Raw genomic sequence first — 56,937 nt, forward strand, 5'->3', positions numbered from 1 at the left:
GGAATATCCGACAATGACCTCGATGGGTTTTTCGGGATAGTCGGCCATGGCAGCCCCAGCGACCATAACCAGCGCACCTGCAATTGCAGAAGCCTTCAGGTAAGTAAGCATTTGTCTCCTCCCTTTGTTGAGACTGTTCAGTAATCCGGAAATTCGCAACCGCGTTCCTTGAGGGCTGCGTCCACCCAGCTGCGATCGTTCTTGCCTTCAGCGATTGCCTTCATCTGCCGTTCTTCGGCATCCTGCTTCGCCAGGGTCTGGCGAAGAATTTTCTCGGCCCCATCCAGGGGAACCGCGAGCACGCCATCGGAATCGCCCAGCACGATGTCACCTGGCTCGATCACCATTCCGTCCAGACTGATCGGAACATTGATTTCACCCGGGCCGTCCTTGTAGGGGCCGCGATGGGTGACCCCCGCGGCGAAGGTCGGCAGGTTGGTCTTGAGAAAGGCATCGACATCGCGGATTGCGCCATTCAAGACAAAGCCCGCAACCCCTCTCTTGACGGCATAGGCAAGCATCAGCTCACCCATGAGGGCATTGGAAAGATCCCCACCGGCATCGACAACGATCACATCACCGGGTTTGGCCAGATCGATCGCCTTGTGCAGCATCAGGTTGTCACCCGGACGGCTCTTGACGGTCAGCGCCACACCGGCCAGGCCGCCGGAGGAATGCATCGGTCGCAGACGCGGACCGGCGGCTGCGAGGCGTCCCATGCAGTCGGAGACATTGGCAACCGGAAGCTTGGCAAATTCAGCAACGAGTTCCAGCGGCGCAGCTTGTTTTCGGCTGCAAATACGAAAGCCAACCGACATGTTCATTCTCCTGCTTTGGCGTACATGGCACCGGCGTCGGCCAGAAGTGCACGATTTGCTATGCGTTCACGGGCGACAGGCTGGCCATCCAGAACCTGGAAGATGCCGCGCACGGCTTCCACTCCCACACGTGCACCGGCTTCGCGCGTGACGCCGCCGATATGCGGAGTGACAACGATGCGGTTTTCACTGAAGAACGGATGGTTCGCCTGGGGTGGTTCCACGGCAAAGGTGTCAAGTCCTGCACCTGCAAGATGACCTGATTGAACTGCAGCGAGCAGCGCGTCTTCGTCAATCAGCCCACCACGTGCCGTGTTGATCACGTAGCTGCCTTCCGGCATGCGCGCGATGGCTTCGGCGTTCAGGATCTGGCGAGTCTGATCGGTCAGCGGACAATGAAGGCTCAGGACATCGGATTGTTCCAGCAGCTCTTCGAGCGAGCTGCAGCGTTTTACGTCCAGTCTTTCGAATACGTCGTTGTCGGCATAGGGATCGAAGCCGATCAGGTTCAGGCCAATGCCCTTGGCAATTCGGCCTGTCGCCTGCGCAATAGACCCCATCCCCAAAAGGCCCAGTCGGCTTCCTGCCAGCTCGCGGCCAAGAAAACCCGCCTTTTCCCAGCGGCCGGCACGAAGCCCTGCGTCAAGCGGCAGGATGCGCTTCACTGTGGCAAGCATGAGTGCAATCGCATGTTCGGCGACTGAAACTGCATTTGCGCCTGTTGCAACAAGTACCGGAATGCCGCGGGATGCGGCTGCCTGGAGATCTATGTTATCGACGCCAACACCATGCTTTGAAATGACGCGGAGATTTGGAGCCTTTTCCAGGACGTCGGCATCCAGTCGGCCCATTCGCGAGACGATCCCTTCCGCCCCGGTCTCGACCAGAAGCGTGGAGATCACATCACTGTCTGCATAGGCCGGGGTATGAACGGTTTCGTATCCATGGTCTTGCACAAGCGCGACAGCACTTGGGTCGAGGTCGGGGCCGGTCACAAGGATTTTCTTGCTCATGCGTACGTCTCTCTGCTCTCCGCAAGCGGAAAGTGATTGTTCTTTGATAGGGGATGAGTGACCGCGTCCGCCTCCCAGCTTGCACGGTTGAATTCCTCCGCCATCTTGGGTAACGGATAGAATGACTTAACAAAAGCGAATTAATCTGGTTCTTATGTTAAGAAAAACTGGATGAAGGTATGGACACCCGTCAACTCAAGACCCTGGTCGCTATTGCAACCCGTGGCACCTTCACCAAGGCGGCGGAGATCGTAAACCTGACGCCATCGGCAGTCAGCCAACAGATCCAGGCGCTGGAAGTCGAACTGAACATTACCCTGTTCGAACGGTCGTTCCGTCCTCCGAAGTTGACCTCGCAGGGGCTTCAAGTCCTTGAAATGGCTCAGGAGATGTTACGTCTCGAAGACGATACCAAGGCTAATCTGCGGGGAGACAAGCTCGCCGGCACCCTCATGCTGGGCTCTGTTCGTTCCAGTGCATTGAATCTGCTGCCGAGAGCCATTGTCCAGATGCGAAACCAGTATCCCGATCTGAAAACCAATCTCAGAGTTTCTCTGTCTTCAACCCTGATTGCCGATGTGGCTTCCGGACGGCTCGATGCTGCCGTGGTCGCGGAGCATGTCGGCATTCCGCCCGCCTTGCGCTGGAGCCCCTTTCTTCGTGAGCCGCTCTGGCTGATCGCACCGGAAGACACAAAATCCACCGACCCTGCCGACCTGCTGGCCACCTGTCCGTTCATTCGATTTCGCAGCGCCGTGCCGCTTGCCAACCTTATCGACACGGAGATCTCTCGCATGGGGATCGCAACCAACGACATTGCCGAGATCGACACGATCGGATCCATCGTCACATGTGTACGGCAAGGCATGGGGGTTTCCGTTGTACCCCATGTCGCCTTGCAGGAACCGGATCACCAGCGGCTGACAAAACTCCCTTTCGGCAATCCGCAGGTGACAAGGCAAATCGGCATCGTTGAGCGGATCGTATCGCCGCGGGCTGAAATCATCGCGCGTATCCACACGGTACTTGCCGAACTTTGCGCCCCGCATGGCGTAAGCAGAATAGAGGACGTGTCTTGACCCTCCTCCGGAGGATCACCAGCCGGTAGGCTGCACCGCCTCATAGATGTGTCTTGTCAAAATGGCTGTCACCAGCGAGGTCGTTCGGTCTCGGGGCCACGAAAGAAGGCGTTGCCTGGACGAACGGAATATCCTCGCGTTGTTTTCTCCATCACAAGAACAAGGTGGCAATGCCGGGCAGAAGAATAACGAGCAGCAAAACCAGAAGCATGACCGCGATGAAAGGCATCGTGCCCGCGAAGATCTGTTCGACGGAAACGTCCGGATCGTTGAGCGTATTGTGCACCGTGAACACCGAGATGCCGAAGGGTGGCGTCAGGAGGCCGATTTCAACAGCGATCACGATGACGATGCCGAACTGGCTGAGGTCTATTCCCATGTGCTGCGCGATGGGCGCTGCGATCGGCACCATGATCAGGAGGATCGACGTACTGTCGAGGATCATGCCCATGACGAGAATGAGCGCCGAGCACAGAACCATGAAGCCCATCGGGCCGAGCCCGGTCTCGTTGACGAGGCTTGCGATGGCGTTGGGAAGGCCGGCAATCGACAACATGCGCGAATAGTAACTGGCAGCGACGAGCAGCAGCAGGATCGATACCGAGATCACGCCGGTCTGCTTCATCACCCGCCACAGGTTATGGCGGTTGAGGGAACGGCGTGAAAGAGCAACCAGCAGCGCACCGAAGGCGCCGACACCGCCAGCCTCCGTTGGTGTGAAATATCCCGAATAAAGTCCGCCGAGCACCAGAACCACGAGCAGGATGATCGGCACCAGCTTGGCGATCATCCTACCAAGCGGCATCGGTTCGATGGCGCTGTCGCGCCGGCGCTCCTTCGCAGCAGCCGGATCGGTGAGAACGAAACCAGGGAACAGGACGGTCACGGCAACGAGCATTGCCACGAAGCCACCGGCAAGCATCAGCCCCGGCACGATGCCGGCGATGAACATGCCACCGATGGAGACTTCTGCCAGAACCCCGTAAATAATGAGGAGCAAGCTCGGCGGGATCAGCATACCGAGTACCGATGAGCCCGCGACCGTGCCCGCAGCAAAGGCCGGGCGATACCCGTGACGCTCCATTTCAGGGACTGCGACACGGGTGAATACCGCCGCTGAGGCGATGGAGACGCCGGTGACCGCAGCGAAGATCGTGTTGGCCGCGACAGTCGCGACCCCGAGACCGCAGATGACCCGGCGCAGCAGTTCCTCTGCAACTTCGAAGGTGTCCCGCCCGACGTTGGAAACGCTCACCAGCAGCCCCATCAGGACGAAGAGGGGAATGGTCGCGAACAGATAATCGGCAATGCCGCTGTAGACGGTCAGCTCCAGCATCCTGAAGGCAAGGTCGATGTTATTGCGGATGATCCAGATCCCGGCAAAGGCCACAAGGAACAGCGCATAGGCTATTTGCATGCCGAGCAGAACCAGAACGATCAACGCGCCGACAAGCAGGAAGCCAATGGTCAACGTCGTCATGAAAAGCTCCGGAACATGCGAATTTCTGTGTGAGCCCGGTAAAACGCGGCCAGAACAGCCACCGCCGAGCCCAGGACCGTTATGCCCCGGAAGGGCCAGGTCGGAATGGTGAAGACGCCCTGGACGCCGAAAAATTCGGACGTCGCCCAGGCACTGGCGAATTTCGGCCAGGAAGCCCAGAGAATGAGACCGAACACGATGACGCCGCAGAGGGAGAACAGGGCCTCGATCAGGCAGACACCTTTCGGCGACACGCTTTCAAGACGCCGGACGAGAAAATCGGCCCGGGTCAGGCGCTTTTGCAGGATGGCAGCGGCAACCTGCAGGAAGACGATGGCAACAACGGTGCGCGCAGCAATTTCCGCAACGCCGGTAATCGGCGCGTTGAAGAAGTTTCGACCAAGGACATCAGCGACGATCAGTATCATGAGCGCGCCGATGGAAAGGGTACCGACCGATGACATGATGGCGGCCGTGCCGCCGAGCATTGCGCCGAAAGGCGCTTCCGAGAAAGCCGGGACATAGGCGTCGTCGGCCTCGGTTCTGGTCTCATCCGTCATCGTTACGTCCAGTTCGCTCTCAATAAACCCGCCCGGACAAGATGCCGGGCGGGAGAGGTGTGAGGCAAGGCCGCTCTCAGAGCCCTTCGTCCCAGGACCTCAGCGGTTCCGCACCACGTGCGCGCAGGGCGTCGAAATAGGCCTTCAGCACGACACGGCCGGCATCGCCGGTCTGTTCCAGCCACGGCTCCACGATATTCGGCAGTCCATTCACCCAGGCGGTTTTTTCTGCTTCCGGCAGTTCGTGGATCGTCAGACCCGCTTCCTGCATTTCCTTGAGTGCTCGCGTGGCAAGATCCTCGACATATTGACCGTGTGCCGCGGAAGTTGCCTTCGCAGCTTCCCGGAAGGCGGCCTGGACTGGTTCCGGCAGACCGTCGAAGAAGTCCTTGTTGGCCGCGATGCCGCCGAAATACATCGAGCCGATGCCCACGCGGGTGAGTTCAGGCGCGACTTCATAGACGCGGGTCGGCAGAATGCCCGACGCGAAGGACAGCGTACCTTCGGTCACGCCGGTCTGGATGTTGGTGTAATAGGTCGTCAGTGCACCGTCGACCGGCGTTGCACCCGTTCCGCGCAACCAGTTGGCCGAGGTTCCCGGGGCGTTGAGCTTGCGGTTTTCAAGATCCTTCATGGAGTTGACCGGGAAGGTGGCATAGATGTCGTAGCTGTCGGTGATGAGCGATGACAGATGAACCATGCCGTTTTCCGCCCAGCTGTCACGCAGCTCCGGCAGGTTTGCCGAAAGATCATCAAAGATCTCGATGATCATCTTGTGGTCTTCCGTGGCAAACGGCGTGAAATAGGTCACGTTCTGGAGCGGCATGTTCGCGCCTTCCCAGACGGTGCCGACCATGCCCACATCGACGATGCCGTCCATGACGGCCTCACGCGTGTCGGTGAATTTGTAGAGCGTGCCGGCGTAGGACTCCACCCAGTCGACCTTGTATTCGCCGGCGGCTTCCAGGATCCGGTTCACTTCCGGCTGGAAGGTGTTCTTCATCGCGTAGACCCAGATATTCTGTTCCGGATGCGAAGAACCGATGTTGACCGTGATCGCCTGTTGCGCGGCGGCAAGGCCGGCAGAACTGGCCAGCATGGCCGTTGCGGTTGCCAATGTTACGAACTTCATGATTTTCCTCCCTGCATTCGGAGCCTTATCCTCCCAGGCTCCTCTGGTTCAGTCACTCAAGGTTCCAAGTGCTCTCACGATCCGTTCAGGCGTGAACGGCATTTCTGTCACTTGCGCGCCCATGGGCCGCAGGGCGTCGTTGATCGCATTCATGACGGCGGCCGGAGACCCGGCAGTGCCCGCCTCGCCCGCGCCCTTGGCCCCGAGCAGGCTCTCCCCCGTCGGCGTTTCAACGTGACCGATGATCATGTCGGGCATTTCAGCCGCCATCGGCACGAGGTAGTCTGCCATCGAGCCGTTCAGGAGCTGGCCTTCCGCGTCGTAGTGGATTTCCTCGAACAGCGCTCCACCGAGCCCCTGAACGATGCCACCCCGGATTTGCTCGTCAACGAGAAGCGGGTTGATCACCCGCCCGCAATCCTCGACGCACCAATGCTTCAGCAGCTTCACGATGCCGGTCTCCGTATCGACCTCGAGGTAGGAGGCCTGGACGCCGTTGGTGAAGGCAAAGGGGTATTCGGACGTGATGAAGTGCCGTGTCTGGACAAGCTCCCGCGGCAGGCCCTTCGGCAATGTGTCGCCGCGGAAGTAGACGATCCGGCCGAGCTCTTCGAGCGGCATGCGGGCTTCGCCTGAAGTGCTGTCGACCACAGCGCCGTCGCGGATGTCGAGCTGCGCCTGATCGGCCTGGAGCATGGAAGCGGCCACTTCAAGGATGGAATCGCGAAGCGCCCGCGCCGCCTGCAGCGCAGCCTCGCCGCCGATACCGGCCCCGCGCGACGCCCAGGTGCCGCCACCGTAGGGCGTCACTTGTGTATCACCGGTAATGACGCGCACACGCGCGGGGGACACGCCAAGACCCTCGGCAACCACCTGGCTCAGCATCGCCTCTGTGCCCTGCCCCTGTTCGGTTACGCCGGACAGCGCAACGATCGATCCGTCCGGATCCATCCGCACCGTGCAACCGTCTTGTGCCGAGATGCGCGCGCCGCCGATACCGTACATGAAGGGCGAGGGATTGGTCAGCTCGATGAAGCTTGCAATACCGATGCCCCTGTAGATGCCCTTCTTGCGGAGCTCTGCCTGTTCTGCTCGCAAGCCGTCGTAATCCATCAGCTCCAGAAGCTTGTCCATGGAGGCGTGATGCGACAGCCCCTCGAAACGCATGTTCGCGGGAGACGTCACCGGATAGGCATCATCCCTGAACATGTTGCGCCGGCGGATCTCGACCGGGTCCATGCCGATTTCGGCGGCCGCCATGTCCACCAGCCCTTCGGTGATCGCGACCGCGATCGGATGGCCGACTGCCCGGTACTGGCAGGTCGGCGTCTTGTTCTGGAAGACGACCGTGGTCCTGGCCCGGTAATTCTGGAAGTCATAGGGGCCACCGCAGAGGTTCACCACCTGGTTGCCTTCGATGGCGGAGGTGCGCGGATAGACCGAATATGGGCCGATCGCCGTCCAGTCATCGACATCCATGGCGAGGATCCGGCCGTCTTCTCCAACTGCAATCTTCGCCTCGATCTGATGATCGCGGGCGTGGATGTCGCTGGAGAAACTTTCCAGCCGGTCGGCGATGAATTTCACCGGCCGTTTCATGATCTTGGCGATTGCCGCCGTCGCCATTTCGTCCGGATAGACATGCACCTTGATGCCGTAGGAGCCGCCGACATCCTCACAGATCACACGGACCCGGCTTTCCGGCAGGTCGAGATGAGTGGCCAGAACTGTCTGGATCATGTGGGGCGCCTGCGTCGCATGCCAGGCGGTCATCTGTTCCTCGGCCGGGTTCCAGTCGACCAGGATCGAGCGCGGCTCCAGCGTCACGCCCGTGTGCCGTCCGGTGACGAAGCGCGCCGAGACGACCTTGTGCGCGGTCCGGAAGGTTTCGTCCACGTCCCCCTGTTCGTGCAGGCGCCGGAAGGCGAGGTTGTCACCCATATCCGGATGCAGCACCGGCGTTTCAGGATCGAGCGCGGTCATCATGTCGGTGACGACGTCCAGTTGTTCGTAGTCAACATCGACAAGAGCCGCGCCATCCTCGGCAGCAGCGCGAGAGGTCGCGACAACGGCTGCCACCGGTTCGCCGACCCAGCAGGCTCGGTCAACGGCGATCGCGTGTTCCGGCGGCGATTTCAGGCCTTTCAGATGGGCGAGCACAGCAACCCATGGCTTGCAGACCTCGGCGATGTCCTCGCCCGTGAAGACCCGGAGCACACCCTTCACCGCTTTTGCATCCTCGGCGTCGATACGGTTGATCTTCGCGTGCGCGAAGGGCGAGCGCACAAAGGCGACATGGACCATGCGCGGCAGCACGATGTCGTCCACATAGACGCCGCGACCCTGGACCAGGCGCCGGGCATTGGGCCGGGGGACCGTCTTGCCGATATAGGAATTGGGCCGGTCCGGATTACCGAATTGAATGGTCATGCGGCCCCCTTCCGTGCGCGGACACGCGCTACCGTTTCAACCGCATCCACGATGGCTTCGTAGCCGGTGCAGCGGCAGTAATTGCCCGACAGATGTTCGCGGATCTGATCACGCGACGGCGTGCCGCCGGCCTCCAGCAGCTCGTTAATGGCAACCAGCATACCGGGCGTGCAGAAGCCGCACTGGAGCGCATTGCGCTCGACAAAGACGTCCTGAAGATCCTTTATCGCGCCCAGGTCCGACAGGCCTTCCACTGTCCAAACCTCGGCACCGTCCGCCTGGGCGGCCAGCATCAGGCAGCCGCGCACGGCTTTGCCGTCGACCTTCAGCGTACAGGCACCGCAGACACCGTGTTCGCAGCTTGCATGGGCGCCGGTAAGGCCAAGCTCGCCGCGCAGGAAATCAACGAGATGCTGACCTGCCGGCACACGCGCCTCGACGGGCTCCCCGTTCACGGTCAGGCTGATGTCGATCTTGTCGCGGAACATCTCCGTCATGCGTTTCCTCCCTCGATCCTGGCGGCGGCGCGGCGTAATAGGACACCGGCAAGGTGGCGGCGGTAAGCGGCACTTGCCTGCGTGTCCGACGGTGGGTCGATTTCCGCCTGCAGAGCCTGAACGGCGCCATCAATGTTGCCCTGGTCGAGAGCGGCCATGGCCCCTTCGGCAAGGACCGGTTTGGGCCCGACGGAAAAAAGCGACAGCCGGTGTCCATCGCCCCGCTTGACGAGGCACACTCCGGCAAGTGCATAGTCGCCGGATCTCCTGGCAACCTCGACGATGACCTGCTTTTCGCCGGGCTCTGCCTTCGGGATCGAGAGGCCTATCAGGATTTCCCCCTCCTCGATGGCCGTTTCGAAAATGTCCTGAAAGAAATCTTCCACCGGTATGTCCCGCGAGCCGTTGAGGCCCTCGACATGAAGCGTGGCGCCAAGGGCCAGAACGCAGGCTGGAAACTCCGCAGCCGGATCGGCATGAGCCAGCGCACCTCCTATGGTGCCGCGGTTGCGGATCGCAGCATGGGCGATGAATTCCACCGCCTGAGAAAGAAGCGGAGCAGACTGCCGGATCAGCGGATTGCGACCAATCTCCGCATGCGAAGTCAGCGCGCCGATCCGCAGACTGTCCTGCGTTTCGGTTACCCCGGAAAGCTCGCTCAGGCGGGAAATGTCGATCAGGACGTCGCCTGCGGAGAGACGCAGGTTCAAGGCCGCAACCAGGCTCTGGCCACCTGCAAGCACGCGGCCGTTGCCGTCGCTTGCGGCCAGCATTTCCAGCGCGTTGCGCAAACTGGATGCCCGGGCATAACCGCCCGCCGATGCCTTCATGGCGTCTCCCTCCCGATTTCATCGCGACGCCCTCCAGCATCGCTTATTGAGCATCTGCTCAACTTTATTGATCAGATGATCTATAAAAATCGGAAGATTGCAAGTAGATTATTGCGTGCCGTATGAGGGAGGCAGGAAAAGGAACATGAATGGAATGACCGATGTCGCCGAAACGGGGGACACTTCCAGCCGTCGCAGGCTGCCCCCTTCCGAACGCCGCCAGCAGATCGTTGAAGGTGCCGTCGCCTTCTTCGCCGAGGTCGGCCTTGACGGCAACACACGCGATCTCGCCAAGCGTATCGGCGTCACGCAATCGCTGCTTTTCAACTATTTCGCCACCAAGGACGATCTCATAGAGGCGGTCTATGAAAAGGTGTACCTCGGGCGTCTTTCTCCCGACTGGCCGGAACGGCTGACCGACCGGGAAGTGCCGCTGCGTCGGCGCCTGCTCGATTTCTACACCGAATACAGCACACTCATCTTCCAGTACGAGTGGATGCGGATTTTCATGTTTTCCGGCCTTTATGGTGCAGAACTCAACCGCCGCTATCTCAAACATCTAGGCGACGTCATCCTGCTACCGCTCCTGGGCGAGATCGAACACGAGGCAAATTCCGGCGTCACACCGGTCATGGAAGATATCTGGAACCTGCACGGCGGCATCGTCTACATCGGCATCCGACAGCACATCTACCGAACCCCCTGCCCGGACGATCCGTCCGAGGCCATATCAAGAGCGATCGACCGTTTCCTGCTGTCGTTCGGTATCAGTCCCTGCCCTTGAGCTGGCGCTGAAGAGGTTGTCCGCTATTCAAGCGGCTCATTCACCACCCCCGGAGAGGAACACGCGGGACCAGGCTCCAATCCTGTTCGAAGCGCAGCTGGACAGTCGGAAACGCGATTTCGGTAACTTCGTGGAGAACAGAGATAACGTCGTTCCGGCTATCCCCCAGGTTTTTCAAGGACCGCCTAACATCCACAAGCTCCCAGGCAGCTACACATTCCGGGAACCTCAATCTTGCAGTGAGGTAAATCCAGCAGACAGCCCGTCAGATCAACATCCGCCGAGGCTCTTTCAAAAGACCTGCATAATAGCTCAGGAAGCGCGCGGCGTCTGCGCCGTTGATGCCCCTGTGGTCGTAGCTGAGATCGAGGGGCACCATCTGGACGGGTTGGAAAGTCTCCCCATCCCAGACGGGGGCGACTTCAGTGCGGGTGATACCGAGAATGGCAACTTCCGGCGGATTGACGATCGGGGTGAAGGCGGTGCCGCCGATCCCGCCGAGGTTGGTGATGGTCATGGACGCGCCGCCCATTTCATCAGGGCGCACCTTGCGCTCTTGTGCTCTGGAGGCGAGATCGGCGATTTCCGCCGCGATCTGCCAGAGGCCTTTCCGGTCAACGTCCCGGATAACGGGCACCATCAGGCCGTGGGCGGTGTCGACCGCGATTCCAAGGTGCACGTAGTCTTTCAGGAACAGCGTCTTGCCGTCCGAGCTGAGAGAAGCATTGAACTTCGGGAATTCCCGCAAGGCCTTCGACAAGGCCTTGGCATGGAAAGCCAGCGCCGTCAGCTTCACGCCGCGCTCGCCGGCTTCCGTCCGCAATTCCTTGCGCAGGGCTTCGATGGCCGTCATCTCCGCGCGGTCATGATGGGTGACAGCGGGAATGAGCCTCTGGGCCGCGGCCATGTTTTGCGCTGCGACTTGGGCAAACCTTGAGACGGGTTCTTCCGTGACCGGGCCATAGAGCGTGTGGTCGACGTCCCAGTAGGACCTGTCGCCCGATTGCGCGGGAGAGACCCCGGCGGAGGGCGACATCCCAGCATCGCCTTCGCCTTCCACATCCTCGCGGGCGATGGACGTGCGTCCGATGTCGCGCGCGAGTTTCTCGATGTCTATACCCTTCTGCCGGGCCAGCGCCCTGACCGAAGGCGGTGCGATCACGTCGGACATCTCCACCTCCTACCAGCTTGCCGAAATATACTGGGTTTCCATGAACTCCAGCATGCCTTCATGGCCACCTTCACGGCCGAGGCCGGACTGTTTGGTGCCGCCGAAGGGAGCCGCCGGATCGGAGACGAGACCGCGATTGAACCCGACCATGCCATAGTCCAGCTTTTCACAGACCTGCAGGCCGCGTTTCATGTCCTTCGTGAAGACATAGGCAACCAGACCGTATTCCGTGTCGTTGGCCCTGCGGATCACGTCGTCCTGATCGGTGAAGGTCTGGAGGGCGGCGACGGGCCCGAAGATTTCGTCGTGCACGCAGTCGGCCGTCTCGGGCACACCCGACAGAACCGTGGGCGGATAGAAAAAGCCCTTCCCGCCCGGCAGGTCGCCGCCGACTTTGATCTTCGCTCCCTTCTCAACCGCATCGCGAACGAAATCCGCGACCTTGTCGCGGGTTTCCGCATTGACCAGCGGGCCGACATCCACGTCCGGGTCAGATCCGTCGCCGACCTTCAGTTTTTTCATGGCCTCGACAAGTCGGCGGGTAAAGTCGTCGGCAACGGCTTCATGCACGTAGATCCGGTTGGCAGCGGTGCAGGCTTCACCGAGATTGCGCATCTTGGCCAGCATCGTGCCCTGCACCGCCTCATCAAGATCCGCATCGTCAAAAACGATCAGCGGTGCATTGCCGCCAAGTTCCATCGCCGGTTTGAGCACCTGATCGGCCGCAGAATGCAGCAGCTTGCGGCCAACCGCCGTGGAACCTGTGAAGGAGACGACGCGCACGCGCGGGTCGTGCAGCATGTGATCGACAAGTGCGCCGGTGCGCCTGGAAGGCAGCACATTGACAAGGCCATCCGGAACGCCGGCTTCTTCCAGGAGGGGCATGAGCGCCAGCATGGTCAGCGGCGTTTCGGAGGCCGGTTTGATGATCACCCCGCAGCCAGCGGCCAGAGCCGGAGCGATCTTGCGGGTGCCCATGGCCGCCGGATAGTTCCAGGGCGTGACAAGAACCGCAAGGCCGGCAGGCTTGTGCTGCACGATGATGCGCGCGCCAGAGGCAGGCGCATGGGTGATGAGGCCGTCGGCGCGTACGGCTTCTTCGGCAAACCAGCGGAAGAATTCGGCGGCATAGGTCGCCTCGCCCATGGCATCGCTGCGCGCCTTGCCGTTTTCCAGCGTGATCATGCGGGCAAAGTCTTCCAGCCGCGCCGTCATCAATTCCCACGCCTTGCGCAACACTTCCGAACGTTCGCGCGGCGTTTTGGCGGCCCATGTTGCCATCGCAGCTTCCGCGGCATCCAGCGCGGCGTCCGCATCCTTGATGTCGGCGGAGGCGACGGAGGCAAGCACCTCTTCGGTTGCCGGGTTCAGAACGTCGAACCTTTCGCCGCTCGCTCCCGCGCACCAGGTGCCGTTAATGTAAAGATCGTTATGGTCCATAATGGTCCCCATGGGTTCAAAGCAGGTGGCGGAGCGGTTGCTCCATCCGACCCGCGAAATTGGAAAGCAGGTCAATCGCCCGAGGTGCAGTCAGTCGGTCCCCGGCCCATTCCAGCACGAGAGCGAGATCCTCCCCCTGCCGCAGAATGCTGATGACGGGGCATTTGCCTGCATCAAGCTGAAGCGCCGAGATGCGGCTTGCTCTCAGGTCACGCACCAGCAGATCCACTTCTAGATCATCGTCCGCCGGTTTGACCTGACCAAGCCAGAGCGAAGCAGCGGAGTAGACTTGCGACTGCCGCATATTCTCAACGCGGACTTTGGCGGGAAAGTTCCCGAAACTGGCAGCCGCAAACCCGGCCAGCAGAGCTGCCTGATCGGCTTGCCCGCCGCTGTCCTTCGCCCAGGCCACGAAGTCTGCAAATCCGGTACCCGATACCTTTGCCCTGAGTTCGAAGCGCTGCGCCGTGGCACTTGCCGCCGGCGTTTCCGCGCGCAGGGTCTTGAGGGTCTCCAGATCCTTGACGTGAAACGGCTGGGGGTGGCCGGCATCGGCCAGACGCTGCAGGTCCAGCCCTTGTTCCTGCGCAAGCCGCCGTGCCTTCGGCGACGCAAGAACTCTCCCGGCCACCCCGGGCGCGGTCTTGGCCGCCACCCGTTTTTCAGGAGAAGGTGCAGGCGTGTTGGCAGGTTCCGTCTTTTCCTGCCGCTCCGGCGCTGTTTCACCGGCCGCAGAAGCTGTTGCTCCAGCAGCCTTACGCGACACTGCCTTGTCCGGCTTTTGCGCCGATATCACCGCTATCGTCTGGCCGACAGGCACTTCCTCACCCGCTTCCGCCAGAAGCGCGGCCACGAAACCGTCGCGGCCGGCGTTGACCTCAACCGTGCTCTTGTCCGTTTCCACTTCGAAGAGAATGTCGTCAGCCGCAACGGCTTCTCCGGGCTGTTTGCACCAGGCAACCAGAAGGCCCGTGTCCTGAGCCATGCCGAGTGTCGGCATGATTACCTGGTGCCCGTCCGGAAGGGCTTCACCCCCGGCGTCTGCCCCGGCTTCCCGACCGTTAGCCTTTAACTGTTCCCCGGTGGATGTGTTGTCCGGCGATGGGCTCCCGTTTGCCTGACCAGCCCCTTCCGGGGTTTCAGAGATCATCGCGATCACCTGTCCAACCGGAACATCGCTGCCTGCTTCCACGGAGACGTCGGTCAGATAGCCTTCCTTCTGCGCCTCCACTTCCATGGCGGCCTTGTCGGTTTCCACCTCGAAAAGCACATCGCCAGCGGCCACTGCCTCTCCCGGTTTCTTGTGCCAGGCCAGCAACTGGCCGCTGTCCTGGGCCATGCCGAGCGCGGGCATGATCACCTCATGCGGCATGGATCAGCTCCCCGCGGCAGATCTTGCGCGCGTTGTCGGCAACTCCTGCGGCATTCGGCACGGTGATGTCTTCAAGGGCAGGCGAAAACGGCACCGGCACGTCCATGGCGCCCATGCGGATGACCGGCGCGTCGAGGTCGTAGAAAGCTTTCTCGCTGATCCGCGCGGCAATTTCCGCCGTCACGCCGTAGCTCTGGTGGCCCTCGTCGATGACGATGGCGCGCGACGTCTTGCGGACAGAACGCAGGATGGTTTCCTCATCCAGGGGCACGATCGTGCGCGGGTCGATGATCTCCGCGCTGATGCCCTCGCGGGACAACGTTTCCGCCGCTTCCTCGGCCACCTGCACCATGGAGGAGGTCGCCACCAGCGTGACGTCCCGGCCCTCGCGCTTGATGTGCGCCTGGCCGAAGGGGATCAGGTATTCTTCTTCCGGCACCGGGGCCTTGTCGTTGTACATCAGCTTGTCTTCGAAGATGACCACCGGATTGTTGTCCCGGATTGCGGTCTTCATCAGGCCCTTTGCCTCGTAAGCCGAAGATGGCATGGCGACCTTCAGTCCCGGAATGTGGGCAACAAGCGCCTGCAGGGACTGGCTGTGCTGAGCAGCGGAGCGCCGGGTCGCGCCCATGTTGGTGCGCAGGACCAGCGGGACGTTCAGCTTGCCGCCGGACATGTAGTGGGTCTTGGCGGCCTGATTGCAGAGCTGATCCATGACCAGATAGAGAAAATCACCGAACATCAGGTCGACGATCGGCCTCAGTCCGGTCATCGCCGCACCAACGGCAATGCCCATGAAGCCGGGTTCGGAAATCGGCGTGTCGATGATCCTGTCCGTTCCGAACTCCTCCACCAGGCCGGACAGCACCTTGAACGGCGTTCCGGCCTCCGCGACGTCTTCGCCCAGGAGAATGATCGACGGATCCCGGCGCATTTCTTCCGCGATGGCTTCGTTGACTGCCCTGGACAGGGTGATTTCACGTGTCATGGCGTCCCTCCTCAGGCGGCCGTGCCGGCGTAGACATGCATGTCCACTTCCCGCACATCCGGATATTTCGCGTCGAGCGCATATTTGACGGCAGCTTCGGCATCGGCCGCGATTTCATTGTCGATGGCCACCAGTTCGTCCGCGGTCATGATCTTCTGGTCGATCAGCCACTTGCCGAAGTTGGTGATCGGGTCGCGCGCAGACTTCCATTCCGTCTCTTCATCCTTGGCGCGGTAATAGTCGCGGTTGATGTCGCCGACGTGGTGGCCGTGATAGCGATAGGTGTCGAGTTCGATGAAGAACGGGCCTTCGCCCTTTCGGCATCTGGCGGCGAGCTCGCCCGCCAGCTTGTTCACGGCCAGCACATCCTGGCCATCGACCTTGAAGCTCTCGATGCCGAAGGCTTCCGCCCGGGCGGTCAGCGAACCAGCCGCGATTTCCTCGGTCCTGGTGTATTCGCTGTAGCCGTTGTTCTCGCAGGCATAGATGACGGGAAGCTTCCAGAGCGCGGCCATGTTCATGACCTCGTACCAGAGCCCTTGTGCCGTCGCGCCATCTCCGAAGAAACACACGGTGACGTGCCCGGTACCCAGACGCTTGGCGGTGAGTGCCGATCCGGTGGCAATGCCCATTGAACCGCCGACAATGGCGTTTGCGCCCAGGTTGCCGTTGGCCTGGTCGGCGATATGCATCGATCCGCCCTTGCCCCGGCAATAGCCCTCTTCCTTGCCCAGAAGCTCGCAGAACATTTCCTTGAAATGCGCTCCCTTGGCGACACAGTGACCGTGCCCCCTGTGCGTCGACGTGATCTTGTCTTCGGGCGTCAGCGCTTCGCAGATGCCGACGGCCACGGCTTCCTGACCGGAATACATGTGGGTCAGGCCCGGCATCTTCGCCGACAGGTAAAGCTGGTTGGCGTTGTCCTCGAAGGCACGGATGCGCACCATCTGCGTGTACATGCGCAGATACTCTTCCGTGTTGTGTTTCTTTTTCTTCGCAGCGCTCATCTTGTTGTCCCTTGACTGGGCCCGGCCGCCGCGCGGCCGGGCACGATGGGCAGGTCAGTACCGGTTGGCGATCGGAAGTTCTTCGGCCGGGAACAGGCTGATCACCTCAACGCCCGTGTCCGTCACCACGACTTCCTCCTCGATCCGGGCGGCGGAATAGCCGTCGGCGGCCGGGCAGTAGGTTTCCAGCGCGAACACCATGCCCGTCTTGATTTCCATCGGATGGTCGAGCGAGACCGCACGCGAGATGATCGGCCGTTCGTGCAGGGCCAGCCCCAGGCCGTGGCCGAATTGCAGACCGAAGGCGGTTTCCTCATTGGGGAAGCCGAATTCCTCCGCCTTGGGCCAGACTTCCGCCACCTTGTCGGTGGAGACGCCGGGCTTGATCATGGCGATGGAGGCATCGATCCATTCACGCGCCTTGACGTAGGCATCACGCTGCGCGGGCGTGGCCCGACCAATGTTGAAGGTTCGGTAGTAGCAGGTCCGATAGCCCTGATAGGACTGCAGAATGTCAAAAAACGCCTGATCGCCCGGACGGAAGTAGCGATCGGTGAAATTGTGCGGATGCGGATTGCAGCGCTCGCCGGAAATGGCGTTGATCGCCTCGACATCATCCGATCCCATTTCGTAGAGCATCTTGTTGGACAGGGCGACGATGTCGTTCTCGCGCACGCCCGGCTTCAGTTCCTCGTAGATCATGTGATAGACGCCATCGACCATGGAAGCCGCCTGAGTCAGAAGCTGGATCTCGTCCCAGTTCTTGATCTCGCGCGCAGCCAGCATGATCTGCTGTCCGTCGACCACGTTAAGCCCCTCTGCCTGCAGCGCATGGAACATGGCGGTTTCGGCATAGTCGACACCGACCGGCATATCCGCCATGCCCGCGTCCCGGATCAGCCCGGCAATCTCGCGGGCATATTTGCGCATCAGACCGAATTCCGGCGGGATGGTGCCGCGCATGCCGACCACACCTGCCCGGCAATGATCCGGCACCAGCCAGTCGGAGAACTTCTTGTGGTGGACGGCGGCTGAACCGAAGTCCCACACGTAAGGGGCGTCATCACCCGTTAGCAGGCAGAAGCGGCACATCTTGTCCCGCTCCCATTCACCGATCTTGGTGGCCGAGACGTAGCGGATGTTGTTGACGTCAAACAGCAGAAGCGTACCGGCGGGAGAGGCCTTCAGCGCCTCCCGTGTTCTGGCAAGGCGATACCGCCGCAACCGATCATGGTCGATGCGGCGTTCGAAATCGACGGATGTGTGACCCCAGGCGGGCAAACGCCCCTCCCAGCGCCAATGCGGTTCGAGATCCTGCGGCGTCAGGAGGTTGGGTAACAGTGCGCGAGACATGGCTCTCTCCTTCGGATGCACCTGCGCACATCCGTCATGTAAAAAGAATATTGTTTTTCAGAGTGTTACTGGATGCACCAGCCGCCATCGATGTGGATCATTTGGCCCGTCATGTAGTCGCTGTCGGGGCTGGCGAGAAACGACGCGGTGCCCTTGATGTCATCCGGATAGGACACCCGCTTGATCACCAGTTCGTTGTTGGCGATGTCTTCGTAGGCCTGTCCTGCCCGTTCCTTGAAGCCGATTTCGACAAGGTCCTTGTCGAGCTGTTCCCACAGCGGTGTCACCACCACGCCGGGGGCATAACCGTTGACGGTGATGTTGTGTTCGCCGAGCGCAACGGCCCCGCAATGGGTCAACGCCAGGCAGCCGTATTTGGATGTGCAATAGACGGTCACATCCACCAGAGGCTTGCGCGAGGCGATGGAGCCGACATTGATCAGCTTGTAGGGAAAATCCTGTGGCCCTTGCGCAATCATCTGCCGGGCGGTTTCCTGCATGCCAAGCCACATCGCCTTGGTGTTGACGCCCATGATGAGATCCCAGTTGTCCTCATCGATATCCATGAAGAAACGGGGCTTGTTGAGGCCGGCGTTGAAGAGGCCCACATTGATGCTGCCGAAAGCTTCGACAGTTGCCGCCACCGCCGCGGCGTTGTCCTCGCGACGCGTCACGTCCATCTTGACCGCAACCGCCTTGCCGTTACCGGCCGCATTGATCCGCTCCGCGACGGCCTGGGCTTCGTCGAGGTCCAGATCACCAAGACAGATATTGGCGCCCTGAGCTGCAAAATGCTCGGCGTTGGTTGCGCCCATGCCGCGTGCGGCACCGGTAATCAGAACGTTTTTTCCCTTGAGCCGATTGGGGTCCATGAATTCCTCCCATTAAAGTTTTCCAGCCTCCCGCAGAAGTCGGTCGGCACGATCTTGAGCCATCTGCAACGCGGCTTTTGGCGCCTTCACGCCACGCAACATGTCGTGGCATTCCTCCCCGCAGATGCGGATGATGTCGTTGATTTCCGGGATTGGCGGTCGTGGCCAGAACTGCAGTTCGTCCCGCCAGGACATGGCGTCCACCGCTTCAAAGATCGGAGACAGGCGCCGGACTTCCGGGTCCGCGCCAACCGAGTAGCGCGGATTGGTGCGGCTGCCGTGTTCGACGTAGAGCTTTTGCGCTTCAGGCGAAGTGAAGACGATCAGCGCTTCGGCTGCCGCCTCCAGCCGTTCCGGTGCGATATTGGCCGGAATGCCGAGCAGATAGCCGCCGACCGGGGCGATATTCTGCGCATTCGGGCCGGAAGGATGCGGCAGGAAACCGACCTTGCCATGAGCCGCGCAGGCCGGATTCTGTTCGAAGTATGGAGCGAGCAAAGTATAGCCGTAGGCCATCGCCACACGTCCGCTTGCGAACGGACGGACGCGCTCGTACCAGGACATCGACAGGATGTCCGGCGGCGAATATTGCAACAGCGCCATCAGGTATTCGGCTGCGTCCAATGCCCGTTCGGAATAGATGACCGGCCGATAGCCCCCGTCCGCAAGTCGCGAGGCGTCATAACCACCGGCCTGTTTGGGCAAATCCAGAATAGGCTGGCCGAAGTCCGCGCAAGTCATCATGAATGTATGGCCCAGCGCGGTCCCGCGTGCCGCGTTCCAGGCAATTCCGTATCTGCCCTGAACCGGGTCGTTGAGCCGGGCGGCGGCCTTGAGCAGCGCGTCCGTCGTGAGGGGCGGTTCAAGCCCTGCTTCCGCCAGCAGATCCTTCCGGTAAAACAGCAGTTCCGGCGTGGTCTGCGAGGGCACACCGTATGGCTTGCCTCCCCAGTGAGCTGCCTGCCAGCCGGCGGTGTGAAAATCGCTCGGCTGAAGCCGCTCGACATCCAGCACTTCGTCCAGCGGCAGGAGATACCCGTTCTCGGCAAACTCGCCCAGCCACGGCAGGTCCAGGGCAATCAGGTCATAGCGGCTTGTCGCCCTGTGGGCGTTCTTGACCGCTTCTTCGTGAAGCCGGTCGATTGAAAAGGCCCGCTGCTGAATGGAGCACCCGACCACCTGCTCGAACTGGCGCTTCAGACCATGCATCACCATGAAGGTGGGATCGCCATGGACCAGAACGCGAAGATCGCCGGACAGTTTCAAGGGTTCAAGCAGGACCTGGGGCGGCTGGATTGTCTGGGCTTCCAGGTAAGACCCGCCGAAATAATAGTCCTGTGTGCCGGAGCGCAGATCGGCCGCCCCGAACGATTGCGCCGCCATCCTGCGGACACGGCTGCTGAACTGGGTCCATGCCTCCAGCATGTCAGCGCTCGGATGGAGGGAATAGCTTCTGCCGGAAGACGTCCTCGGCCTTTGCTCGATCAGGCCGTTGTCGATCATCTCGCGCATGCGGCGGCTGGCTGTCGCGTAGGGAACGCCCGACGCGCCAATGAGCGAGGTCGGGGTCACCGCCTTCGCTTCCAGATGCCTTTTCACCAGATAGGTCGACATTTTGACATAGGGGTTCGGAGCAGATATCTCCAACAGACCATCCATCTCTTCTTCAAAGTTCTCCAGAAAGCTGAGAACCTGGAGGATTTCCGTCTTGGCCTGTTGCGTCAGATAAGTCTTTTCGCGAACCAACTCTCCCTCTTGCTGGTTCATCGCTCGGCTCCAGTTTTCCGGACGGGATGAACCACTGCTGCGTTTCCTCGTTTTGGATATTTTTTGGATCGACATTGAATGTCCTCCTAAGCGTGAGCGACGTGGCCGATTAGAAAAACGGCCAAAAAATCCATTTTGGATATAAGAACATCCATTTTGGATATTTTCGAGGGGGCGTCGTTCTGCCGAGGCGTGCAGGCTTTTTGGTGACGCTCACGGTGGGCGCATATCCGTGTCAGGAGGAGGCACGGTTCAGAATTCAGACCATTCGAAATGGTCTCTCAGGGAGGAAATGAAACAATGAACACTTTCCGTTCGCTGCTTGTCGCCACGACGGCTGCTGCAGGCCTGACCTTGTCTGGCGCAGCCGGTGCAGAAACGATGAAGATCGGCATCACGCAGAACAACGTCGGCGTCGACAGCTACCAGACCACCTATGAAAAGGCCTTTATCGCGGCAGCCGACGCCAATGCGGATGTCGAAACCGTCGTTCTGGACGCCGGCGGCGATGTCGCCCGGCAGATCGCCCAGATGGAAGACCTGATCCAGCAGGAAGTGGACGCGATCATTATCTGGCCGACGAACGGTGAAGCCGTCATCCCGGCCGTCCGCAAGGCCTTCAAGGCCGACATTCCGGTGATTGTGACCAATTCGAACATCGCCGAACAGGGCTTCGAGTTCGTGAAGTCCTTCTCCGGTCCGGACAACATCACCCAGGGCTCCCGTTCCGCCGAGATCATGTGCGACAAGTTCAAGGCCATGGGCATCGAGAACGAAGCCCAGATCGTTCAGATTTCCGGCCAGCCGGGCTACACGACTGCAATCGAGCGCGCCAAGGGCTTCGAAGACCGCCTGCCGGAAGTCTGCCCGAATGTGACCCTGGTGGAGACCCAGCCGGGCGACTGGAACCGCGAAAAATCCCAGAAGGTCATGGAAGCGTTCCTGGTCAAGTATGACGACATCGACGGCGTCTACGCCGGCGACGACAACATGGGTGTCGGCGCGCTGAATGCCGCCAAGGCCGCCGGACGTGAGGGCATCATCTTCGTCGGTGCGACCAATTTCTCCGTTGGTTACGAGGCAATGGAGCGCGGTGAATACTGGGGCTCGATCTACCAGTCGCCCGTTGACGATGCCGAAGCTGCCCTGCAGACGGCAATCGACATCCTGTCCGGCAAGGATGTTCCGTTCCTGAACTACTTCGACACGCCGAAGATCACCCAGGACAACATGGCCGAATTCGACAAGCCTGTCTTCTGAGCCTGAAGGTCAAGCCCGACTGGGGCGCGAGCCAAGCCTTGCGCCCCATTTTTTCCCAATACATTGACCGGGAGGAAACCATGGGCCGAGTGTCCGGGCGTTCCTGTATCGTCACCGGCGCTGCCCGAGGGATCGGACGTGCCATTGGCGAAGCCCTTATCAACGAGGGAGCGGATGTCTGCTTTGCGGACATCAACGGCGAACAGGCAAGTGCCGTTGCCGAAGCCAACCGCGACCGTGCTGCCGAAACCGGCGCCGGGGTGACATGGGCCCAGGTCGATGTGACCGATCGTGATCAGGTTCGTGCCATGATCGCGAAAACCGTCGCGGCTTTCGGCAAGCTGGACGTCAAGTTCAACAATGCCGGCGTCAACAAGCCCATGAACTTTCTCGATGTCACTGAGGACAACTGGAACTTCATCATGGGAGTGAACGGCCTTGGGTGCCTGATCGGCATGCAGGAGGCCGCCCGTCAGATGATTGACCAGGGCAGCGGCGGCAAGATCATCAACACCGCGTCGATCGCCAGTCGACAGGGGTTCGACAATGTCGCGCCCTATTGCGCCTCGAAATGGGCCGTGGTCTCGCTGACGCAATCCGGCGCAAGAGACCTTGCCAGACACAACATCACCGTCACAGGCTTCGCGCCGGGTGTCGTGGCTACCGAAATGTGGGAACAGGTGGACCGGGATCTTCTGGATATAGGTGCTGCCGAGCGGCCCGGACAGGCGATGGAGGAATTCTCCTCCGAGATCCTGCGCGGCCGGGTGGCGACACCGTCCGACATCACGGGAACGACCACGTTCCTTGCATCACCAGAAAGCGATTACATGACCGGCCAGGTGGTGATGATCGATGGTGGCATGACGCTCGTTTGAAACTTTACAACAGGATGAGGGAGGGTCTGTTGTCCGACATATCAACCAAGGCTGCCAGCCGTCCCGGCAGTTCCAAGGAAAAATCCATGAAGCCCTTCAGTCTGTCGGGCGTTGGGGGATTTCTGGCGAAACAGGGCATTCTGATCGCCTTCGCCGTCTTCATGATCGGCTTCACGATCGCCAACCAGCGCTTTCTCGACCCAGACAACATCATGGGCGTAGTCCGCTCCTCAGCAATCCTGGGCGTGATGGCCCTTGGCGTCACCTTTGTCGTCATCAGCGGCAATCTCGACCTCTCCGTCGGATCGATGATGTCTTTTGCCACCATCGTCGTCCTCGATCTGCACGACAAGCTGGGGCCTTTGCTCGCCATTCCTTCCATGTACGCCATGGTACTGTGCCTGGGCGCCTTCATCGGCTTCCTCGTCGGGTATCTGAAGCTGAATTCCCTGATCGTGACCCTAGGAATGTTGTCGGCGATCCACGGACTGACCCTCACCTATTCCGGCGGCAAGAACATGGATATTGCCGACAAGGAAGGCACCTGGTTCAGCGTGTTCGGCCAGTCGACCGTCCTCGGCATTCCGGTACCGATCCTGCTGTTTGCGCTGGTCGCTTCGGTTCTGGGGATCGTCCTTGCCAAGACACCGTTCGGTCGCAAGGTCTACGCGGTTGGAGGCAACGGCACCGCGGCAACCTTCTCGGGCATTCGCAGAGCCCGTGTCGTCTTCACCTGCTACCTCTTGTCCGCTTTCTGCGTCGGTACTGCCGGTCTCATCCAGGCCAGCCGGTCGCTGGGAAGCCAGAACACGGTTGGCCAGGGGCTTGAGCTTGAAGTTCTGGCTGCGGTCATCCTCGGCGGAGCGTCGCTGATGGGCGGCTCCGGCACGATCTTCAAGACCGTTATCGGTGTCCTGATCCTCGGCTTCATCCAGAACGGTCTCTTGCTCGTCGGACTGCAGTTCTATGTCCAGTATGTGGTGACCTGGATCATCATCATTCTTGCCGTGTGGCTGGATATTGCCGCCAAACGCGGCAAGCTCTGGTCGCCGATCGCGTGAGGGAGGGATTGATGGAACCGGGAACCTTGAGCACTTTTCTGAAACGTGGCGCGATCTGGGGCTTCATTCTCGTCGAACTGGTCTTCTTCTCGGTCGCGGGCGAATTCCTGTCGCTCAGTGACAAGGCCTTCATGGACGTGGACAACATGCTGCTTTTGTTCAAGCAGTCTGCCCCCATCGGGATCATCGCCATCGGCATGACGATCATCATGATCAATGGCAATATCGACCTCAGTGTCGGAGCGACCTTTGCCCTGAGCGCCGTCGTCCTGCTCGACAGCATGACCTGGCCGGTTTTCGCCGGCCTCGGCGACGGCGTCATTCCCATTGCCTGGGGACTGGCATTGCTGACAGGGATCGTTCTGGGCGCTCTGAACGGGCTGATCGTCTGGAAGACCGGTGTCGATGCCTTCATCGTCACGCTCGGTTCCATGCTCGGCTATCGCGGCCTGGTGTTCATGTACAATGGCGAACAGCCCACATCTCATCTCAACTGGACGCTGGTTGATTTCGCTGAAGCCCATTTCCTGGGACTGCACACCGCCACCTGGTTCCTGATCGTGGTGACCGCCGTGATCTGGTTCGTGATGAACCGCACGATCCACGGGCGCAACGCCTATGCCATCGGCGACAACCGTTCTGCGGCCATCAATGCGGGTATCCGCGTCGGGCCGCACATGATGATCAACTTCATGATCATCGGCTTTCTCGCCTCCCTGTCTGCGGTGGTGTTCTATTCGGAATCGGGCTCGGTCAATCCCAACGACGGCGAACTCTATGAGCTGTGGGTCATTACCGCCGTGGTTCTGGGTGGCACCAAGCTTACCGGAGGTGCGGGATCCGTGCTTTCGACGCTCGGCGGCGTTCTGGCCATCCAGCTTCTGCGAAAGGGGCTTGGACACATCGGCGCCGACACGGAAACAGTCAATCTGGTGATCGGCCTGATCCTGATCGCCGTCCTGTTCCTCGACCGTCAATTGAACCTGAAAGGCAAACAGGAGCTGAGAATATGACCGGCACCACCCCCGCCTTGCGCCTGGAAGGCATCGTCAAGACCTTCCCCGGCGTGCGCGCGCTCGACGGTGTGTCCTTTTCCGTCCTGCCCGGCGAAGTGCATGCCCTGATGGGTGAAAACGGCGCCGGAAAATCGACCCTCATGAAAGTGCTTGGCGGCATCTATCAGCCTGATGAAGGCAAGATCATCGTCAGCGAGCAACCGGTTGTCATGACGTCGCCGCTTCAGGCGAAAAGCAAGGGCATCGTCTTCATCCATCAGGAACTGAGCCTCGCCGAGGAACTGACGGTTGCCGAAAACATCTATCTCGGCGAACTGCCGCGAAAGAGCTTCGGCCGGGTCGACTGGCAAAAGCTGCATGAACAGACCAACCGCATTCTGGAGATGCTCAAAGTCGGCTTCGACGCCCGCACGCGTGTCGGCGATCTCTCCATCGCAAACCAGCAGATGGTGGAAATTGCGCGTGCCCTGACAGTGGAAGCCAAGGCGGTCATCTTTGATGAACCGACTGCCTCGCTGACCGATGCGGAAAAGGTGGTTCTGTTCGATGTCATCGACAACCTGAAAGCCGAAGGCGTCGGCATCATCTACATCTCGCACCGGATGGAAGAGATCTTCAGGATCACCGACCGCATCAGCGTGCTGCGGGACGGACAGTATCGCGGCACACTGAACACAGCCGAAACCAGCGAGGACGAGATCACGCAGCTCATGATCGGCCGCAAGCTCGACCTGTCACGCAACGCCGTCCACCACGAACTGGGTGATGTGGCGCTGGAAGTGCGAGGGCTCTCCTGTGGCTCGCTTTTCCGTGACATCAGCTTCGAAGTGCGCAAGGGCGAGGTTGTCGGCTTTTATGGCCTTGTCGGGGCCGGCCGCACGGAAATCGCCGAAACGCTGTTCGGTCTCAGAGAACCCAGCAGCGGCGCTATTTTCCTGAACGGAGAAGAAACTGCCATTCACTCGCCGGCCGATGCCATCGCCAAGGGTATCTCGCTGGTGCCTGAGGACCGCAAGACGCAGGGCCTTGTTCTGGGCATGAACTGCCGGGATAACATGACCTTGCCTCAAGTAGACGACTTGAAAGCCGGCCCATTCGTCGCCGAAGGCGCGGAGATCTCGATTTTCGACCAGTACCGGGACCGGCTCGACATTCGCACGCCCGGCTGGAAGCAGCTTGCCGGCAACCTTTCCGGCGGTAACCAACAGAAGATCGTGATCGGCAAATGGCTCTCGATGCACCCGAGCGTTCTGATCGTCGATGAACCGACACGCGGGATCGATGTCGGCAGCAAGTCCGAGATCCACAACCTCATCCGCGAACTGGCAAGCCAGGGCTATGCTGTCATCGTCATCAGTTCGGAAATGCCGGAGGTCCTGCATGTAAGTGATCGGATCGTCGCCATGTACAGCGGCGAGATCATCCGGACTTTCACCTCCGAGGAAGTTACCGAAGACAATCTCATCCAGGCCATTTCCGGCATTCGGCCGGACAAGGCCGCCTGATGCGGGTCGGATTTGCGGGGCTTGGCCGGATGGGCGTGCGCATGGCTGCCAATCTGGCCGCCGCCGGTCTGGATGTGAGCGTCTGGAACCGGACAGCTGGACCTGCACAGGCCTTCGCCGCCGCCCACAACGCCTTTTCGGCAGCCACCCCGAAAGACCTGGCGGAGCGGTCGGATGTGGTGATCACCATGCTCGCCGACGATGCTGCTGCGGAGACAGTCTATCTCGGGCCGGATGGCTTGTTCGAGGCGTCAGGGGGCAGTCGGGTTCTGGCTGAAATGGGTACCATTTCCGTACCGATGGCAGAACGTCTGGCGCTATCTGCACCGGAGAAAGGCCGATGCTTCGTCGATGCGCCGGTTTCCGGTGCCACACAAGCGGCGGCGGATGCAAAGCTGCTTATCATGGCAGGAGCAGAAGCAACTGATGTGCCTGATCTGGCCCGTCTCTTCGAGGTTCTCGGCCGGAAAACCGTCTGGCTTGGCAAATCCGGCGCAGGCGCTGCCATGAAACTCGGCGTCAACATGCTCATTCATGGCCTCAACCAGACATTGGCAGAAGCCCTTACCCTGACTACAGCAGCCGGCATCCAAAAAGAACAAGCCTATGAGGTCGTGGAAAACTCGGCGGCTGCCGCTCCGGTTCTCGCCTATCGCAAGGGGCTTTATCTGGATGAGGCTGCGCACGACGTCAGCTTCACGGTCGCACTTGCCCGCAAGGATGTCGGGCTGGCGCTGGAACTTGCATCCACTTGCGGTGTGGTCATGCCGCAAGCGGAACTCAATCATGCGGTTCTGAAGGCCGCCGGATCAGCCGGATATGACGACCGCGACATGGCTTCCATTCTTTCTTTCGTGAACAAGGGCCTGAAATGAAAGCAGTTCTGTTTGTCGGTGGCTGGGAAGGCCACACACCAACCCATTTCAGCGACTGGTATGAGGCCTTGCTTCGCGACAATGGATTCAGCGTTACCGTCTACGATACAATGGAACCGCTGGAACGCCCGGAGGACCTTGCCGACGTCGACCTGATCACGCCTATCTGGTCTTCGGCCCGGTCGGGTCACCAGCAGGAATTCGGCAACATGACCAAGCCGCAGGAGGACGGGCTGCTGAAACTCGTCGCCAACGGCTGCGGCATTGCCGGGTGGCACGGACATATGGGAGATGCTTTCCGCGACCGGCCGACCTACCACTTCCTGATTGGAGGCCAATTCGTCGCCCATCCTCCCGGTTGGCCGGACAACCTGCAGCCCAGGGAGGACTACATCGACTACGACGTGACGATCTGCAAACCGGACGATCCGATCGTCAAGGGCATCAGGAGTTTCCGCCTCAGGTCCGAGCAATATTACATGCTGGTCGATCCCTCCAACGACGTGCTGGCCACCACGACCTTCTCAGGCGATTATCTGTGGTGGATCGAGGGCACCGTCATTCCCGTTGTCTGGAAACGGCGCTGGGACAAGGGCCGAGTGTTCTACTGCTCCATCGGACACGAACTGGATGACCTGAAGGTTCCCCAGGTGACGGAAATTATCCGTCGCGGTGCACTCTGGGCAGCAGAAGGCAAATCCGCTTAGTGGCCTGCAAAGAACGCACCCTTCAAGAACTGTCAGCTTTGCAATAGGATATTCAAACTTTCACGATCGTCTGGCGCACCTTTCACTGCGCTGATCTGCGCGAATGCGGTTAATACACTGCAGGAACAGGGAGACGTTTTTGAAGTTTGATAGAAAGATCTTCTTCTGCCATATCCCGAAAACAGCCGGCACGTCGTTGCGCCTGTCGCTGGAACAGGCTGTCGGAGACGCAGCCGTTGTTCCCTCTCAAACGCTGATTTTCCATCATGGTGGCCGCTATCCGCCGCTTCACGAGGCCCTGCAGGAGCTTCACGATAAACCGGACTATCGCCTGTTTCGGGGACACTACGGCTTCTGGGTCCGAAAATATCTTCCGAGGAATACACTGACGATCGTCGTTCTGCGTGATCCGGTAGAGCGTGCCATTTCCCACATTCGCCATTTTCTCGCAGACGGAAAAACCACAGAGGCAGAAGCGCTTGACAGCCTGGATCAGGGAAGATTGCCAGTTCCCGACAATGCTTTGTGCCGATATCTGGGTGGTGCGGCCATAGAAGCGGTAGGACAAGAGCTGTCCGACCGCTTCCTTGCCTCCAGATTTGATCCGATCGACGATCACGACAACCTTTTCAAACGTGCTATTTCGACCGGTCGCTCGGTGGATATCATGGGATTTACCGATGAAATGCCGGATCTCTACGAAAAGATCTCGCAAGAAACCGGCCTGCCCCTGACAATGCGGCAGGACAATCCGAGCCGCTATCCTGCGCTTTCGCTTTCAGACCGTCAGCTCGACACTGTCAGGAGACACAATCAACTCGATCTGCAACTCTATGAGGCAATGCGAGCAGAGCGCAATTCCAACAAGTTGACACGGCTCCTAAAAAGAACAGGACTGTACCGAACCTGATCCGCTGCTACGCCCCTGTCTGCCAGAGCCCCCACTTGAGACCATCGGCTTGCTGACGTGGAAATCAACCGCACGAACAATCCACTTGCACGCAAAAGGGCCGGAGGCGCTAAACCCTGGCGCCCAGCTTGACCTGAACGTTGAGACGGGATGCAGCGCCTTGAACATGAGCTGCCATGGCTTCCCGGGCGCCTGTCCTGTCACCTGCCTCGATGGCCTCAAGCACCCTGCAATGTTCACCCAAAGTGATCTCCACCAGGTCGTCCTTGGCGTAGATGTTGGATGTCACCCGCGTTGTTTCCTTAAGCCTGGAGGAGATGTAGCAGATGATGCCGAAGAGATAGGAATTGCCGGCCGCCTTGCCGATTGCGCGGTGAAATACGGCGTCGGCTTCCAGCCGCTGTTCGTCAAACTGCTTGTGCCCTTCCAGAATGGCGACCGCCGCTCGCATCTCCCTGAGATCTGCCCCTGTGCGACGCATCGCGGCAAGTCCCGCAGCTTCGATTTCCAGGAGGCCACGCAACTCGAACAGGTCCGCAAGGTTGCCGGATTTGTCGAGTGAGCGGATATCGACCCGGAAGGTTTCACGCTCTGAAACAGGCTTGACGATGGCCCCGCGCCCTTGGCGCGATTCAATGACGCCATCAGACCGCAGCCTGGCAATGGCTTCGCGCACCACATTGCGGCTGACGCCAAAGGTTCCGGCGAGTGCATGTTCGGTCGGCAACGTATCGCCGGGATTCAGTTCACCATCCTGAATTTTCGCCATGATGTCTGCTGCGATGCGGTCCGGTAACAGCGATGACCGACGCACTTCCCGAAACTCAGCCATGCCGGGCTCCTCTTCGCATTGCCGGTGGGTTATTCGTGTTCTTCAACGGCTTAATGCATCCATAGGCCAAGCTCGGGTGCTTGTCGAGCCGGTCGGCACCTTGGCATCAGATGGCGGAAACCCGCCATTCTCACAGATCGAACGCGATTACGGAACCAGATTGCAGATCGAGCCGAGGGACCCGTTTCCCACGAAGCCCTAAAGCGCGTAGATCACCTCTGCTGCGCGAACGGCAGCGGAGGCCCTGTTCTCAACACCAAGTTTGACGAAGATCTGCTCCAGATGCTTGTTCACGGTGCGCGGTGACAGACCCAGAATTTCGCCGATATCCTTGTTGGACTTGCCCTTGGCGATCCAGATCAGGACTTCCGCCTCGCGCTGTGTCAGTTCAAAGCTGCCTTGCAGCGCCTGGACCTGTCCGGCCTCGTCTTCTGCGGTGACACGGAACAGGTTTTCATCAGGGCCGACACGGCCAAGCGGGTGAAGTTGCACTGCCAGGTTTTCAGATAAGCCGAGCATGAAACTCTTGCGACGCTCGCCCGAGGAATTCGGCCCGTCCAGCCAGTCCCCCAGTGCTCGGCCCAGCCGGAAAAGACTGGTTTCGGCAGCCCCTGTCTTTGCCAGCAGGTTGTGGATCTGCGGTGTCGACCACAACACTGTCCCCTCCTGCGACACAGCCACCAGATGGCGCCCGGCTGCGTCCAGCGCCACATGCGCGCTTTGAACCGACCGGGCATTCTTCAGATGCACCTTGATCCGCGCCTTCAGCTCGTCGACGTCGATCGGCTTGGTAAGGAAATCGACCCCGCCGGATTCCAGCGCCTTTACCACATGTTCCGTTTCGGACAGCCCGGTCATGAAAATCACCGGCACGTGCTGGAGCGCCGGATTTTCCTTGATCTGCCGGCAGGTTTCAAAACCGTCGAGGCCGGGCATGATCGCATCCATCAGGATCGTGTCCGGTGTCACCTTGTTGCAGATGTTGAGTGCGGTTTCGCCGCTGGTCGCCACCAGAACGGCTACGCCGGTCTTTTTCAGGGCTTCGGTGACGAAGCCGAGCGTTTCCGGGCTGTCGTCGACCACAAGGACCGTATCGCGACGATCATCCGTCATGTGTTTCCAATTCACTCAAGACGTTTTTGTAGGCATCGAAATCGAACCGGGCGAGATGAACATTCAATGCATCGATCAGGGGCAGATTTTCCGGCGTTTTCGCCAGTTCGTTCAATTTGGCCTCGATGCCTTCCACATAACCGATCTCCGCAAGCGAGATGAGATCGGCGACGTGATCGGCACCGGGTGATTTCAAGGGATCCTTTCGGGCAGGTTCCTGGTTTCGCTCGACCGGCTGTTCGGTCCAGACAACACCCATGTGTTTTTGCAGCAGGTCGTAAAGCTGGCCGATGCCGAATGGCTTTGCAAGGGTTGCCGAATGGTGAGCCGGACCGTCCGGCCGCAAAGCCTTGTCACCGATGTTGGCCGACAGCATGATGATCGGCGCGCTGACGCCTCTGTCCCTCAGGTCCTCGGCCAGCTCCCAACCGTTCATTCCCGGCATCAGGATATCGATCAGGTAGAGATCCGGCCGCAGCGGCTCGACCGTCTCCAGGCAGGCCCTGCCCGTATCCGCCTCGACGACGGCAAATCCGATCGGTTTCAGGATATCGCAGACAAGCGCACGGTGATCCGGATTGTCATCGATCACGGCAACCGTCTTCCGCTCGCCTTCGTAGCCTCGCACCTGTCTTTCCAGGCGGATGGTATCGACAGGCCGGTCGACAGCCGCCAGCATCAGCCGCACTTCAAAGGAAGCGCCCTTCCCCGGTTCGCTGGACAGCGCGATGGCTCCACCCATGGTTTCCGTCAGAAGCTTGGTGATGGTCAACCCGAGCCCCAACCCCGGTGTCTTCGCCCCGTCGGCGGTCTTGCTGCGGCCGAACGGTTCGAAAATCTTGACCTGTTCGTCAAGCGCGATGCCCGGTCCGCTGTCCGACACGACAAAGCTGGCCACCTGTGACCGGTAACTGACCGAAAACGAAACAGTGCCCTCAGAGGTGAACTTGATCGCATTCGACAGGAGGTTCACCAGGATCTGTCGCAGACGTTTTTCGTCGGTTCGTACAAACACCGGCAGGTTGGGTGCGCGCGCATAGTCGAAGCCGAGCCCCTTCGCAGCCGCCTGCATGCGGAACATGTCGACGATCTGATCCAGAAACTCGTGAATGTTGATCTCGTTGGAATAGATCTGCAGCCTGCCAGCCTCGATCCGCGAAATATCCAGCAGGCCGTCGATCAGCCCTGACAGGTGCTCTGCACTGCGCCGGATGGTGCTGATTGCAGGCCTGCGGGCTGTCGGCACGCTGTCGTCCCGCTCCAGCACCTGGGCATAACCCATGACCGCGTTCAAAGGCGTTCTGAGTTCGTGACTTAGGCCGACCACGTAGCGGCTCTTGGCAAGATTGGCGGCCTCGGCATCTTCCTTGGCCTTCTGCAGGGCCGCGTCGGTAACACTGTGAGCGTCGATTTCTTTCTGGAGGAGCGCGTTCTGGCGCATGGATTCCTCTTCGGCGACCCGCCGGGTGTCATGGGCCAGTACCAGGAACCAGCAGGCAATACCGACGACGATGGCGAAAACAAAGAAAATCAACAGCACCGTCTGGCCGATGATGCCGGTCGGATCTCCCAGACGGTTTTCCGCCTGGGCATAAATGATCCAGAGCACCAGGCCGATTGCAGCATTCGACAGTACAGAGATGAACGCATAGCGCCCCAGCCGGGACTGCAGGAACGCCATCGCGTTTTCCGGCAGAATGCGGCCCGCGACGGTGCCGACCTGATAGGACAAACGTGCCTTCGGCTTGCAGCTGTCGTGGCAGCGGGCATCGAGTGAACAGCACAATGAACAGATCGGAGACTGATAGGCCGGGCAATAAGCCATGTCTTCCGGCTCGAACGGGTTTTCGCAGATCGAACAGGCGATGTGCTCCTTCGTCTGCCAGCTCTGGCGCGGCTTGCGAGCCAGGTAGAAACGTCCCCTGGTCGCATAAGCGATCAGGGGCGCGGCGACAAAGGCGATGGCCATGGCCAGAAAGGTGGCGAGGGCCTCCGCCGTCTTTCCAAACTCGCCGAAGTGCGCGGCCAATGCGAGACCGGCGGCCAGAAGCATCGCCCCGGTGCCGACCGGGTTGATGTCATAAAGATGCGCGCGCTTGAATTCGATTCCTGGAGGCGACAGCCCGAGCGGCTTGTTGATGAAGAGGTCAGCCGAAATGGCGGAAAGCCACGCCATCGCAATGATGGAAAAGACGCCAAGGGTTTCTTCCAGCAACCGATAGATGCCGAGTTCCATCAAAAGCAGAGCGATGCCGACATTGAAGACGAGCCAGACGACCCGGCCGGGATGGGAGTGTGTAAGGCGCGAGAAGAAATTCGACCAGGCAAGCGACCCGGCGTAGGCATTCATGACGTTGATCTTGAGCTGCGCCACCACCACGAATGCCGCCATCAGCAAGAGGACGACGGTTTCGTTCGGGATCATGTAGCCGAAAGCGACCGCATACATGCGCGAGGGTTCGTCGGCATGGTCAACCGGAACACCGTGCGACAAAACGAGGACTGCCAGGAAAGAGCCTGCAATCATCTTGGGGGCACCGAGAACAACCCAGCCGGGGCCAGCCAGAAACAGGGCGAGCCGGTGCCGGCGGCGGGCATAATCCTGCGCCGGAAGAAACCGCAGAAAGTCCACCTGTTCACCGATCTGTGCCATCAGCGCCAGAATGACTGCGGAGGCTGCGCCGAAGCTGACCAGGTTGATGCTGTCCCAGCCGCCAGCTGTCGCACGCGGCGCCTGTGTTACCGGGTCGATGCCGGAAAACGTCAACCACTCGCCGACGGCCTGCCAGTCGGTGAAGGCAATGAAGACGAACGGCAGAATGTTCAGGATGATCCAGAAGGGTTGGGTTGCGAGCTGAAAGCGGCTGATCCAGGTAATGCCGTGGGTCACCAGCGGAATGACCGCAACCGCGCTGATGACATACCCCAGCCAGAGCGGCACACCGAAAGCGAATTCCAGCGCGCTCGACATGATGGAAGCTTCAATCGCAAAGAGAATGAAGGTGAAGCTGGCATAGATCAGCGAGGTGACCGTCGAACCGATGTAGCCGAACCCTGCACCACGTGTGAGCAGGTCTATGTCGACGCCGTAACGCATGGCATAGCGGCTGATCGGCAGACCGACGACCAACAGCACCAGGCTGCCGACCAATATGGCGAGAAACGCATTGGCTGTTCCGTGGGACAGGGTGATCGCACCACCGATCGCCTCCAGAGCCAGAAAGGAGATGGCACCGATCGCCGTCTGGGAAATCGCACGTGAGGAAAAGCGGCGTGCGCTCTTGGCGGTGAACCTGAGCGCATAGTCTTCCAGGGTCTGGTTGTTGACCCATTTGTTGTACTGGCGCCGAACGGGCAGAATGCGTTGGCGCGCCCTCACGCGTCCGCCTCCATGCCGGCACCAAATGCCCAATAACTGGACATATGACTATTTATTCGGCAAATGCCGTCCTTCATCGCCCGCTTTCCGCCCCGTTTTTTTATTCAGCTCCTCTCTTCAGCACATTTCATGCCGTCTTTGCTTCTGGAACGCCTTGGCAGGCGTTCAAGCCGGTTACGTCAATTGACGTATGTTGCGGTGCAGTGGTGCCAGTGCACGATCCCTTCCTGACAGCGGCACACCTTCCAGCCGCCAATCGCCGGCGTGGGAACCGGTGACGTCAAGCAAAGGGGAACATCCATGAAAAACACATTCACCAAACTCGCATTGGCAGGCCTGATGGCCTCCACGATGATCGGCGGCGCATCCGCCCAGGAAGACACGATCAAGGTCGGCATCCTGCACTCGCTTTCCGGCACAATGGCCATTTCGGAAACCACTCTGAAAGACGCCATGCTGATGCTCATCGAAGAGCAGAACAAGAAGGGTGGCCTGCTTGGCAAGAAACTGGAAGCGGTTGTCGTCGACCCGGCTTCCGACTGGCCGCTGTTTGCTGAAAAGGCGCGTGAGCTGATCGAAGTCAACGGCGTCGACGCCGTGTTCGGCTGCTGGACGTCCGTTTCGCGCAAGTCCGTCCTGCCGGTCTTCGAAGAACTCAACTCGCTGCTGTTCTATCCGGTTCAGTACGAAGGTGAAGAATCCCAGCGCAACGTCTTCTACACGGGCGCCGCACCGAACCAGCAGGCCATTCCGGCCGTCGATTACCTGATGAACGAGGAAGGCGTCGAGCGCTGGGTTCTGGCCGGTACCGACTATGTCTACCCGCGCACGACCAACAAGATCCTTGAAGCCTACCTGAAGTCCAAGGGTGTGGCTGAAGAAGACATCATGATCAACTACACGCCGTTCGGTCATTCCGACTGGCAGACGATCGTGTCCGACATCAAGACCTTCGGCTCCGCCGGCAAGAAAACCGCTGTGGTCTCTACCATCAACGGCGATGCCAACGTGCCGTTCTACAAGGAACTCGGCAACGCGGGTATCAAGGCTGAAGACATTCCGGTTGTCGCCTTCTCCGTTGGTGAAGAAGAGCTCGCCGGCCTCGACACCGCTCCGCTCGTCGGCCACCTGGCTGCCTGGAACTACTTCCAGTCCGCAGATACCGAAGCCAACGCCGAATTCATCGATGCCTGGCACGCTTACATCGGCGACGACAAGCGCGTGACCAACGACCCGATGGAAGCGCACTTCATCGGCTTCAACATGTGGGTTGAAGCAGTCAAGAAGGCGGGCAGCACCGAGCCAGATGCCGTGATCGACGCCATCGTCGGTGTCAGCGTTCCGAACCTGACCGGTGGCTACTCCGCAATGATGCCGAACCACCACATCACCAAGCCGGTGCTGATCGGTGAAATCCAGGAAGACGGCCAGTTCGAAACCGTCTGGGAAACCTCCGGCCTCGTCGTCGGCGACGCATGGTCCGATTATCTGGACGGCTCCAAGGACCTGATCTCCGATTGGCGCGCACCGCTTTCCTGCGGCAACTTCAACACTGCCACCGGCAAGTGCGGCGGCTCCGGGTCTTAAGGGAGAACGGACCTCGGGCGGGTCTTACGAGACCCGTCCTCTTTCCCCGGTTTTCCAACCGGAAAGGTTTGCCTGGAGAGTCGCTCTTAGCTCTCCCCTCATCCTGAGGAGGACCGCAAGGTCCGTCCAGAAGGATGGGCGGCAACCCCGGAAGCAAGTGGCCCATCCTTCGAGACGCCGCAATGCGGCTCCTCAGGATGAGGTCGTCAGGTGAAAGTTCAAAACACCGGTGGACACGATGTCCTTGATGAGATCCTTCCTACTCCTCCTCAGCCTCGCTGCCAGCCTCCTTGCCGCACCGGCACTGGCCCAAAGCGATCCAGAGGCACTCCGTCCGCTGATCAACGACCTGGCCAAGGGCAAATATTCCGAAACCGAAAAGCAGATCGGTGCCCTTGTCGCGACCGGTGACCCGCAAGTGGCCCCTGCCCTCGAGGCCCTGAGCGATGGCGATCTATACGTGCGCAAGGCTGATGGCGAAGTCTTCATCACCAGGAAGGCCGGCAAGAACCTTGCCCTGATCGACCCGCTGACCATGGAAACGACCGGCGAAGCGGCCAAGGGCGAAATCGACAAGATCAAGGTCAACAACAAACTCCGCCGGGTGATCCGGTCCGCGCTCGGGTCGCTGACCCTGATGGCGCCCGATCCGAAGGTGCGGATGGCGGCCGCGGAAGCCGTGTTCAAGGCGAAGGATCCGGACAGTATCGAAGCCCTGGATGCCGCCATCGCCGCAGAAGCGGACGACGGCGTGCGCAAGAAAATGGAAGAAGCCCGGGCCGCAGCCGTTCTGAACTCCGATATGGACGAAGCGGCCAAACTTCAGGCGGTCTCGACGCTCGGCACCATGGGCAATCGCGATGCGCTGTCGCTTCTGATTGCCGTGCAATCTTCCTCCGAAGGTGCCTTGCGCGAAGCGGCAACCACGGAAATCACCAAGATCGAGAAGTCCATCGCCGCCTGGGATGCGGCACAGAATGTCTGGTACGGCCTGTCGCTTGGATCCGTGCTGCTGCTCGCTGCCATTGGCCTTGCCATCACCTTCGGTGTCATGGGCGTCATCAACATGGCGCATGGCGAGATGGTGATGATCGGGGCTTACGTCACCTTCGTGGTTCAGGAATTCATTCGCTCCTCCGCGCCAGGGCTCTTCGAATATTCCCTGTTCATCGCCCTGCCGCTTGCTTTCCTCACCTCAGGACTGGTGGGCGTTGCCATCGAGCGTGGCGTGATCCGCTGGCTGTATGGGCGCCCCCTGGAGACGCTGCTTGCGACCTGGGGCATCTCGCTGGTGCTGCAGCAGGCGGTGCGCTCGATCTTCGGCCCGACCAACCGTGAGGTTGGCAACCCGGACTGGATGTCCGGTGCCTTCGAGATCGGCCAGATGACGATCACCTATAACCGCATGTGGATCATCGTCTTCGCGATGCTGGTCTTCGCCGGACTGATGCTTGTCCTCAAGAAGACCCCGTTCGGGCTCTATACCCGCGCCGTGACCCAGAACCGGCGAATGGCCGCCTCGATGGGCATCCGCACTCCCTGGATCGACGCGCTCACCTTCGGGCTCGGCTCTGGTATCGCCGGGATCGCGGGCGTCGCGCTCAGCCAGATCGACAACGTTTCACCGAACCTTGGCCAGGGCTACATCATCGACAGTTTCATGGTCGTGGTCTTCGGTGGGGTCGGCAATCTGTGGGGCACGCTGGTAGGCGCCATGACCCTCGGTGTCGTGAACAAGTTCCTGGAGCCCTATGCCGGCGCCGTGCTCGGCAAGATCTTCGTGCTCATCTTTATCATTCTCTTTATCCAGAAGCGTCCAAGGGGCCTGTTCGCCCTCAAGGGCCGGGCAGTTGAAGCATGATGACCTCTTTCCTCTTCCGCGCCATGGATGCCCGAGCAGGGATCTTCCTCGCCATTATGGCGGCCGTGATCGTCCTGGTTCCTGCCGGCAACCTGCTTGTCCCCGAAGGCTCGGCCTTCCACGTGCCGACCTACGCGGTCACGCTGATGGGTAAATACCTGACCTACGCGTTGTTGGCGTTGGCGGTAGATCTGGTCTGGGGCTATTGCGGCATTCTCTCGCTCGGTCACGCGGCCTTCTTCGCGCTCGGCGGCTATGCCATGGGCATGTACCTGATGCGCCAGATCGGAACCCGCGGCGTTTATGGCGACCCGATCCTGCCGGATTTCATGGTGTTCCTGAACTGGGGAGAACTGCCCTGGTACTGGTACGGCTTCGACATGTTCTGGTTTGCGGCGCTCATGGTGCTGCTGGTGCCGGGCGTGCTGGCCTTCGTCTTCGGCTGGTTCGCCTTCCGCTCACGCGTCACCGGCGTTTACCTGTCGATCATCACGCAGGCCCTCACCTATGCGCTGCTGCTTGCCTTCTTCCGCAACGACATGGGTTTCGGCGGCAACAACGGCCTGACCGACTTCAAGGACATTCTCGGCTTTGATATTCAAGCCGACACGACCCGCGCGGGCCTGTTTGCAGCCTCAGGCCTGGCGCTGGTCCTGTGCTTCCTCATCTGCCGGGCAATCACCCGATCGAAACTCGGCAAGGTGCTGGTGGCCGTGCGCGACGCAGAGAGCCGGACACGCTTCCTGGGCTATCGTGTGGAACACTACAAGCTGTTCGTCTGGACCCTGTCGGCCATGATGGCCGGTATCGCCGGAGCCCTTTACGTGCCGCAGGTCGGCATCATCAACCCGGGTGAATTTGCACCCGCCAACTCCATCGAGGTGGTGATCTGGGTTGCCGTCGGCGGGCGCGGAACGCTGGTCGGGGCCGTCCTCGGCGCCGTTCTGGTCAACTTCGCCAAGACCTGGTTCACCGCCGCGCTGCCTGACATCTGGCTCTTTGCGCTCGGTGGCCTCTTCGTGGTCGTGACCCTGTTCCTGCCGAAGGGCATCGTCGGCACCCTTTCCCAGGGTTGGACAGCCTTGCGGCAACGGAAAGTCTCCAAAGACTTCGAGGCCGGGTCGGACCAACCTCCGAGCCAGGCGCCGCAGTCGCCCGCCTCCCCGGCCAACGTCAGCCCGAAAAAATCTGCCTCGACCGTTCCGGCGGATGCCGAACCCCAGCCCGCGGAGTAAAGCCATGGCACGATCTTCCAGTCTTCTTTATCTCGACGGCGTGTCGGTTTCCTTCGACGGCTTCAAGGCACTGAACGAATTGTCGCTGACGATTGCCCCGGGCGAAATGCGGGCGATCATCGGTCCCAACGGTGCGGGCAAGACCACGATGATGGACGTCATTACCGGCAAGACCCGGCCGGACAGTGGCGAGGTCTTTTTCAACGGCACCGTGGACCTTACCGGCGAGGACGAAGCTTCAATCGCCGAGCTCGGGATCGGCCGCAAGTTTCAAAAACCGACCGTTTTTGAGAGCCATACCGTCTGGGACAACCTGGAACTGGCGCTCAAGGCACCGCGTGGCCCATTCGCCACCCTGTTTCATGTCATTTCGGGTGGTGAGAAGAAGCGGGTTGAATATCTGCTTGATCTGATCCGGCTTGGTTCGAAGAGAAGCGAGCTCGCAGCCAACCTCAGCCACGGTCAGAAGCAGTGGCTGGAGATCGGCATGCTGCTGGCCCAGGATCCGAAGCTGCTTCTCGTGGACGAGCCTGCTGCCGGCATGACGGATGCCGAAACCGCTGAAACCGCTGAACTTCTGAAGGATATCGCCAATGATCACTCGGTCGTCGTGGTCGAGCACGACATGGTGTTTGTGCGCTCCCTGGGTGTCAAAGTCACTGTTCTCCACGAAGGCTCGGTCCTGGCTGAAGGCTCACTCGACCATGTCTCAGCCGACGAACGTGTCGTGGAAGTTTATCTCGGACGATGAGGAGTAGGCTTTGTCGTTCGCGTCTCGTCGCTCGCGGAAGTGATACGGCGGTACCGACAACGAACGAACCAACGGCCACAAGGCGCATCGCGATCAGCCAAGGGAAGTCAGCTCATGCTGCAAGTTGAAAACATCGATCTTCATTATGGCGCCGCCCAGGCGCTGAAGAAGGTTTCGCTGAAGGCCGAGACCGGCAAGGTAACCTGTCTGATGGGACGCAATGGTGTCGGCAAGACATCCACCTTGCGTGCGGTTGCCGGTCAGCACGGCATCAGCGCCGGCAAGATCCTGTGGGACGGCGAGGACATCTCCTCGCTGGCAGCCCATGCCCGCGCCAAGAAAGGCATCGCGATCGTGCCGCAGGGACGCGAGATCTTCCCTCTTCTATCGGTAAAGGAAAATCTTGAGACCGGCTATGCCCCGATCCCGCGCAAGGAACGGTTCATTCCCGATACGATCTTCGAACTTTTCCCGGTGCTCAAGGACATGCTGTCACGCCGTGGCGGTGATCTGTCCGGCGGACAGCAGCAGCAGCTCGCGATTGCACGAGCTCTGGTCACCCGTCCGAAACTTCTGGTGCTTGATGAACCGACGGAAGGCATCCAGCCTTCGATCATCAAGGACATAGGTCGGGCAATCTCGTGGCTGCGCGACCAGGGCACGATGGCCATCGTACTGGTGGAACAATATTTCGAGTTCGCCCGTGATCTGGCCGACGATTATGCCGTCATGGACCGCGGCGAAGTGGTGCTCTCGGGCACGGGTGCTGACCTTTCTGAAACGGAAGTCCGTCGGTATCTGACTGTCTAGACCAGGGTCACGTCTGCCAAATCTCACTTTTCCTCATCATCCTGGGGCGCTGCTTCAGCCATACTGAGAGGGATGATGGGGTTAGGCGTGCTGCTACCCGCATTTGACGCAGACCGCGCAGTTGATAGGGTGCGGGCAAATCGCCCACCTCATCATCCTTTCCAGCCGGATCGTCATGTCAGAACCACTTTCCAACGAAGCCATTTCCGCCATCACCGCTGCCGTTGATGCCGCATTCGAGGACGAGATCGCCTTCCTGCAGGAGATCGTGCGGGCAAGATCCCTTCGCGGTGAGGAGGCCGGTGTCCAGAAGATCATTGCAGACGCTCTCCGTGACCGTGCCTATGACGTCGAGACCTATGGGCTCGATGTGGCGCAACTGCAGTCCCATCCGGCCTATTCTCCGGCCACTATCGACTACACCGACACGTTCAACGTCAGTGGTCGCAAGAAGTCTGCCCATGGCGGGCGTTCGTTGATCCTGAATGCCCACGTCGATGTCGTGCCCACTGCCAATCCGGCAAACTGGACCCATCCGCCGTTTGCAGCCGTGCGCGAGGGCGATTGGCTTTTCGGACGGGGCGCGGGGGACATGAAGGCAGGCCTCGCAGCCAATCTCTTTGCAGTCGATGCCATCGAGGCTGCCGGGTTCAGCTTGAAAGGACCGCTCGAGTTCCAGTCTGTCATCGACGAAGAGGTGACGGGCAATGGCACCGCAACTGCGATCATGAATGGTGCGACAGCGGACGCGGTTCTCATTCCCGAGCCGACAGACGAAGAGGTCACCTATGCAAATTCCGGTGTCATCAAGTTCCGGATCTCCGTCCAGGGTGTGCCGGCTCACCCACGCGAGCCGGAGTCAGGCCTCAGCGCAATCGAGGCGGCGTTCCTCGTCATCAACGAGTTGAAGGCGCTGGAAGCTCGCTGGAATGAGGAAAAGACCAGCCATCCCGGCTTCGACGAGCTGCGCAATCCTGCAAGCCTCAACATCGGCACCATCAACGGCGGCGAATGGCCGGCGTCCATCCCGTTCGAATGCCGTTTCGAAGGCCGGATCGGGTTTTATCCGGGTGACGCCCCGCAAGACCGGATGGCCAGCCTGGAACAGATGCTGAAAACGCTTGGTACGAAGGATCCCCGGCTTGAGAAAGCCAATCCAAAGCTCGAATGGATCGGGACATGTCAGGCAGGGTATCTTCTTCCCGAAGGCGGCGATGCGGAAAATGCGCTCGCCGCCGCACACAACATCACGTCCGGAACTGCGCTCAAGCGGTCGATCATGGCCTGCTATCTGGATGCGGCTCTTTACGTGAACCATTGCGGCATTCCCGCCCTCACCTATGGCCCGCTGACAAAGAACATTCACGGCATAGACGAATGCGTGAACCTGCCGTCGCTGAAAAGAGTGACGAAGACGATCGCCCTGTTTACCGCTGCCTGGTGCGGCATCGCACCGACGTAGGACAATCCAGTTGCTCCGAAATGAGAAGGCCCTTCTTCGCACAGGGGCCTTCCTTCCGGAGGAACACATCCCCTCTTTAGACAGAAAAATGCTCCCGTTTTTTGTGTCGTTCCGTTAGTCTTCAGGACCGGGACGCGTTCAGGCAATTGCAGACGCCTCATCCTGTCCCTGTTCAGAGTAGTGTACGGAGCAGAATTTCAAAATTTCAAACAATACGATTTCAACGAACTGGTCTTTTGCTGTCGGTCCATGTAATTCGGGCAGCACCTAGCGGGCTTATGGTGATTGACTAACGCCTGAAGACCACCCAGAAGCAGGAAAATTTAAAATGCGTGTTGCAATGATTGGGACCGGCTATGTCGGTCTGGTGTCCGGAACCTGTTTTGCCGATTTCGGACATGTCGTCACCTGCATCGACAAGGATGCAAGCAAGATCGACGCCCTGAACAACGGACAGATCCCGATCTATGAACCTGGCCTGCAGGAACTCGTTGCAAAGAACGTTGCCGAAGAACGCCTTTTCTTTACCACTGCTCCTGAAGAAGCGATCCGCAAAGCGGATGCCGTTTTCATTGCCGTCGGCACGCCGACACGCCGAGGTGATGGCCATGCCGATCTGTCCTACGTCTATGCAGCGGCAGAGGAAATCGCGCGACTGATCGAGGGCTTCACCGTGATCGTCACCAAATCGACCGTTCCGGTCGGCACGGGAGACGAAGTGGAAGCGATCATCCGCAAGACCAACCCTGACGCAGAATTCGCCGTCGTTTCAAATCCGGAATTCCTGCGCGAAGGCGCCGCCATCAGCGACTTCAAACGCCCCGACCGGGTGGTGGTCGGGACCGATGACGAGCGCGCAGTCGAAGTGATGCGTGAGCTTTACCGCCCGCTGTATCTCAATGAAACCCCGATCATCGTGACCCGCCGCCGCACATCGGAACTCACCAAATACGCGGCCAATGCGTTTCTCGCGGTCAAGATCACCTTCATCAACGAAATTGCAGACCTGTGTGAGAAAGTCGGGGCAAACGTCCAGGAAGTCTCGCGCGGTATCGGCCTCGACAACCGCATCGGCGGCAAGTTCCTGCATGCCGGCCCAGGCTACGGCGGCTCCTGCTTTCCGAAGGACACTCTTGCCCTCTCGCGGATCGCCGCGGACGCACAGTCCGATCTGAAGATCGTCGATTCCGTCATCGAGGTAAACGCGGCCCGCAAGAAAAAGATGGCCGACAAGGTGATCGAATTCATGGGCGGCGACGTAAGTGGCAAGACGGTCGCGCTGCTTGGCCTCGCATTCAAGCCCAATACGGACGACATGCGCGAAGCACCGAGCATCGACATCGTGGAAAAACTGCAGGCTGCTGGTGCCAAGATCCGCGCCTACGACCCGGCCAGCATGGAAGAAGCCGAGAAGGTCATGTCGGGCGTGATGTTCTGCGATGGACCCTATCATGCCATCGAGAATGCAGATGTGGTTGTAATCGTTACGGAGTGGGATCAGTTCCGTGCGCTTGACCTCGACCGCGTCAAAACCCTGGTCTCGGCGCCCAAGGTGGTCGACCTGCGAAATATCTACAAGCCGGACTACATGGAAGCCCGCGGCTTCGAGTACACCAGCGTCGGCCGCAGCTACTAAGCGGCCGGTTCCCACTCCAGAATTTAATACCCTATGCGAACGTCGGGCTAACCCTAGCCCGGCGTTCAATATTTTAAAAATTAATTAAATTTCACATCACTTTTGACGTCGGAACATTGCTCCCGTCGCGTCACTATGGTAACCAAACCCTTAATGGATAACAATTTTCCCGATCTTGTTATCCAAATATTAACGATACGATCGTGATTGCGACTGCCTCCAGACAGGATGCTGGCGCACATCAAGTGGTCTCGTAAATCGGGTTGAGGCTGGCATATCTTGGCAGACGAAACAGTATCTTACGAAGCAGATGATCACGGCCGCGAAGCGATGAATATTGCCGGCTTCGCGACGTGGGGCTATCCGCACCCCGACCTGCTCGATGCGACAAACCGTGCCTCCCGCGACCTCCGTCCGGCACGCGGAGCGATTCAATCCGGACTGAAGAAATGTATTGACCTGACCGGTGCAAGTGCCGGCCTTCTACTGCTTTTTCCCTTATTTGTTGCAATCGCGGTTGCAATAAAACTGACAAGCCGCGGACCGGTGTTTTTCCGTCAGTGGCGCTACGGTTTGAATGGCAGGAAGTTTGCCGTTCTCAAGTTCCGGACGATGTATGCCAACCAGTGCGACAGCACCGGGATTTCGCAAACCGTTGCCAACGATCCGCGCGTCACATTGATCGGCGCCTTCCTGCGCAAGAGCAATTTCGATGAACTGCCGCAGCTCATCAACGTGATGCGAGGAGAGATGTCCCTGGTAGGTCCCCGGCCGCATGTGCCCGGCATGCTGGCCGCCGGAATGCCTTATGAAGACTTCCACCCCAGGTATATGGACCGCCACAAGGTGCTTCCGGGCATCACAGGCCTGGCACAGGTCAACGGCTTTCGCGGGGAAACCAAAAACGCTCATGCGGCCCGCATGCGGCTGGTCTATGATCTTGCCTACATCGAGCGTCAGTCGGTTATCCTCGATGTCAAAATCCTCGCGACGACGGTCGCCAGGGAATTCTTCAACGGCAACGGTTACTGAACCGCCAAAAAATCCTCAAACAGTGTCACTGGCAGAGACGCAGGATCATGCGTCTGCGCACAAAGTCGCCATGCGCTGCAGAGCCAGCAGATAACCCTCCACACCGCAGCCGGCAATCACCGCATCCGCCCGGGCTGAAACGTAGGAATGGTGCCGAAAGCTTTCCCGTTTGTGTATGTTGGAGACATGAACCTCGATCACCGGGCAGGTGCAGGTATTCAATGCGTCCAGAATTGCGATCGATGTGTGCGTATAGGCCGCCGGATTGATGATGATACCCGCCGCCGCTTCCCTTGCCTCATGGATCCAGTCGATAAGCACGTGTTCGGCATTGCTCTGATGGAATGCGATCTCCAGCCCCCTGGGCGCAGCGGCTGCCTCACACATCGCACGGACGTCATCCAGGGTCTGGGGCCCGTAGATCTCCGGTTCCCGCTTGCCGAGCAGATTGAGATTCGGACCGTTCAGAACATAGATGATTTTTGCCATTGAATTTTCCCTAGACCTTCAGCGACAACTTGCCCCGCACCGGCGATTTTTACCAAGAAATTCGAAGATTTCCGGCAAAAGTTTGTGGACGATTGTTTTCGGAGGTGATACCGCGGTCGCGCATCCTTGCTACGCTCGGTTTTACGCATTATTAACTATAAAACTCCAGTGTGAGAAAAAATCGGCTCATCGGGTAACCATGATTAAACTCCGCGAACGGTTGGACACACTTGAAGCTTTGATGGCCGCCATCGAAGGCTACCATCATCTCCCTATCGATGTTCTTTCCCAGTTCCTGCTTGACCACTACACGGTTGATCTTGACGTTCTGGCGCAGTTTGCCGAAGCGGCAGAAAGTGCCAATGCTCAAGGGGCATCGTCTTATGCGGCAGCGGAGAACCGCACGGCAGCACAGTCGGCCGCCTGACGCGTCCACATCACTTTCAGCTGAATTTTACGCTTAACCGATCGCGGTGAGATTACCGTCGCCTTCGCCGCCCTGCTGTTGCGGCTGGCCGGGGCCACCTTGCCAGATCTTCTGGCGGTTCCGGATTTCGCGCGGTGCAGGGCCGAAATAGGTGGCCGTCTTGATGAAATCGCGCGGGTGCAGGATCACGCTGGATACGCGCTGATACAGTGCCTTTGCCGAGATCGGCTTGGACAGAAGCTCGTGAACGCCGAGCCGGCGCGCTTCCACGATCCGGCTACGCTCGGTGTGAGCGGTCACCATGATAATCGGGATATAGGCGAAGGGATTGTTCGGACTGCGGATCATGCGAACCATGTCCGCCCCGTCCAGGATCGGCATGACCCAATCCAGAATAAGGATGTCAGGGTTCGCCCGGTCCATGGCTTCAAGGCCGGACGCGCCGTCTTCGGCCTCGACAATGCGCCGCGCACCGAACCCCTGCAGCATGGTGCGCAGGATGGTCCGCATGTAAGCACTGTCTTCGACCAGCAAGAATGTCAGAGAGGCAAGATCCAGGCTCACCTAGTCCTCCTTGTTTGACTTAACCTTTGCCATGAAAGTCTGAACAATGAGTTAGTCTCCCGCCGCGAGGGGCCCACAATCATCCGCCAACGCGGCATCGACTTTGAATAGTTTCGGAAAGGCTGAGAAATTACTCGCAATACACTGAAGGATTTCACCTATTGGTAATATTGCGCTCAATTAATCTTTTGCCCGGTTCGATATTAACGGGACTTTCAATTGTACGCCCCCATCTTGCAGGCAAGAAATCGAACTGAACGAGCAGCCTTTTGCAAACGATTGTAAGAACCATGTCCCGGGATCCTGAAACGTTCGGGGAAGACGATCCGCTCCCTATGGAGCATGAACCGTCCGACCTCGGCACAAATGCAAGACTGAGAGACAATCTCCTTCTGCTTGCCGGCATAGGGCTCGTCCTGCTTGCCACAGGAATGGCCCTGTCCAACGTCCTCTCCTAAGCTGCCCGTTGCGCCTTGCCGTGGCAGGGCTCAGGCAAGGCGCGGCTTCCGGGCACTGAAGAGTGCCACGCACCCGATCCTTTCAATCGTCACCTCGGCAAAGCGTTTTTCAAGTTCCGCTCGCAAAGTGTCCTGCGTGTCGGCTTCGTTCGAAAAGACACCCTTGCGGTTATAGATCTGCATCAGCTTGCGGGCGGCACCGGACCGCGGCGCATCGCCTTGCAGGATGGTGGACCCAAAGACCGTTGCCCCTTCTTCAAGATGCGGTACCGCATGATCGAAAATCACTGCCTTTTCAGTCATGGTTCCCGGAAGGCAATGAAGCACGTAGTTGAGGCCGATGGTCTTGAAACTGCCGATATCTTTTGGCCACGGCACGAGTGCATCTGCCTGAACGGTGACGGGCTTCAAGCGGGCAATTCTGGCAGCAGCCTTGTCGAGGCACTCCCGGTTGGGATCGAGCAACGTCACCCTTGGATCTGCAACGGGAAACCTGGTCTTGTCCAGGAAGTAACCGGTGCCCACGCCGATATCCAGGTGATTGGCGGAAACATGCTGGTCATAGAGCGCGACCAGATGAGAGCTCGGGCAACGCCAGATCCAGCGGTTCGACAAACCCAGCACCAGGGCATCGTAGATAGCCAGCGACGTTCTGGAATAAACGGCGTAGCCCGGTTTGTGCGCGTCCGGAAACGAATCCATGCATAGCTCCAGTTACCTAAAGGAATGCATGGGGCTAGGCGCACGGGAACACAAAGTCAAGATTGCCTGCAATTACTTGTCTGGCAGATCGTCGTCGTCAAGGATGCGCCATTTGGCACCTTCGAGATCGTCATACTGGCCGCTTTTCAAGGACCAGAGGAAAGCCCCAAGCCCTAGCGCTCCCAGGAGCAGTGCAATCGGTATCAGATAGATCAGAACGTCCATGTTGATCTCATTCAGCGGCCTGTTGCTGTCGCACTGTGGGTGCGTTCGCTCCCGCGTTCCTGCCGCCCTCTCCCCAGCGCAGCTTGAGCGCGTTTGCGGTAACTGCCAGCGAGGAAGCGGACATCGCTGCTGCCGCCATCAAAGGTGTGACGAAACCGGCCACGGCAATGGGCACGGCAATGATGTTGTAGACGACCGAAATCCAGAGGTTCTGCTCAATTGCCGCCCTTGCCCGTTTCGACAGCCTGAGCGCATCGGCCACCGGCTGCAATTTGTCACCGAGAAAAACGGCGTCTGCAGCGGCCTGACTGAGATGCACGGCCGAGACAGGCGACAGCGAGACATGCGCCCCGGCCAGCGCCGGAGCATCATTCAGGCCATCGCCAACCATCAGGACCTTGCGGCCACTGGCCTGGAGTTCTTCGAGACGCGCAATTTTCTGGGCGGGCTTCATGCCCGACCGCCAGTCCGATACACCCAGCACAGCCGCGCAATCGGCCACAGCAGGTTTCGTATCCCCGGAGAGAATTTCAAGCGCGTAGCCGGCTGACTTCAACTGATCGACCACCGCCCTGGCATCCGGCCGCAACCGTTGCCGGAAGGCCAACAGGCGGGCAGGATCCGCGCCAAAGCGGATAGCAAGCAGAGAGGCACCCGGGTTCGACTGCAGTGCTGCCTCGACCTGTTCGTCGGATGCTTCGCAGAACAGCGGGCTGCCAAGCCGCAGACGCTGTCCGGCAACCAGGGTTTCAAGACCCGCCCCGGATGTCTCGCTGACGTTCGGCAGAGGCTGCAACGCTCCTGTTGCCTTGACCAGGGCGGCCGACAAGGGATGCCGACTTGCCAGGGCAAGGCGTCCGGCCAGCGCAAGCGTTTCGTCATCTGGATTGATGGAGCCGCACAGATCCGGCTCGGTAAGCGTCAGCGTTCCGGTCTTGTCGAACAGGATGGTGTCGATATCCGACAACCGTTCGATGGCGTCGCCCGAATTGAGCAGGATTCCACACCGGAAGAGCTGCCCGGATGCCACCACCTGCACGGCGGGAACCGCCAAACCGAGCGCGCAGGGACAGGTGATGATCAAGACGGAAATGGCGATGATCAGGGCAGGCTGCCAGTCGAGCCCGACCAGCAACCAGCCAAGAAATGTCAGCGCAGCCGCGCCATGCACCAGAGGCGCATATAGGCGGGCGGCTCGGTCTGCAATGCGCACGTATTTGGATTTGGCCTGGGATGCCGCTTCGAGCAGGCGGTTGACCTCATCCAGCAACGTCGCGCCGGAAGCAGCCTGAACCCGGACCTGCAACACCCCTGCTCCGTTTAAGGTACCGGCATAGACTCGCTGACCGGCCGCAACCGGCACCAGCACGCTTTCACCGGTCACAAGGCTCTGGTCGATCTCGGAAACACCGGTTTCAACCACACCATCCACCGGCACCCGCTCGCCGCCCGATACCAGAACCAGGTCGCCTGCGGCGATTTTTGAAAGCGGAACTTCGCGGACTGCGCCGTCGGGATGAATCAGCGCGGCAACTTCGGCCTTCAGAGCGGCGATGTTCTCTGCAAAGGATCGCGTCCGCCCTCGCATGTTGTGGTCGAGATACCGTCCGACAAGCAGGAAGAACAACAGCATGACGGCGGATTCGAAATAGGCATGATGCTGGTGCTGGATGGTCTGGACGACCGACAGGGCGACCGCCAGTGTCACGCCGATCACGATCGGCACATCCATGTTCAACCGGCCGGCAGCCAGGGCGTTGAAGGCGCTGCGAAAGAACGGCCGCCCGGAGTAGGCAACCGTCGGCAAGGCAATCAGCGCAGACAGCCAGTGGAAGAAATCCCGGGTTTCCGGGGTGATGTCCGTGGCATTGCCCGACCACACGGAAACGGACAACAGCATGATATTCATGCCGGCAAAGCCGGAAACCGCCAGGCAGCGCAGCAATTGTTTGCCGGTCTTGTCCTGACGCTCCTTCTGGCTTGCCGGATCAAACGGGTGGGCCTTGTATCCGAGACGCTCCAGCTCGGCGACGATCTCGTCAGCCCCGGTCTGGTCTTCCGACCAGTCGACGGCGAGCCGCTGGCTGGTCAGGTTGACGCGTGCCGTCCGGATACCCGGAAGCCGTTTCAGACCTCGCTCAATGTCTCCCATGCAGGCAGCGCAGGTGATGCCGTCGACGGCAAGGTCCATGTGGACCGCACCGTCTTCGCCCGGCGTCACGAATGCCTGCCAATCACGCTGATGGACCGTCACGGTACGTGCCTCAGTTCTTGACGAAGATCCGGTTCTCGGACCGGAATTTCCGTTCGCCATCCTGTTCGATTTCCAGGATGAGTGTCCAGTTGCCGTCGGCAAGGTTCTCGACTGCTCCGACATAGCGCCCACCGCCGTCAGCCGTGAAATCGACCTTCACGTCGGCGTCGTCATGAACCGGATTACGCAAAAGGGCATGAAGGACCACCCCGTAAAGCGGCGTTCCCTGCGCGTCGTTGGCCGTGACGACCAGCTTGCCGTCCGCACCGCTGGTGCGGGTAAATTCGGTCGAGACCTGCCAGTTCAGGTCTGCCTGAGCCTTGGCGGCCGCGATTTCCTCGTTGTAGGCCTGTCCGGCTTCATAGGAACTTTCCACCACTACGCCCGGGAAAGACCCGAGCGCGAGATAGATGAACACGGCGTTGGCGGTAAAGATCACCCCAAAGAAGGCAAGAAGCCAGACCAGGACCGTCTTTCCGGTGATCGCCTTGGGATCTTTCATGTTCGATTGAACCATCGTCATTCTTTGCTCCTCAAGGTTTTTCCGGTGCCTTGAACGTATCTTTGGCTGTGACCACTTCGCCCATGACGCTTTCGGTGATCCGGAAGGTAACCGGCGTCGAATGTGGCATCTTTGCCCAGGGCGGCGATGTCACGAGAATACGGACTTCCCGGGTCGTGTCAGGACCGACGGAGATGATCGGACGGCCGGCGAAAGTGTCCTCCGTACCGACAGCTTCCACCATCGTGTTGGCCGGCATGCCTTCCACATGCAGCATGAAATGGCGCTCGTGGCGGCGTTTGTTCGACAGACGCACGGTATAGCCGTTGCGCACGGACCCGTCCGACTGCTCGACGAACACCGGGTTCCTGTCATGCAGAACGCTGATATCGGCGAAATCACGATTGAGCAGTGCGAACAGCATGATACCGCAGACCACGGCGATGATGCCGACATAAATGACCGTTCGGACGCGGACGATCTCGTAGACCGACTCCTTGCCCTCCAGGCGGCGCTGGATGTTTTCGTCCGTATCGTAGCCAATCAGTCCCTTCGGCTTGCCGATCTTTTCCATGACGTTGTCGCAGGCATCGATGCACAGGCCGCACTGGATACAGTCGAGCTGCATGCCCTTGCGGATGTCGACACCGGTCGGGCAGACCTGGAAGCACTGGTAGCAGTCCACGCAATCGCCGGCGGGCATGCCCTGGTCGGCAAGTTTCTTGTTTTGCTTCAGAGAACCACGCGGCTCGCCCCTGTCCCAGCGATAGGTGACGTTGAGGGCCTTCTCGTCGGTCATCGCCGCCTGGATGCGGGGCCACGGGCACATGTAGATGCACACCTGCTCCCGCATGAAGCCTGCGAGGAGATAGGTCGTCGTGGTCAGGATGGCGATCCAGACATAGGCAATCATCGGCGCCTGGAAGGTCAGGAGTTCCCATACCAGGGTCGGTGCATCGTTGAAGTAAAGCACCCACGCACCGCCCGTCCACCACGCGATCATCAGCCACAGAAAGTGCTTGGTCACGCGCTTGCGAACCTTGTCGAAGGTCCAGGGGTCCTTGTCCAGTACGATGCGTTCGCGCCGGTCGCCTTCCACCTTGCGCTCGACCCAGAGGAACAGGTCCGTCCAGACCGTCTGAGGGCACAGGTAGCCGCACCAGACGCGTCCTGCGACCGCGTTCATCAGGAACAGTGTCAGTGCTGCAAGAATCAGGAGACCGGTGAGGTAGTAAACTTCCTGCGGCCAGATCTCGATGAAAAAGAAATAGGCCCTGCTGCCTTCCATATCGACAAGAACAGCCTGGCTTGGAGCATCCGGACCACGGTCATACCGGATGAAAGGCAGGAAATAATAGATGCCTAGCGTGATGAACAGCAGCGCCCACTTGATCCTGCGGAACAGGCCGTGCGTCGCCATGGGATAGATCTTTTTGGCTGATGCAAACCATTCGTCGGATTGCGCGCCCTCATGCGTCTCGGTGTCCGTAGACATACCGTCCGTCCTCTTCAACGCGATCCTGCCCCAATAGGATCTTTGGAAAATCATTCGCCACCCACCATTAGCAGCGAGTGCTCAAAATAAACCGGCGCAAAGCGTCACACTTTGCGCCGGATCAAATCGTTCAGGCTATCTGGCGCATTTGTCGCACCAGATCCGCAGGATCTACTGCCCGCCCCCGAAGGAGTGGACATAGACCGTCAGCGACTTGATGGTCGCCGGATCGAGACGATCGACCCAGGCCGGCATCACGCCGTTGCGCGGATTGCTGATCTGCGCCTTGATGGCGTCCAGCGACTTGCCATAGAGGTAGCTGGCGGACAGCAGGCTCGGCGCACCGACATCCTGAATGCCCTTCAGATCTTCACCGTGGCAGGCTGCACAGTTGTCGTCATAGATGGTCTGCCCCGCTGCCAGATCGACGCCTTCGTCGGTCTCAAGTCCCGCGCGGGATGCGACGAAGTTGGCAACCTGATTGATCTCCTCGCGGCTCAACAGCTCATCGCGGCCGAAAGCGGGCATTTCGCCGATGCGTGCTTCGTCATGACCGGACCTGATACCGAATTCCAGCGTGGTGTGGATGTCATCCAGCGTGCCACCCCAGATCCAGGTGTCGTCCTGCAGGCTCGGATAACCTTCCGCACCCGTGCCGCCGGACCCGTGACACGGTGCACAGTTGTCACCGAAAGCTGCCTGGCCGTTGGCCCGGGCAAATTGCAGCAACTCCTGATCAGTGGAGATGTCCTCAAGCGAGGCTGCCACGATCTTGTCGGCAAAGACCGACCGGTCGGAGATGCCCTTGTCATAGGCTGCGATCGCCTCGGTCCGCTGGTTGGCACCCAGTACACCGGTGGTGTAGCTGGAGACCAGCGGCCAGGACGGGTAGAGAACCCAGTAGATCACCGCCCAGACAATGCAGGCGTAGAACAGATACAGCCACCATTTCGGCAGAGGATTGTTCAGTTCTTTCAGACCGTCCCATTCGTGGCCGGTGGTTTCGACCCCGGAGATCTGGTCGACTTCCTTGTTATGTGTGTCTGCCATGGATCAGTCCTCCCGAAACGGGATTTGAGCAGCGTCGTCGAACTTTTTCCGGTTCTTCGGCCACAATGCGTAGGCCAGAACAACGCCAAACAGGATCATGAAGTAGAGTAGGCCCCAGGTTTGTGCGAAGCCTGCGAATGCTGAGTATGTCTCGTTCATCGCCCTTACCTCGCGTTTGCCTTGTCGTCATAGATCGAGAAATCGACCATGGTACCCAGAACCTGGAGATAGGCGACAAGCGCGTCCATCTCGGTAACTTCCCTCGGGTTGCCGTCGAAATCGCGGATCGTGGCATTCGGCCAGCGTTCCTCGAAGCCATCGGCCGCTTCCGTGTCCGGTCTCGCCTGACCGAGGATGTCAGACGCAGCATTTGCGATCTGCTCTTCGGTATAAGGCACGCCGATCACGGTGTTGACCGTCAGGTGGGACCCGATGTCCCGGGTGTTGAGGCGGTTTTCAGCCAGGAACGGATAGCCAGGCATGATGGACGCTGGAACCAGCGCGCGCGGGTCCTTCAGGTGCTCCACATGCCAGTCGTCGGAGTATTTGCCTCCGACGCGGGCCAGATCCGGACCAGTACGCTTGGAACCCCACTGGAACGGATGGTCGTACATCGATTCCGCAGCCAGCGAGAAATGACCGTAGCGTTCCATTTCATCGCGCATCGGACGCACCATCTGCGAGTGGCACAGATAGCAGCCTTCGCGGATGTAGATATTGCGTCCGGCCAGTTCGAGCGGCGTATAGGGCCGCACGCCTTCGGTCTTTTCGATCGTGCTCTTCAGATAGAAGAGCGGAGCGATCTCGACCAGGCCGCCGATGGCGACCATGACCAGAATGCCGATCAAGAGAACGAAGGAGTTCTTTTCAAAGACTTCGTGTTTTTTCCATGCAGACATAGTCTGTCCCTCCCTTATTCGGCCGGAGCCAGGGAGCCAGCCCGCGTGGCATCGGCTTCTTCAGCCTCGCCGTGACGGACGGTCATCCAGAGATTGTAGGCCATGATCACGGCGCCGAGCACGAAGAGCGCACCGCCAAGAGCACGGATGATGTAGAAGGGATGCATCGCCTCGACGGTTTCCACGAAGGAGTACTCCAGGAAGCCGAGCTGATCGTAGGCGCGCCACATCAGGCCCTGCATGATACCGGACACCCACATCGCGGTGATGTAGAGAACGATACCGATCGTGGACAGCCAGAAGTGCAGGTTCACGAGCTTCAGCGAATACAGCTGACGCTTGTTCCATAGCCACGGGATCAGGCAGTAGATCGCGCCGAACGAGATGTAGCCAACCCAGCCCAGGGCACCGGAGTGCACGTGACCGATGGTCCAGTCGGTGTAATGCGACAGGGAGTTGACCGAGCGCAGCGACATCAGTGGACCTTCAAAGGTGGACATGCCGTAGAAGGCGACCGAAACCACCATCATGCGCAGAACCGGGTCGGTCCGCAGCTTGTCCCATGCACCCGAAAGCGTCATCAGGCCGTTGATCATGCCACCCCAGGACGGCATCCACAGGATGATGGAGAAGGTTGCACCCAGCGTAGACGCCCACTGCGGCAGCGCCGTGTAGTGAAGGTGGTGCGGACCTGCCCAGATGTAGATGAAGATCAGCGCCCAGAAGTGCACGATGGAAAGACGGTAGGAATAGACCGGCCGCTCCGCACGCTTCGGGATGAAGTAGTACATGATGGCAAGGAAGCCGGCGGTCAGGAAGAAGCCCACCGCGTTGTGGCCGTACCACCACTGCACCATGGCGTCCTGAACGCCCGACCAGACGATGTAGGATTTGGTCGAGTAGATCGAGACCGGAATGGTCAGGTTGTTGGTGATGTGCAGCATGGCAATCGTGACGATGAACGCCAGATAAAACCAGTTGGCCACGTAGATATGCGGTTCCTTGCGCTTCCAGAGCGTGCCCAGGAACAGCAGCAGGTAGGCCACCCAGACGATGGTCAGCCACAAGTCGGCATACCATTCCGGCTCGGCATATTCCTTGCTCTGCGTCGCGCCGAGAAGATAACCCGTTCCCGCGATCACGATGAAGGCGTTGTAACCCAGGATAACGAACCAGGGCAGGATCTGGCCGGGCATGCGCACACGACAGGTGCGCTGGACCACATACATGGACGTTGCCAGCAGCACGTTGCCGCCGAAGGCGAAAATCACCGCGGAGGTGTGCAGCGGGCGCAGGCGCCCGAAATTGGTCCACGGCAAATCAAAGTTCAACGCTGGCCAGGCCAGTTGAAGAGCGATGATCAAACCGACCGTGAAACCAGCAATGCCCCAGAACATTGCCGCAACCGCACCGAATTTGATCGGTCCGATGTTGTAGTTTGGTTTGCCGTCGATTTCGGCCGGGATCACTTCCCCGCCGTCATCGAAGTAGTTCTTGAAAATCAGAAACACGCTGACGGCGGCGAACAATGCGCCTATGCCAGCGTGGAATGCCATGACCTGATCGAATGTCTTGCCTGCCACGATGATGCAGGCAAACGCAAGCAGCACAAGGAAGATGGCGAAGCCGCCTTCCTCGAGCGAGATCATTTTGGCCTTGTTTTGTGCCATTTTAGCGCCCCAGTCTTGAAATCGTTACAAGGTGCCAACGATGGCACGACCATGCACACGAGTCTGAAAATGCCGCGTTGATTCATATCAACATGCCAGCAATTGGCGATGTCGGAACAGCCTCCAAAGGTCAGATTGCATTGCGTAAATTGTCGCGGGCAAGATGAAGGCACGCCGTGAAAGGGATGTGACGCCTGCCTGAAGGACGTAGGCCGGTTTGCGACAATGTCCTGGCACCCTTGCTCATCCGCCGGTCTTGCGGTTTTCCGAAGCCAAGGATCGGGAAACGTGTTACGCCGTTCTTCCCTCCGCTGAAAGGCGTTGCCTTCTGGCCCGTCCGATGGCCCCTGATCTGCCGCTGACGACCTTCCACCTCGACACGGGACCCCTCCCTTGAACGCTGCATCTCAAAATGGCGCAAGCCTCCATCCCAATATCATCGGCAGCCTCTGGATGGTGGCTGCGATGGCCGCCTTCGCATTGGAAGATGCCTTCGTGAAGCAGGCTGCCGCACAGTTGCCCGTGGCGGAAATCCTGGTGCTGTTCGGCGTCGGTGGAACGATTGCCTTTTTCGGCCTTGCCACAATCACAGGCGAGAAAGTTCTCAACCGGGATGTTTTCTCGCCTGTCATGCGAGTTCGCTTCGCCTTCGAACTGGTCGGCCGGCTGTTCTATGTTCTGGCATTGGCCCTGACGCCGCTCTCCTCGACCACCGCCATTCTTCAGGCAACACCGATATTCGTGGTGCTGGGCGCTTCCCTGTTTTTTGGCGAAAAGGTCGGGTGGCGCAGGTGGACAGCAATCTTTATTGGCCTTGTGGGCGTCCTGATCGTGCTCCGACCGACCAGCGACAGCTTTTCTTTGCTTTCGATCCTGGCCGTCATCGGCATGCTCGGCTTCTCCGGCCGCGACCTTGCCAGCCGCGCTGCTCCGGCAACCCTCAGCACCAATATCCTCGGGTTCTACGGTTTCCTGACGATCATTATCGCCGGTCTTGTCTATGGTCTTTGGGACAGGTCCGCCTTCGTGGTGCCCGACACAACCTCCCTTCTCGCCCTTGGAACCGCAGTCTTCTGTGGTGTCTTTGCCTATAGCGCCCTGATGAAGGCCATGCGCACCGGCGAAATCGCCACAGTCACACCGTTCCGCTATTCGCGGCTGCTGTTCGGCGTGCTGCTCGGCGCCGTCTGGTTCAACGAGCGGATCGACGCGCAGATGCTGGTCGGCTGCACCGTCATCGTCGGATCGGGACTGTTCATCCTGTGGCGCGGCAACAAGGCGAAGACCCGGCGCACTTGAAACGAGAACAACCTTCCAGACACCTAGCCCATCTGACGCAAGGCCTGCAGCACCTGACCGGCCGCACCTTTGCCCCGGCTTGCCGGGAGGGTCCACAGGCAGATCTGACGCTTTAGCGGGACGACTGCCGCAAGAGGCGCCACCAGGGTGCCGGCGGCAAGCTGATCTGCGACAAGTGAGCGGTGCGCCATCAGAACGCCTGCGCCGTTCAGTGCTTCTTCGACCGCAAGAGCATAAAGCGAGAAGACAGGTCCGCGTGGTGCAAACCCCTCGCCCGGCATAGCTTCATCCGCCCATATCCGCCAATCGTCTGCCCAGGCCGTGTCCGTCAGACAAACCGCCTCTTTCAGATCACCAGGCTGCTTGAGTGCCTTTGCAAGCGCCGGTGTGCAGACCGGCA

The 56,937-nt window shown here is 59.7% G+C and carries 53 protein-coding genes (2 of these 53 running past the window's edge); 21 read left to right on the forward strand and 32 right to left on the reverse strand.

What is annotated here, in order from left to right; all coding sequences use genetic code 11:
- The 3 genes in view from FIV03_RS26895 to FIV03_RS26905 are tightly spaced (at most 26 nt apart) and all read right to left on the reverse strand, a layout consistent with a single transcriptional unit that may run on beyond the window.
- A protein-coding gene (locus tag FIV03_RS26895) for a tripartite tricarboxylate transporter substrate binding protein (protein WP_152511627.1) crosses the window boundary here: on the reverse strand, positions 1–111 show its 5' end (the start). The gene continues 843 nt to the left of window position 1, outside the view; the window shows 111 of its 954 coding nt (coding positions 1–111); the start codon lies at positions 109–111; the stop codon falls past the left edge of the window.
- Positions 112–137: 26 nt separating this feature from the next.
- Complete coding sequence (locus FIV03_RS26900) at positions 138–818, reverse strand: RraA family protein (protein WP_173013960.1); 681 nt, start codon at positions 816–818, stop codon at positions 138–140.
- A 2-nt stretch (positions 819–820) separates the two neighbouring features.
- The gene (locus tag FIV03_RS26905) at positions 821–1,831 is read right to left on the reverse strand and encodes a hydroxyacid dehydrogenase (protein ID WP_152511629.1); all 1,011 of its coding nucleotides are present in this window, start codon (positions 1,829–1,831) and stop codon (positions 821–823) included.
- 179 nt (positions 1,832–2,010) lie between these two features.
- Here FIV03_RS26905 and FIV03_RS26910 point away from each other — a divergent pair, with 179 nt between their 5' ends.
- Entirely contained in the window at positions 2,011–2,910 is a 900-nt protein-coding gene (locus FIV03_RS26910) for a LysR family transcriptional regulator (protein WP_152511630.1), read from the forward strand.
- Between the two features lie 151 nt (positions 2,911–3,061).
- On the opposite strand, the gene FIV03_RS26915 is transcribed toward FIV03_RS26910, so the two are convergent.
- The 6 genes from FIV03_RS26915 to FIV03_RS26940 form a co-directional block, all read right to left on the reverse strand.
- Positions 3,062–4,390, reverse strand: a complete 1,329-nt coding sequence (locus FIV03_RS26915; protein WP_152511631.1) for a TRAP transporter large permease — start codon at positions 4,388–4,390, stop codon at positions 3,062–3,064.
- Positions 4,387–4,950, reverse strand: coding sequence for a TRAP transporter small permease (locus FIV03_RS26920; protein ID WP_023001699.1), 564 nt, complete (start codon positions 4,948–4,950; stop codon positions 4,387–4,389). Before FIV03_RS26920 ends, FIV03_RS26915 begins: the two co-directional genes overlap by 4 nt.
- A gap of 76 nt (positions 4,951–5,026) precedes the next feature.
- On the reverse strand, positions 5,027–6,082 hold the full coding sequence (locus tag FIV03_RS26925; protein ID WP_023001700.1) for a C4-dicarboxylate TRAP transporter substrate-binding protein: 1,056 nt from the start codon (positions 6,080–6,082) through the stop codon (positions 5,027–5,029).
- Positions 6,083–6,130: 48 nt separating this feature from the next.
- Positions 6,131–8,512: a xanthine dehydrogenase family protein molybdopterin-binding subunit gene (locus tag FIV03_RS26930; RefSeq protein ID WP_152511632.1), complete on the reverse strand. Its 2,382-nt coding sequence runs from the start codon at positions 8,510–8,512 to the stop codon at positions 6,131–6,133.
- Positions 8,509–9,009: a (2Fe-2S)-binding protein gene (locus tag FIV03_RS26935; RefSeq protein WP_152511633.1), complete on the reverse strand. Its 501-nt coding sequence runs from the start codon at positions 9,007–9,009 to the stop codon at positions 8,509–8,511. The genes FIV03_RS26930 and FIV03_RS26935 overlap by 4 nt, the downstream gene beginning before the upstream one ends.
- Positions 9,006–9,839, reverse strand: a complete 834-nt coding sequence (locus tag FIV03_RS26940; protein WP_152511634.1) for a xanthine dehydrogenase family protein subunit M — start codon at positions 9,837–9,839, stop codon at positions 9,006–9,008. Before FIV03_RS26940 ends, FIV03_RS26935 begins: the two co-directional genes overlap by 4 nt.
- A gap of 145 nt (positions 9,840–9,984) precedes the next feature.
- Between FIV03_RS26940 and FIV03_RS26945 the strand changes: the two genes are divergently transcribed.
- Positions 9,985–10,623: a TetR/AcrR family transcriptional regulator gene (locus FIV03_RS26945; RefSeq protein ID WP_152511635.1), complete on the forward strand. Its 639-nt coding sequence runs from the start codon at positions 9,985–9,987 to the stop codon at positions 10,621–10,623.
- Positions 10,624–10,888: 265 nt separating this feature from the next.
- On the opposite strand, the gene FIV03_RS26950 is transcribed toward FIV03_RS26945, so the two are convergent.
- The 8 genes from FIV03_RS26950 to FIV03_RS26985 all read right to left on the reverse strand — a co-directional run bounded on the left by FIV03_RS26950 (position 10,889) and on the right by FIV03_RS26985 (position 20,593).
- The gene (locus FIV03_RS26950) at positions 10,889–11,794 is read right to left on the reverse strand and encodes a 2-oxo acid dehydrogenase subunit E2 (protein ID WP_152511636.1); all 906 of its coding nucleotides are present in this window, start codon (positions 11,792–11,794) and stop codon (positions 10,889–10,891) included.
- A 9-nt stretch (positions 11,795–11,803) separates the two neighbouring features.
- Positions 11,804–13,234, reverse strand: a complete 1,431-nt coding sequence (locus FIV03_RS26955) for an NAD-dependent succinate-semialdehyde dehydrogenase (RefSeq protein WP_152511637.1) — start codon at positions 13,232–13,234, stop codon at positions 11,804–11,806.
- Between the two features lie 16 nt (positions 13,235–13,250).
- Positions 13,251–14,606 (reverse strand): biotin/lipoyl-containing protein, encoded by a 1,356-nt coding sequence (locus FIV03_RS26960; RefSeq protein WP_152511638.1) that lies wholly within the window; start codon positions 14,604–14,606, stop codon positions 13,251–13,253.
- Entirely contained in the window at positions 14,596–15,594 is a 999-nt protein-coding gene (locus FIV03_RS26965) for an alpha-ketoacid dehydrogenase subunit beta (RefSeq protein ID WP_152511639.1), read from the reverse strand. The genes FIV03_RS26960 and FIV03_RS26965 overlap by 11 nt, the downstream gene beginning before the upstream one ends.
- Positions 15,595–15,605: 11 nt before the next feature.
- Positions 15,606–16,601 carry a thiamine pyrophosphate-dependent dehydrogenase E1 component subunit alpha gene (locus FIV03_RS26970; RefSeq protein WP_152511640.1) on the reverse strand — a complete coding sequence of 332 codons (996 nt, stop codon included), beginning with the start codon at positions 16,599–16,601 and terminating at the stop codon, positions 15,606–15,608.
- 54 nt (positions 16,602–16,655) lie between these two features.
- Positions 16,656–17,954: a Xaa-Pro peptidase family protein gene (locus FIV03_RS26975; RefSeq protein ID WP_006933717.1), complete on the reverse strand. Its 1,299-nt coding sequence runs from the start codon at positions 17,952–17,954 to the stop codon at positions 16,656–16,658.
- A 65-nt stretch (positions 17,955–18,019) separates the two neighbouring features.
- On the reverse strand, positions 18,020–18,826 hold the full coding sequence (locus FIV03_RS26980) for an SDR family oxidoreductase (RefSeq protein ID WP_077290581.1): 807 nt from the start codon (positions 18,824–18,826) through the stop codon (positions 18,020–18,022).
- 12 nt (positions 18,827–18,838) lie between these two features.
- Positions 18,839–20,593 (reverse strand): extracellular solute-binding protein, encoded by a 1,755-nt coding sequence (locus tag FIV03_RS26985; RefSeq protein WP_286202235.1) that lies wholly within the window; start codon positions 20,591–20,593, stop codon positions 18,839–18,841.
- A gap of 300 nt (positions 20,594–20,893) precedes the next feature.
- Here FIV03_RS26985 and FIV03_RS26990 point away from each other — a divergent pair, with 300 nt between their 5' ends.
- The 8 genes from FIV03_RS26990 (at position 20,894) to FIV03_RS27025 (ending at position 28,805) form a co-directional block, all read left to right on the forward strand.
- Positions 20,894–21,853 carry a sugar ABC transporter substrate-binding protein gene (locus FIV03_RS26990; protein ID WP_152511642.1) on the forward strand — a complete coding sequence of 320 codons (960 nt, stop codon included), beginning with the start codon at positions 20,894–20,896 and terminating at the stop codon, positions 21,851–21,853.
- Between the two features lie 80 nt (positions 21,854–21,933).
- Entirely contained in the window at positions 21,934–22,731 is a 798-nt protein-coding gene (locus FIV03_RS26995) for an SDR family oxidoreductase (protein ID WP_152511643.1), read from the forward strand.
- Positions 22,732–22,760: 29 nt separating this feature from the next.
- Complete coding sequence (locus FIV03_RS27000; RefSeq protein WP_286202236.1) at positions 22,761–23,792, forward strand: ABC transporter permease; 1,032 nt, start codon at positions 22,761–22,763, stop codon at positions 23,790–23,792.
- Positions 23,793–23,803: 11 nt separating this feature from the next.
- Positions 23,804–24,805 carry an ABC transporter permease gene (locus FIV03_RS27005; protein ID WP_023001717.1) on the forward strand — a complete coding sequence of 334 codons (1,002 nt, stop codon included), beginning with the start codon at positions 23,804–23,806 and terminating at the stop codon, positions 24,803–24,805.
- A complete protein-coding gene (locus FIV03_RS27010; RefSeq protein WP_152511644.1) occupies positions 24,802–26,313 on the forward strand; it encodes a sugar ABC transporter ATP-binding protein in 1,512 nt (503 codons plus the stop codon). The genes FIV03_RS27005 and FIV03_RS27010 overlap by 4 nt, the downstream gene beginning before the upstream one ends.
- Entirely contained in the window at positions 26,313–27,188 is an 876-nt protein-coding gene (locus FIV03_RS27015; RefSeq protein ID WP_152511645.1) for an NAD(P)-dependent oxidoreductase, read from the forward strand. The genes FIV03_RS27010 and FIV03_RS27015 overlap by 1 nt, the downstream gene beginning before the upstream one ends.
- Positions 27,185–27,895 (forward strand): ThuA domain-containing protein, encoded by a 711-nt coding sequence (locus FIV03_RS27020; protein ID WP_075281382.1) that lies wholly within the window; start codon positions 27,185–27,187, stop codon positions 27,893–27,895. The genes FIV03_RS27015 and FIV03_RS27020 overlap by 4 nt, the downstream gene beginning before the upstream one ends.
- Before the next feature lie 139 nt (positions 27,896–28,034).
- A complete protein-coding gene (locus FIV03_RS27025; RefSeq protein ID WP_173013961.1) occupies positions 28,035–28,805 on the forward strand; it encodes a sulfotransferase family 2 domain-containing protein in 771 nt (256 codons plus the stop codon).
- Between the two features lie 109 nt (positions 28,806–28,914).
- Here the strand turns inward: FIV03_RS27025 and FIV03_RS27030 are convergent, their stop codons facing one another.
- From FIV03_RS27030 to FIV03_RS27040, 3 genes are all read right to left on the reverse strand, one after another.
- Complete coding sequence (locus FIV03_RS27030) at positions 28,915–29,637, reverse strand: FadR/GntR family transcriptional regulator (protein ID WP_152511647.1); 723 nt, start codon at positions 29,635–29,637, stop codon at positions 28,915–28,917.
- A 198-nt stretch (positions 29,638–29,835) separates the two neighbouring features.
- Complete coding sequence (locus FIV03_RS27035) at positions 29,836–30,750, reverse strand: response regulator transcription factor (RefSeq protein ID WP_152511648.1); 915 nt, start codon at positions 30,748–30,750, stop codon at positions 29,836–29,838.
- Complete coding sequence (locus tag FIV03_RS27040; protein ID WP_152511649.1) at positions 30,740–34,129, reverse strand: ATP-binding protein; 3,390 nt, start codon at positions 34,127–34,129, stop codon at positions 30,740–30,742. The genes FIV03_RS27035 and FIV03_RS27040 overlap by 11 nt, the downstream gene beginning before the upstream one ends.
- A 300-nt stretch (positions 34,130–34,429) precedes the next feature.
- Between FIV03_RS27040 and urtA the strand changes: the two genes are divergently transcribed.
- From urtA to FIV03_RS27080, 8 genes are all read left to right on the forward strand, one after another.
- Entirely contained in the window at positions 34,430–35,716 is a 1,287-nt protein-coding gene (gene urtA / locus FIV03_RS27045; RefSeq protein WP_031269634.1) for an urea ABC transporter substrate-binding protein, read from the forward strand.
- Between the two features lie 238 nt (positions 35,717–35,954).
- The gene (gene urtB / locus FIV03_RS27050) at positions 35,955–37,577 is read left to right on the forward strand and encodes an urea ABC transporter permease subunit UrtB (protein WP_152511650.1); all 1,623 of its coding nucleotides are present in this window, start codon (positions 35,955–35,957) and stop codon (positions 37,575–37,577) included.
- On the forward strand, positions 37,574–38,812 hold the full coding sequence (gene urtC / locus FIV03_RS27055) for an urea ABC transporter permease subunit UrtC (protein WP_062489924.1): 1,239 nt from the start codon (positions 37,574–37,576) through the stop codon (positions 38,810–38,812). The genes urtB and urtC overlap by 4 nt, the downstream gene beginning before the upstream one ends.
- Before the next feature lie 4 nt (positions 38,813–38,816).
- Positions 38,817–39,563, forward strand: a complete 747-nt coding sequence (urtD, locus tag FIV03_RS27060) for an urea ABC transporter ATP-binding protein UrtD (RefSeq protein WP_023001728.1) — start codon at positions 38,817–38,819, stop codon at positions 39,561–39,563.
- 114 nt (positions 39,564–39,677) lie between these two features.
- Positions 39,678–40,373 (forward strand): urea ABC transporter ATP-binding subunit UrtE, encoded by a 696-nt coding sequence (gene urtE, locus FIV03_RS27065; protein ID WP_023001729.1) that lies wholly within the window; start codon positions 39,678–39,680, stop codon positions 40,371–40,373.
- Between the two features lie 175 nt (positions 40,374–40,548).
- Entirely contained in the window at positions 40,549–41,835 is a 1,287-nt protein-coding gene (locus tag FIV03_RS27070) for an ArgE/DapE family deacylase (protein ID WP_152511651.1), read from the forward strand.
- 328 nt (positions 41,836–42,163) lie between these two features.
- A complete protein-coding gene (locus tag FIV03_RS27075; protein WP_152511652.1) occupies positions 42,164–43,471 on the forward strand; it encodes a UDP-glucose/GDP-mannose dehydrogenase family protein in 1,308 nt (435 codons plus the stop codon).
- Positions 43,472–43,750: 279 nt separating this feature from the next.
- Positions 43,751–44,503 carry a sugar transferase gene (locus FIV03_RS27080; RefSeq protein ID WP_286202237.1) on the forward strand — a complete coding sequence of 251 codons (753 nt, stop codon included), beginning with the start codon at positions 43,751–43,753 and terminating at the stop codon, positions 44,501–44,503.
- A gap of 45 nt (positions 44,504–44,548) precedes the next feature.
- Here FIV03_RS27080 and aroQ read toward each other — a convergent pair whose 3' ends face one another.
- Positions 44,549–44,992 (reverse strand): type II 3-dehydroquinate dehydratase, encoded by a 444-nt coding sequence (aroQ, locus tag FIV03_RS27085; RefSeq protein ID WP_152511653.1) that lies wholly within the window; start codon positions 44,990–44,992, stop codon positions 44,549–44,551.
- Between aroQ and FIV03_RS27090 the strand changes: the two genes are divergently transcribed.
- Positions 44,979–45,419: a hypothetical protein gene (locus tag FIV03_RS27090; RefSeq protein WP_152511654.1), complete on the forward strand. Its 441-nt coding sequence runs from the start codon at positions 44,979–44,981 to the stop codon at positions 45,417–45,419. The two genes, aroQ and FIV03_RS27090, sit on opposite strands and share 14 nt — an antisense overlap.
- 33 nt (positions 45,420–45,452) lie before the next feature.
- On the opposite strand, the gene FIV03_RS27095 is transcribed toward FIV03_RS27090, so the two are convergent.
- Complete coding sequence (locus FIV03_RS27095; protein WP_051990227.1) at positions 45,453–45,929, reverse strand: response regulator; 477 nt, start codon at positions 45,927–45,929, stop codon at positions 45,453–45,455.
- 344 nt (positions 45,930–46,273) lie between these two features.
- Between FIV03_RS27095 and FIV03_RS31695 the strand changes: the two genes are divergently transcribed.
- Positions 46,274–46,441: a hypothetical protein gene (locus FIV03_RS31695; protein ID WP_023001736.1), complete on the forward strand. Its 168-nt coding sequence runs from the start codon at positions 46,274–46,276 to the stop codon at positions 46,439–46,441.
- 30 nt (positions 46,442–46,471) lie between these two features.
- Here FIV03_RS31695 and FIV03_RS27100 read toward each other — a convergent pair whose 3' ends face one another.
- From FIV03_RS27100 to ccoN, 9 genes are all read right to left on the reverse strand, one after another.
- Positions 46,472–47,143, reverse strand: coding sequence for a class I SAM-dependent methyltransferase (locus FIV03_RS27100; protein WP_152511655.1), 672 nt, complete (start codon positions 47,141–47,143; stop codon positions 46,472–46,474).
- 72 nt (positions 47,144–47,215) lie between these two features.
- The gene (gene ccoS / locus FIV03_RS27105) at positions 47,216–47,368 is read right to left on the reverse strand and encodes a cbb3-type cytochrome oxidase assembly protein CcoS (protein WP_023001738.1); all 153 of its coding nucleotides are present in this window, start codon (positions 47,366–47,368) and stop codon (positions 47,216–47,218) included.
- Positions 47,369–47,375: 7 nt separating this feature from the next.
- The gene (locus FIV03_RS27110; RefSeq protein ID WP_152511656.1) at positions 47,376–49,622 is read right to left on the reverse strand and encodes a heavy metal translocating P-type ATPase; all 2,247 of its coding nucleotides are present in this window, start codon (positions 49,620–49,622) and stop codon (positions 47,376–47,378) included.
- 10 nt (positions 49,623–49,632) lie between these two features.
- Positions 49,633–50,145, reverse strand: coding sequence for a FixH family protein (locus FIV03_RS27115; protein ID WP_152511657.1), 513 nt, complete (start codon positions 50,143–50,145; stop codon positions 49,633–49,635).
- Between the two features lie 10 nt (positions 50,146–50,155).
- The gene (gene ccoG, locus FIV03_RS27120; protein ID WP_173013962.1) at positions 50,156–51,619 is read right to left on the reverse strand and encodes a cytochrome c oxidase accessory protein CcoG; all 1,464 of its coding nucleotides are present in this window, start codon (positions 51,617–51,619) and stop codon (positions 50,156–50,158) included.
- 171 nt (positions 51,620–51,790) lie between these two features.
- Positions 51,791–52,669, reverse strand: a complete 879-nt coding sequence (gene ccoP, locus FIV03_RS27125) for a cytochrome-c oxidase, cbb3-type subunit III (protein WP_152511658.1) — start codon at positions 52,667–52,669, stop codon at positions 51,791–51,793.
- Between the two features lie 3 nt (positions 52,670–52,672).
- Positions 52,673–52,828 (reverse strand): cbb3-type cytochrome c oxidase subunit 3, encoded by a 156-nt coding sequence (locus FIV03_RS27130; RefSeq protein WP_006933670.1) that lies wholly within the window; start codon positions 52,826–52,828, stop codon positions 52,673–52,675.
- A 5-nt stretch (positions 52,829–52,833) separates the two neighbouring features.
- Positions 52,834–53,568 carry a cytochrome-c oxidase, cbb3-type subunit II gene (ccoO, locus tag FIV03_RS27135; RefSeq protein ID WP_152511659.1) on the reverse strand — a complete coding sequence of 245 codons (735 nt, stop codon included), beginning with the start codon at positions 53,566–53,568 and terminating at the stop codon, positions 52,834–52,836.
- A gap of 14 nt (positions 53,569–53,582) precedes the next feature.
- Positions 53,583–55,238 (reverse strand): cytochrome-c oxidase, cbb3-type subunit I, encoded by a 1,656-nt coding sequence (ccoN, locus tag FIV03_RS27140; RefSeq protein ID WP_152511660.1) that lies wholly within the window; start codon positions 55,236–55,238, stop codon positions 53,583–53,585.
- A gap of 393 nt (positions 55,239–55,631) precedes the next feature.
- Here ccoN and FIV03_RS27145 point away from each other — a divergent pair, with 393 nt between their 5' ends.
- The gene (locus FIV03_RS27145; protein WP_286202238.1) at positions 55,632–56,537 is read left to right on the forward strand and encodes a DMT family transporter; all 906 of its coding nucleotides are present in this window, start codon (positions 55,632–55,634) and stop codon (positions 56,535–56,537) included.
- Positions 56,538–56,560: 23 nt separating this feature from the next.
- Here FIV03_RS27145 and FIV03_RS27150 read toward each other — a convergent pair whose 3' ends face one another.
- On the reverse strand, positions 56,561–56,937 hold the 3' end of the coding sequence (locus FIV03_RS27150) for a LysR family transcriptional regulator (RefSeq protein ID WP_152511661.1). It continues 505 nt past the right edge of the window; the window shows 377 of its 882 coding nt (coding positions 506–882); its start codon lies beyond the right edge, outside the window; its stop codon occupies positions 56,561–56,563.

This window comes from Labrenzia sp. THAF187b, assembly GCF_009363375.1.
Classification (GTDB): Bacteria; Pseudomonadota; Alphaproteobacteria; order Rhizobiales; family Stappiaceae; genus Roseibium; species Roseibium algicola.

What these genes read in the sequence shown, in the direction of transcription:
- aroQ (WP_152511653.1), bottom strand. Translation starts at nt 44,992, where the DNA reads ATGGCAAAAATCATCTATGTTCTGAACGGTCCGAATCTCAATCTGCTC.
- FIV03_RS27035 (WP_152511648.1), bottom strand. Translation starts at nt 30,750, where the DNA reads ATGACGGATGATCGTCGCGATACGGTCCTTGTGGTCGACGACAGCCCG.
- FIV03_RS26930 (WP_152511632.1), bottom strand. Translation starts at nt 8,512, where the DNA reads ATGACCATTCAATTCGGTAATCCGGACCGGCCCAATTCCTATATCGGC.
- ccoP (WP_152511658.1), bottom strand. Translation starts at nt 52,669, where the DNA reads ATGGCAGACACACATAACAAGGAAGTCGACCAGATCTCCGGGGTCGAA.
- FIV03_RS26980 (WP_077290581.1), bottom strand. Translation starts at nt 18,826, where the DNA reads ATGGACCCCAATCGGCTCAAGGGAAAAAACGTTCTGATTACCGGTGCC.
- urtE (WP_023001729.1), top strand. Translation starts at nt 39,678, where the DNA reads ATGCTGCAAGTTGAAAACATCGATCTTCATTATGGCGCCGCCCAGGCG.
- FIV03_RS27070 (WP_152511651.1), top strand. Translation starts at nt 40,549, where the DNA reads ATGTCAGAACCACTTTCCAACGAAGCCATTTCCGCCATCACCGCTGCC.
- ccoO (WP_152511659.1), bottom strand. Translation starts at nt 53,568, where the DNA reads ATGTCTGCATGGAAAAAACACGAAGTCTTTGAAAAGAACTCCTTCGTT.
- FIV03_RS26935 (WP_152511633.1), bottom strand. Translation starts at nt 9,009, where the DNA reads ATGACGGAGATGTTCCGCGACAAGATCGACATCAGCCTGACCGTGAAC.
- FIV03_RS27020 (WP_075281382.1), top strand. Translation starts at nt 27,185, where the DNA reads ATGAAAGCAGTTCTGTTTGTCGGTGGCTGGGAAGGCCACACACCAACC.
- FIV03_RS26905 (WP_152511629.1), bottom strand. Translation starts at nt 1,831, where the DNA reads ATGAGCAAGAAAATCCTTGTGACCGGCCCCGACCTCGACCCAAGTGCT.
- FIV03_RS26990 (WP_152511642.1), top strand. Translation starts at nt 20,894, where the DNA reads ATGAACACTTTCCGTTCGCTGCTTGTCGCCACGACGGCTGCTGCAGGC.
- FIV03_RS27090 (WP_152511654.1), top strand. Translation starts at nt 44,979, where the DNA reads ATGATTTTTGCCATTGAATTTTCCCTAGACCTTCAGCGACAACTTGCC.
- FIV03_RS26910 (WP_152511630.1), top strand. Translation starts at nt 2,011, where the DNA reads ATGGACACCCGTCAACTCAAGACCCTGGTCGCTATTGCAACCCGTGGC.
- FIV03_RS26915 (WP_152511631.1), bottom strand. Translation starts at nt 4,390, where the DNA reads ATGACGACGTTGACCATTGGCTTCCTGCTTGTCGGCGCGTTGATCGTT.
- FIV03_RS27115 (WP_152511657.1), bottom strand. Translation starts at nt 50,145, where the DNA reads ATGACGATGGTTCAATCGAACATGAAAGATCCCAAGGCGATCACCGGA.
- ccoG (WP_173013962.1), bottom strand. Translation starts at nt 51,619, where the DNA reads ATGTCTACGGACACCGAGACGCATGAGGGCGCGCAATCCGACGAATGG.
- FIV03_RS27130 (WP_006933670.1), bottom strand. Translation starts at nt 52,828, where the DNA reads ATGAACGAGACATACTCAGCATTCGCAGGCTTCGCACAAACCTGGGGC.
- FIV03_RS26965 (WP_152511639.1), bottom strand. Translation starts at nt 15,594, where the DNA reads ATGACACGTGAAATCACCCTGTCCAGGGCAGTCAACGAAGCCATCGCG.
- FIV03_RS26985 (WP_286202235.1), bottom strand. Translation starts at nt 20,593, where the DNA reads ATGAACCAGCAAGAGGGAGAGTTGGTTCGCGAAAAGACTTATCTGACG.
- FIV03_RS27095 (WP_051990227.1), bottom strand. Translation starts at nt 45,929, where the DNA reads ATGCGGACCATCCTGCGCACCATGCTGCAGGGGTTCGGTGCGCGGCGC.
- FIV03_RS26940 (WP_152511634.1), bottom strand. Translation starts at nt 9,839, where the DNA reads ATGAAGGCATCGGCGGGCGGTTATGCCCGGGCATCCAGTTTGCGCAAC.
- urtB (WP_152511650.1), top strand. Translation starts at nt 35,955, where the DNA reads ATGTCCTTGATGAGATCCTTCCTACTCCTCCTCAGCCTCGCTGCCAGC.
- FIV03_RS26950 (WP_152511636.1), bottom strand. Translation starts at nt 11,794, where the DNA reads ATGTCCGACGTGATCGCACCGCCTTCGGTCAGGGCGCTGGCCCGGCAG.
- FIV03_RS26960 (WP_152511638.1), bottom strand. Translation starts at nt 14,606, where the DNA reads ATGCCGCATGAGGTGATCATGCCCGCGCTCGGCATGGCCCAGGACAGC.
- FIV03_RS27030 (WP_152511647.1), bottom strand. Translation starts at nt 29,637, where the DNA reads ATGGCTGAGTTTCGGGAAGTGCGTCGGTCATCGCTGTTACCGGACCGC.
- FIV03_RS26900 (WP_173013960.1), bottom strand. Translation starts at nt 818, where the DNA reads ATGTCGGTTGGCTTTCGTATTTGCAGCCGAAAACAAGCTGCGCCGCTG.
- ccoS (WP_023001738.1), bottom strand. Translation starts at nt 47,368, where the DNA reads ATGGACGTTCTGATCTATCTGATACCGATTGCACTGCTCCTGGGAGCG.
- FIV03_RS31695 (WP_023001736.1), top strand. Translation starts at nt 46,274, where the DNA reads ATGTCCCGGGATCCTGAAACGTTCGGGGAAGACGATCCGCTCCCTATG.
- urtA (WP_031269634.1), top strand. Translation starts at nt 34,430, where the DNA reads ATGAAAAACACATTCACCAAACTCGCATTGGCAGGCCTGATGGCCTCC.
- FIV03_RS26945 (WP_152511635.1), top strand. Translation starts at nt 9,985, where the DNA reads ATGAATGGAATGACCGATGTCGCCGAAACGGGGGACACTTCCAGCCGT.
- FIV03_RS26955 (WP_152511637.1), bottom strand. Translation starts at nt 13,234, where the DNA reads ATGGACCATAACGATCTTTACATTAACGGCACCTGGTGCGCGGGAGCG.
- urtC (WP_062489924.1), top strand. Translation starts at nt 37,574, where the DNA reads ATGATGACCTCTTTCCTCTTCCGCGCCATGGATGCCCGAGCAGGGATC.
- urtD (WP_023001728.1), top strand. Translation starts at nt 38,817, where the DNA reads ATGGCACGATCTTCCAGTCTTCTTTATCTCGACGGCGTGTCGGTTTCC.
- FIV03_RS26970 (WP_152511640.1), bottom strand. Translation starts at nt 16,601, where the DNA reads ATGAGCGCTGCGAAGAAAAAGAAACACAACACGGAAGAGTATCTGCGC.
- FIV03_RS27010 (WP_152511644.1), top strand. Translation starts at nt 24,802, where the DNA reads ATGACCGGCACCACCCCCGCCTTGCGCCTGGAAGGCATCGTCAAGACC.
- FIV03_RS27005 (WP_023001717.1), top strand. Translation starts at nt 23,804, where the DNA reads ATGGAACCGGGAACCTTGAGCACTTTTCTGAAACGTGGCGCGATCTGG.
- FIV03_RS26920 (WP_023001699.1), bottom strand. Translation starts at nt 4,950, where the DNA reads ATGACGGATGAGACCAGAACCGAGGCCGACGACGCCTATGTCCCGGCT.
- FIV03_RS27100 (WP_152511655.1), bottom strand. Translation starts at nt 47,143, where the DNA reads ATGGATTCGTTTCCGGACGCGCACAAACCGGGCTACGCCGTTTATTCC.
- FIV03_RS27075 (WP_152511652.1), top strand. Translation starts at nt 42,164, where the DNA reads ATGCGTGTTGCAATGATTGGGACCGGCTATGTCGGTCTGGTGTCCGGA.
- FIV03_RS27015 (WP_152511645.1), top strand. Translation starts at nt 26,313, where the DNA reads ATGCGGGTCGGATTTGCGGGGCTTGGCCGGATGGGCGTGCGCATGGCT.
- ccoN (WP_152511660.1), bottom strand. Translation starts at nt 55,238, where the DNA reads ATGGCACAAAACAAGGCCAAAATGATCTCGCTCGAGGAAGGCGGCTTC.
- FIV03_RS26925 (WP_023001700.1), bottom strand. Translation starts at nt 6,082, where the DNA reads ATGAAGTTCGTAACATTGGCAACCGCAACGGCCATGCTGGCCAGTTCT.
- FIV03_RS26995 (WP_152511643.1), top strand. Translation starts at nt 21,934, where the DNA reads ATGGGCCGAGTGTCCGGGCGTTCCTGTATCGTCACCGGCGCTGCCCGA.
- FIV03_RS26975 (WP_006933717.1), bottom strand. Translation starts at nt 17,954, where the DNA reads ATGTCTCGCGCACTGTTACCCAACCTCCTGACGCCGCAGGATCTCGAA.